The following is a 57,671-nucleotide window of genomic DNA, read 5'->3' as shown; positions in this document are numbered from 1 at the left end:
AGCCAGGTGCAACGCTGCGGCGACCAGGGTTCCCAGGAACTGCCGCCATTGGCCAGCGACACGCGGCTTGTGTTGCCGGCCACCAATGTCGGCGACTTGCAGCAGGCGCTGGCGCGGGCCGCGTACCCGATGGTCAATGTGCAGGCCATCAGCCTGTCGGGGCCCAAGGATGCCCAGGCGGCCATGAAGGCGGTGCGCGAAAGCTTCTGCCGCGTGGTGCTGGACCCGCAATTTGTCGATATCGGCGTGAGCAACAGCGGCCAGGACTGGCGCATCGTGCTCGCCCGCCCGCTGCTCACCAGTGGCCTCGGCGATTGGCAGACTGAAGGCAAGCAACTGCTCAACCTGGTCAACACCGCGCGGTCGCAACCACGCCAGTGCGGTACCCAGGCGTTCACGGCCACCACGCCCTTGTCCTGGAACGACGACCTCGCTGGCGCCGCCAACAGCCACACACGCAACATGGCCAACGGTAATTTCTTCGATCACCTCGACCACGACGGTCGCACGCCTGGGGATCGAGCCGAACTGGCTGGGTATATTGCGAAGAACATCGGCGAAAACATCGCCGCCGGTCTGGATACACCACGCAAAGTGGTCGACGGTTGGCTTGCCAGTCCGGGCCATTGTGCCAACCTGATGAACCCGCAATTTCGTGAGTTGGGTGCGGCCTATGCCATGGACCCGAAGAGCGATGCAGGAATTTACTGGACGGGGGTTTTTGGCGCCCAATAGGCCCACATGCCGATCCACTCAAATGGATGGTGCGTCAAATTGCTATCACCGCGATAATCCCGCTGAACTGCCAGCGGGCATTCCGGTCTGTTGCTTGTTGGGCCGCCCCTTTCAGGCGTTAAACAGACCGTGGCAAACAAGGTGTTCTGGCAATGATGAATTGGCTGCAAAGCAGCAGCGACATGGCTGAGCGGGTTCGCCAGCATGATTGGGCGAGTACGCCCCTGGGGCCGCTGGAGCAGTGGCCGGATGTGCTCAAGACCACCGTAGCGTTGTGTTTTGCCTCGAGCTTCCCACAATCAATCATTTGGGGGCCTCACCTGACCACGTTGTACAACGACGCGTTCATTCCGATCCTGGGCGACAAACCTTTTGCACTGGGTCGTCCATTCAGTGAGGTGTGGCGTGAAGTCTGGGCCGACGTGGGTCCCATCGCCAATGCGGCGTTTGAGGGGCATGCCACCTATATCGAGAATTTCCCCCTGCTGATCGAGCGCGGCGCTGGCCTCGAACAAGCCTATTTCACCTTTTGCTACAGCCCTATCCGCGATCCCGAGGGCAAGGTTGTCGGGATGCTGGATACCGTCACCGAAACCACCGCCACCGTGTTCCTCAACCGCCGCCTGGCGGTGCTGGACGCCGTGGGCAGCGCCGTGGCCAATGCCACTGACGCCGAAAGCATCATGTCCACCACCACGCGCCTGTTGGCCGAGCACCTGCACGTCTCCAATTGCGCCTACGCCGACATGGATGCCGATGAAGACGGCTTCACTATTCGTGGCAACTGGGCCGCGCCGGGCTCACCGAGCATCGTCGGCCACTACAGCCTGGCGTCATTCGGCGCGCGGGCCGTGCAGCAACTGCGTACCGGAGAACCGCTGGTGGTGCAGGACAACCGCGTCGAATTCCCGCCGGAGGAAGCCACCAGCTACCAAGCCCTGGGCGCGCTGGCGACCGTCTGCTTCCCGCTGATCAAGGATGGCCGCCTGACCGCGTTGATGGCGGTGCACCACAAGACGGCACGCGTCTGGTCGCCCTACGACTTGGCGCTGGTCGGGGAAGTCACCGAGCGTTCCTGGGCGCATATCGAGCGGGTGCGCGCCGACGCCGCCGTACGCGAGGGCCTGGCGGCGTTCACCGAGCTCAATGCCACCCTGGAACAACGGGTGCAGGAGCGCACCCTCGCCCTCACCCAGACGGAAGCGGCGTTGCGCCAGTCCCAGAAGCTGGAAGCCATCGGCCAATTGACCGGCGGCGTGGCCCATGACTTCAACAACCTGTTGACCATCATCCGCTCGTCGGTGGACTTCCTGCGCCAACCGGGGTTGTCCGAGGAACGGCGCCAACGCTATATGAGCGCCGTTTCCGACACCGTCGAGCGCGCCAGCAAACTCACCAGCCAACTGCTCGCTTTCGCCCGACGCCAGCCGCTCAACCCGGAAGTCTTCGATGCAGGTCTGCGGGTCAAGAACATCGGCGAAATGCTCGAAAGCGTCACCGGCGCGCGCATCCATGTACAGGTGCACTTGCCCGAGCGTCCTTGCCATGTGCGCGTCGACGCCAGCCAGTTTGAAACCGCGTTGATCAATATCGCCCTGAACGCCCGTGACGCCATGGACGGGCAAGGCACCCTCACCTTGCACGTGGCCCCGGTGGACACCATGCCGCGTATCCGGGGCGACGAGGAAAGCCGCCAACCTTTTGTGAGCATCGCCCTGACCGACACCGGCAGCGGTATTCCCGGCGAAACAGTCGAACGCATTTTTGAACCGTTCTTTACCACCAAAGCCGTGGGCAAAGGCACTGGGCTGGGGTTATCCCAAGTATTTGGCTTTGCCAAGCAATCCGGTGGCAACGTCGACGTAGCCAGCGAACTGGGACAAGGCACCGTATTTACCTTGTACCTGCCGCAGGTCGCGCCCCAGGTGCTGTCCTACGACCCTCTTCAGGAAGACCTGACGCCGATCCCCGACACGGCACAGCGCCATATCCTGATCGTGGAAGACAATCTGGAAGTGGACCGCTTCGCGAACCAGATCCTGCAGGACCTCGGTTACCGGACCACATGGGCTACCGACGCGGAACAGGCACTGGCGGTGGCCGGCACGGATGCCCTGGCGTTCGATGGGGTATTTTCCGATGTCGTGATGCCTGGCATGACCGGCGTGGCCATGGCCAAGGTGCTGCGCCAACGGCGCCCGGATTTGCCGGTGGTGCTCACCTCCGGCTACAGCGAGGAACTGGCCGAGAGTGGTTATGAAGGGTTTGAGTTCCTGCCCAAGCCCTACTCCGCCGACCAGGTCGCACGGGCACTCGCCAAAGCGATGCCCTGAGTCCTACTCCGCCACCGCCACCTGATTACGTCCCTGGGCCTTGGCCCGATACAGCGCCTTGTCAGCCGTGTTCATCAGGCCGTGCAAGTCCTGATCCTGGGTGTGGGTGGACGCCACGCCAAGGCTGGCGGTCAAGCCATGCACCGGTTCGGAGGCCAGGCCCGAGATGGCCTTGATCAACTGCTCGGCAATGTCCCGCGCGGTTTCCAGCGACGTATTAGGTAAAAGCACCGCAAATTCCTCGCCGCCCAGGCGCCCGTACACGTCGGCCTGGCGGAACGAGGCGCTGATCACCCCACCAATCTGGCGCAGCACCTGATCACCCGCCTGGTGGCCGTAGGTGTCGTTGATTTCCTTGAAGTGGTCCATGTCCATCATCAACGCACAGAGCGGCTGACGATTGTGACGGCATTGTGCGTACAGCACCTGGGCATGTTCGAAGAAGGCACGGCGGTTCATCAGGCCGGTGAGTTCGTCGGTCTGTGCGGCGCGGGTGGAAATGTTGTGGGCACGCTCCATCTGGCGGGTCAGGCGAAAGGCCTTTTCCAAGGCATCCGACAGCTTGCGCGTGGCGCTGACCACAAAGGTGGAGAACACCAGGACGGCAATGGCCACGCCCACTTGCATGGAGGACGGCTGGAACAGCAACCACAGCGTGCACGGCAACAGCACTACGGCCATGGAGGCCAGCGTCATATAGCGATAAGCCGAGTAACAGGACACGGCGCTGACCGACATGCCCACGGTAAACAGCATCACCAGCACCTGGGACAACCGATCATCGGTAGGCATGACCGCCAACGCTCCGACTCCCCAGGTTGCGGCAGACAGCATCAACGTGACCCAGTAGCGGCGCTCCCAGCGGTCCGGCGTACGTTCGGCATTGGGGCAGCGGAACCACTCCATGAACATCTTGATGCGAACCAGGGAAGTCAGCGCCAATACCACCAGCCAGATCAGGATGACCTGATGGTCAAACCGATCCCAGCACAGCCAGCACAGCATCACCGCGGCCAGGTAACTGCCGAAAATCGCAGCAAATGACTGCCGGAACAGCTGGTGCAAACGATCGGTCCGCACCTGCTCCTCTATAAAGCAATCCTGGTCCTGCCCACGCCCAAGGCCATTCATGAAATTCGCCCGATTCGACTGCCACGACAAAGGCGCCATTGTGGCACCCTGCCACCAACCTGAACAACTGAATCAAGCGTTATAGAGCCACCGCCTCAGAAAACCTGAGTATCGCCCTTGACCGTCGCGTCGATCCAGCGCGGCTCCATGGGGTCGCTCCACACCGAACGCGGCGGTGTTCCCCCATCACTGATAAGGATCCGCCGGCCTTCATTACTCCATTCCTGCATGCGCGCCTTGAATTGAGCCGGGTATTGGGAGGCGGGGCACGTAATGCCAGCCCACGGATCGACCACCCACGCATCCGCCCACTCCGGCTCACCAAAACCTTTGCTACTTGGTTGGCCAGGGGGGCCGCCGATGATACCGAAGGTATGTCCCTTGACTTGCGCAATGCGTGCATGACCACCACTGGCATTGATCGTGTCAACCGCCACCTTGGCCATCTGGTCGCAGTTGCCCGCCCCTGTTTTGAGCACAATTTCGGAATAATTGGGTGCGCCTGTCCGCGTATAGAGCCACCCCACCACATCCGTGGCGTGCGCATTGCGCGCCAGCTCACCCGGCTGACCCAGCACCTGCTGATTGGCCGACCGGATGCCGGTAGCCTGGAACTGATCGTCTACCGCTTTGCGTCCTCCTTCCGCCAGCACACGGTTCTGCTCAGAAGGGACCATCTGGTCAAATTCCGTAGGCTTCTTGATCGGCTCAAGCCGAATCGGCTTGGCCGCTACCACCACATGCCCTGGGTTATCACCGGAAGCATAGACGCTCATCAATACTTCACGCTGCTTCTCGGGAGGAAGTCCTTTCAATACCTTGCCTAGATGCTCGACTTCCGCAGGAGACATGGGTTCATCGCGGATAATTTTCTTGACCAGGGTATCCAGTGACGGCAACACCACCAGTTGATTGTTCGGTGTGCCCTGCGCCACAAAACCATGGATGTCTTTGTATGAGTCATGCAGTTTGATGAACGCCAGGTCGAGGGGATCGTGAGTGTTGAGCCGGTGAAAGTCGAGTGAGCCGTTGCCATTGAGTTCAGCGTAAAAATGAACGCCCGTATCGCCCTCAACCACCACGTAATGACGACCGTCGTGCTCGACCTTGACGCCCCTGAGCACACGCTGGTCTTGGCTCAAATCGCTGATGGCATCCATTTTGACCACAACCGTGTCGTCGTTGAGCGCACGGCGCGTGCCAAAATCGTCATAGCCGAAATCCACCTCATTGACGATTGAGCCGGTCGTCTGCTGGCGGTATGTCACAGGTTTTACCGTCGCGATCGGCAACAACTCTTCGCTGCCGGCTTCATTGACGCGGTAAAGACGACGTTCATGCACCACCGTACGCGGACTATTGGCCGATCCAACGCCGGGAATCAGTCGCCGATGTTCAAGTGCTTGGGCGTCCTGGAATGTCGGCGTTCCACCGGGTTCGATCTGTTTGGTATAACAGAGGCTGGTCGAACGCTTGCCCCTCTTGCCCATGCCGACACAGGTTTGCAAAAAGCCTTCCAGCGGCCCGCGGTCATCCGGCCCTCCGAGTTTGATCAGGCTCCCGGGCTTGTCAGGGCTGTAGCGAAACACGTCTTCGCCAACCACCAAATCCACATGCTTGTGCCGCGTGAGTACACGGGCCTGGTCACTGGAGAAGCCCTCAGGCACCTGTATCGTTCGACCTGGCGCAACGGTTCTGGAAGTCAGGGGTATTTGTGGGTTTACCTCATAGCGCCCTTTGCCCGGTAGCTTGAATGCAGATGATTGCCTCAATTTCGCAATCCCCCTCTGGATCGTAGCCATATCGCCTTTCTGGAACTTGAGCAGGCTGCCTCCGTTGAACTTGATGCCAGAGGTCAGTGGCTCAAGCGGGTTAAGGTTGCGCACCACAGAAACAGAAAATTGCTTGATCAAGGGCGCGAACTTGGGCAAAAGCGCACGTATGCCAACTTTTCCGACGTTAGAAAACGCCCGCACAGAGCCTGCGGCGAACTTGCCCACCGGGCCCGCAAACGTGAACAATCCATCGACGGTAAGGCTGATGATCCCCTGCTTGGTATTGCCATTAACGATATCTTCGATGCCTCCCCAGAAGGGAACGAAGGACTGCGCGAAGCCTTTCATGCGATCCCAGAAAGCTGCGTCGTTTTTCTGTGCGTGACTTTCCCTGGAGGGGTCCGACTGCGCCCATTCCTGCAACTGTTTTTCATCGACGTAGAACAGGTCAGTGGTAATCAACGTGGAAACGGCGTTGGACCGCTCCGAACTCAACGTACGCGGTACTGCTGTTTCATTGCCAGGGGCTGAAGCGTCGAAGCGGCCAATCTGTTCAGGAACCACCAACGTAAAACTGTCAGGTCGAGGCCCCTTCCCTGCCTTGAAGGCCTCCCACTGCTCCTTGAAGGCCTTTCTGCCGGTCCTGCTGTTACGTACCACCACTTCACCAGAAGGGACGCCGTCGGATGAATGATCGATGGACATGAAGTCCTTTGCGTAATTTTTTTCCGCTGGATCGTAAGATTCCAGAATCGGCTTCAAGTCATCACGACGCCGCGCTATGCCCTTGATCGGATTGATTTCGTAGTAGCTTGTTTCACCTGCATACACTGACTTGATGATGAACCCGGGGCGCGTCCTGGCGGCCTTTTTTTCATCGTCAGTCTCATCCTGACCGTTGGGTTTGGTCCTGAGTGCATAGAGCGTGACCTCTCCGCGTTCGATCGCGACGCGATCCTTGAGCGGCAGCTGGGACAACTGGTGGTTGAGCACCTTGCCATAGCCGGCCTTGGCCTTGGACAGGTACTCGTCGAACGCAGCCTGGAAGGTAGCCTCATCGTAGACGGGGTATTGATAGCCGACATCGGATGGCCGGATTTCCTCGCCGCTGAGGTGCCTATACAAGGCGAAGAACGGGCTGATCAAGCTGAGTAATTCAGTACGTGAAACACCCGCCTCCATGCGCTCGAAGTAATCTTTGCGCATGGGTACATCCTTCGCCATTTGCTCCGTTGCCTGCACGATACGGCCGACATGATCATCAAAAGCAGATACTGCGCGCTGTATTTCCGCCTGCGAATACTCGCCCTTTTGGCTAATCACCCCCTGCGTCGTAGCCCATTCCAGAATGGCGGGGATACGCGCAGCGGCAATTGCCGACCACTCTTCTGGCGTTTTTGCTTGCTCGCTCAGCTTGCCAGGCAGGTCGACCAACTCCTGGAAGCTCATGCGGCTTGCTGAGCCGGGCTCAATCATTTCCGCCAACGTAGCGCCATGTTTGAAGTTCACCCAAACGGTGCTGCTACGGTAAGACAGTTCGTCTGGAACATCTCGCACGGCAAAGTCGACAGGAAATTGCGGCTTAAGAAGATAGGCCGCCAGGTCGGCTTCAGCCCCGGACACCTTCTTTGTCTGAGTCAGGTGTAGGCGCAAAGACGTATTGACCTGCGAGTAGCTACTGCCCCAGTGTTCGACCGACGCCAGGTGAAACCCTGCTACATAGCCCGACTTTCTCGATTGCGGCGGGTCGAGACTCAAGGTGATCACCTTCATCAGCAAGCGCGTCTTGACCGCTGGAGAAATCACGCCATCCAGCTTGCCGTCAGGGCCTCCCAGCTCTATGAGCAGGGTTTGAATCAGCTCATTCGCCCTGGGCGACTTCACGAGTTGTTCAAGCATCGCGGCCGGTGAGGCCGACGCCCTTTCAAGTGTCTGCGCGGACAATCCCTCACACAGATAACTCAGCAAAGGCTTCTTGTGCTTTGCCTCCAGTTGATCGACCTGTCCAGTGATCTTACTGTCGTAGCGATCCTGCAACAGCGCATCGCCCTGGCTAGATTTATCATCCAGGCCCAGGGATATTTCGCTGCGCGCGCTCTCAACCGCATTGATCGTCACGCGCAGTTGTTCTAGCGAATGGGGGCGGGAGGGAACAATGCCATAGAACTTGAGTACGTTTTCGAGACGATTGGTACCCGGTTCAGTCGAACCGTTGTGGGGTATGAGCGGTGAGTTTTTGTTGAGGAACACACTAATTTTTTCGGGTTCAAGCGGCGCACTCCCCGTCTGCAGCTCGCGCAATGCCCTGAGTACTTCATCCAGATCAGCCAGTTTCCCCTGCACCTCGGTGCTCTGCGAATCTGTACGCGGAGAACTGGAAGCGCCTGCCAAGGACAAATCGGGCTTGTATGACGTGTCGCCAACGGGTGATACCGGAGGCATGACGGGTGTACCCAAGGTATTGAGTGTAAGTGGGAACATTGTGCTGCTCGTCCGTGGAAGTCATATAGGTCTACCGAGCGACACATCGCACGAAGCGATAAGATCTTCGCCTGATCGCCGGCATATTTAAGTGGACGCCGCGTAGGACAATGTTCCAAAGACAAACAAGACAATTTGTGTATGGCCAGCGAGCGCGGCCATGATGAGCGCGCGGGCCGTTGAGCGATCATCTGGATACGCTGCACGGCCCGCTGATTTGAAGCGCTATAGGACTGACGACTACCTTTTATTCCGGCCGCAGAATCAGCACGCCCAGTGGTGGCAGATTCAACGACAGCGATACCGCCTGCCCATGGTGCGGCTCATCCTGGGTAAATACCTCGCCTCCATTACCGTAGTTGGAGCCTGCGTACATGTCGGCGTCACTGTTGATCACCTCGCTCCAGCGCCCGCTGAACGGTACGCCGACTTTATAGCCCTCGCGCGGCACCGGGGTGAAGTTGGCCACCACCAGCACCGGCCTGCCGTCCTTGCTCCAGCGCAGCCAGGCGTAGACGCTGTTGATCGCGTCGTCACCGATCAGCCACTGGAAGCCTTGGGGCGCATCGTCCTGTTCATGCAGGGCGGGTTCTTCGCGGTATAGGCGATTGAGGTCGCCCACCAGTTTTTGCACGCCTTTATGTTCGGCGTACTGCAGCAGGTACCAATCCAATTGCTGGTCATGGTTCCACTCGCGCCATTGGCCGAATTCGCAGCCCATGAACAACAGCTTTTTGCCGGGATGCATCCACATGAACGCCAGGTAAGCGCGCAGGTTGGCGAACTTCTGCCAACGGTCGCCAGGCATCTTGTCGATCAGCGAATGCTTACCGTGCACCACTTCATCATGGGAGATCGGCAGGATAAAACGCTCGGACCAGGCGTAGACCAGGCCGAAACTCAACTCGTTGTGATGATGGGCGCGGTACACCGGGTCCTGCTGGATGTAATGCAGCGAATCGTGCATCCAGCCCATGTTCCATTTGTAGTTGAAGCCCAGGCCACCCTGCTGGGTCGGCTGGCTGACGCCGGGCCAGGCGGTGGATTCTTCGGCGATCACCAGGGCGCCAGGCGCCTCGATGGCGACCACATCGTTGAGGTGACGCAGGAAATCGATGGCTTCGAGGTTTTCGCGGCCGCCATGGCGATTCGGCACCCATTCGCCGGCTTTGCGTGAATAGTCGCGGTAGAGCATCGAAGCCACGGCATCCACGCGCAACCCGTCGATATGGAAGTGTTTGAGCCAGTGCAACGCCGAGGCGAGCATGAAGCCATGCACTTCGGTGCGCCCCAGGTTGTAGATCAGCGTGTCCCAATCCTGGTGGAAACCTTCAAGCGGGTTGGCGTACTCGTACAGCGCCGTGCCGTCGAATTGCGCCAGGCCGTGGGTGTCGGTGGGGAAATGCGCCGGCACCCAGTCGAGGATCACGCCGATATCCGCCTGGTGCAACGCGTTGACGAAATAAGCGAAATCCTGCGGCGAACCAAAACGTGCCGTCGGGGCGAATTGTGACAAGGCCTGGTAGCCCCAGGAGCCGCCAAACGGGTGCTCCATGATCGGCATCAGCTCGATATGGGTGAAGCCCAGTTGCTGCACGTAGGGAATCAGGCGTTCGGCCAGTTCACGCCAGTTGTACTGGCGCGCCACTTCGCCCGCTTCGTCCAGCTCGGCCTGCCAGGAACCCACGTGCAATTCATAGATCGACAACGGCGCAGTGGTCTTGTGCTTCTCGACCCGCGACTGCATCCATTCGTGGTCCTGCCAATCCACCTGCAAGGGCTCGGCGACTTTTGACGCCGTGTCCGGCGGCAATTGAGTGGCCAACGCCACGGGGTCGGCCTTGAGCGGCAGGATCCCATTGGCGCCGAGTACTTCGTACTTGTAGGCCGCACCCGGTTGCAAGCGTGGGATAAAGATCTCCCAAACGCCGGAAGGATGGCGCAGGCGCATCGGATGCCGGCGACCGTCCCAGATATTGAAGTCACCCACCACCGACACCCGCCGCGCATTCGGTGCCCACACGGCAAAGCGCACACCTTGCACGCCGTCGACACTGGTCACCTGAGCGCCCAGGCAACTGCCGAGGTCGCGGTGATTGCCTTCGGCGAACAGGTACAAGTCCATTTCGCCGAGCAACAGTTGCTGGAAGCTGTAAGGATCTTCGGTGACTTGCTCGCCACCGGCCCACTGGATTTTCAGCAGGTACGCCTGGCGCGTGTGGAAGTGCCCGACAAACAGGCCCGGCACCTGGGTCGCGTCCAGGCTGCCGATCTGCTCGCCGCTATCGCGCGCCAGCACCTGGACACTCAAGGCCTCCGGTAGAAATGCGCGGATAAACTGGCCGCCGTGGTCATCATCGTGCGGCCCGAGAATCGAGAACGGGTCGTGGTGTTCGGCGCGTACCAGCGCTTCGACGTCCTTGGACGCCGGCAATGCAGTCAACTTCGGTTGCAGCGGTTCTTTATGTGTAAAGCTCATGACGTCTCCCCACCGCGTGCAGTTTTAGATATAGATGCTTCCTTTATAGAAGCAATCCCGCTCAGTAAACCGTGCAACCCTTGCAAGGGCACCGGCAACCAAGTCGGACGGTTCTCTGCTTCGTAGGCCACTTCGTACGCGGCCTTCTCCAGGCTGAACAACGTCAGCGCGGCGTCCTGGCCTTTGGCATCCTGCCAGTCATGCGCCAGTGTAGACGTAGCTGACTGATAAGCCTGGATAAATGCCTGGCGTGCTTCATTCAGATAGCGGTTGGTGACGCGTTTGCGCGCTTGGTCCGCTTCGGGCGAATGGTCCACCCCTTGCACATTCAAGGCCATGGCTGCCGCGTAGTCGAAGGAGCGCAACACGCCGCTCACATCTTTATACGGGCTGTGCTTGCCCCGGCGCTCGTGCAAGGGCCGCGCCGGTTCGCCCTCAAAATCGATCAGGTAGGCATCGCCTTTCACCACCAGCACCTGGCCCAGGTGCAAATCACCGTGGACCCGAATGCGCAAGCCGCCGGCCGTGGCTTTCGCCAAGGCCTGCACATGGCTGGCAATGGCTTTTTTCTGCGCCAGCAATTCACTGACCAGCGCTTGATCGGCCGGGTTCAACTGGCTTTGATGAAGTTTGAGCAACTGCAACGCGCGGTCCAGTTGCGCGCCGACGTCCTTGGCCCAGGCCTGGGTATCCTTGGCGCTGGTCAGCTCCGGTTTGAAGTCCTTGTTGGTGGTTTTGGCGCCCAGCACCCCATGCATCTCGCCCAAGCGCTGGCCGAGCAATCCGGCAAAGTCCGCCAGCTCGCCGAGCGCGTTGTAGTGCTGTTCCTGTTCGGAGATGGCCTCGGCCAACTCGTCGCGGATCGCGCGTTCCAGGTTGTTCTGGGTCCAGCTCCAGGCGTCTCCCTGGTTGCTCAAATAGCCTTGGGCAATCATCAGCAGGTTGTCCTGCCCTTCGGCATCATGGCGCACCATCGAGCCCAGCAGCGGCGAGATGTTAGGGTAGCCGGCTGCGGTCAGGTAGGCGCTCATCTCCAGTTCCGGGTGCACGCCGGAAGCGACTTTGCGGATCAGTTTGAGCACCAGGCTTTCACCCACGACCACCGAACTGTTCGACTGCTCGGCAGACAGGTAACGCACCTCGGACTCATCCGTCAGTTGCAGTTTGGCCAGTTGCGGCGTGGCGGCAAAGCGCAGCTCGCCCTCGCTGGTATTGAGCATAGTGCCGGCCTGCAAACCTTGAATGACCGCACGAATAAAGTGCTCAAGGCTGAAGGCATCGGTCACCAAACCCACCTGGCGCACCCGCCTTACACGGGCCAACGCCAGCTGTTGCGGCAAGGCACTGGTGAACTGGTCCTCACCGAGAAAACCCAACGGCAGTTGATAACGGCTGATCTGGCCACCCGCTGTCACTTCAAGCTCGCTGAGCAACACAGGATGCTGGGGATCGCCAAAGCGCGCGCCGTAGGCAATGCGCACGCTGTCGATGGCGGTGTCCTTGCCGGCGAACCAGCGACGCTTGGGCAGCCAGGCTGGAAGCACCGTCTGTTCCAGCGAGGCGCGGCACGGTTCGTCCAGCAGTTCTTCCATACGCTTTTTCAATACCAATGTAGTGAAGTCCGGCATGCTTTGGGCGGGTTCCACGTGCCAACTCGGCATCTGGTTTTCCGGCGCCAGCACAAACCAATAAAAGCCATATGGCGCCAGGGTCAGCAGGAAATTTAGCTGGCCGATGGGTGGGAACGCATTACCGCCGAGCATCTCCACCGGCACCATGCCGGCGAATGCTGACAGGTCCAACTCGGCCGCCTGGGCACTGCGCGACACGTTGGCCACGCAGAGGATGATCTCGTTGCGCCCGTCTTCGCCGGTGAATTCACGGGTATAGGCCAGGATGCGACGGTTGCTCGGCGAAAGCATTTTCAAACTCCCCCGACCAAACGCCTTGGATTGCTTGCGCACCGCCAGCATGCGCCGGGTCCAGTTCAGCAGCGAATGCGGGTCCTGGGCCTGGGTCTCGACATTCACCGATTGATAGCCGTATTGCGGGTCCATGATCGGCGGCAGTACCAGGCTGGCCGGATCGGCGCGGGAGAAGCCGCCGTTGCGGTCGATGGACCATTGCATCGGCGTACGCACGCCATCGCGGTCGCCGAGGTAGATGTTATCGCCCATGCCGATTTCATCGCCGTAGTACAGGGTCGGCGTGCCGGGCATCGATAGCAACAGGCTGTTGAGCAACTCGACACGGCGACGATCACGTTCCATCAACGGCGCAAGACGGCGACGAATGCCCAGGTTGATCCGTGCACGACGGTCAGCGGCGTAGTAGTTCCACAGGTAGTCGCGTTCCTTGTCGGTGACCATTTCCAGGGTCAGTTCATCGTGGTTGCGCAGGAAGATCGCCCATTGGCAGTTGGCTGGAATCTCCGGGGTCTGGCGCAGGATGTCGGTGATCGGGAAGCGATCTTCCTGGGCCAGGGCCATGTACATGCGCGGCATCAGCGGGAAGTGGAAGGCCATGTGGCATTCGTCGCCGTCATCGCCCTTTTTTTCTCCAAAGTAGAGCTGGGTGTCTTCCGGCCACTGGTTGGCTTCGGCCAGCAACATGCGGTCGGGGTAATGGGCATCGATTTCGGCGCGGATCTGCTTGAGCACATCGTGGGTTTCAGCAAGATTTTCGTTGTTAGTGCCGTCACGCTCGATCAGGTAGGGAATGGCGTCGAGGCGCAGGCCGTCGATGCCCATGTCCAGCCAGTAGCGCATCACCGACAACACGGCTTTCATCACTTGTGGGTTGTCGAAGTTGAGGTCGGGCTGGTGGGAGTAGAAACGGTGCCAGAAGTATTGGCCGGCGACCGGGTCCCAGGTCCAGTTGGACTTCTCGGTGTCGAGGAAAATGATGCGCGTGCCGTCGTATTTCTGGTCGTCATCCGACCACACATAGAAGTCCCGCGCCGCTGAACCCGGCTTGGCCTTGCGTGCGCGCTGGAACCAAGGGTGCTGGTCGGAGGTGTGGTTGATCACCAGTTCGGTGATCACCCGCAGCCCACGTTTGTGCGCCTCAGCGATGAAACGCTTGGCGTCGGCCATGGTCCCGTAGTCGCTGTGCACGCCACGGTACTCGGCAATGTCGTAGCCATCGTCGCGACGTGGCGAGGGGTAGAACGGCAGCAGCCAGATGGTGTTCACGCCCAAGTCCGCGATGTAGTCGAGCTTGGCGATCAGGCCGGGAAAATCACCGATACCGTCGTTATTGGAGTCGAAATAGGATTTGACGTGAACCTGGTAGATCACCGCGTCCTTGTACCAGAGCGGGTCTTTGATGAAGGTGGCAGCGTTGGGTTTCTTCGCCATTGGAAACTCCTGGAAAATTCATCGGAAGGTTCAAGACGATGGGGTGATGCGCCAAATGCCAAAGGGCATCTGCGGCTCCAGCCGTGTCCACTGGGTCTTGCCATACCAGGTCCAACGATGGCCGTTCATCAAGTCTTCACCTTGGGTCTGGGCATCGTCCGGCAGCCCCAATTCCCACAATGGCAACTCAAAACTGGCTTCCTGGGCGTTATAAGGATCCAGGTTCACGGCCACCAGAATGAAGTTGCTGCCATCCTCGCTGCGCTTGCCGAAATACAGGATGTTGTCGTTCCAGGCGTTGTAGAGCTTGAGCCCCAGGTGCGTCTGCAACGCCGGATTCTGCCGGCGGATGCGGTTGAGCTGGGCGATCTCGGCAATGATGTTGCCGGGCGCGGTGAAGTCCCGCGGGCGGATTTCGTACTTTTCCGAATCGAGGTATTCCTCTTTGCCCGGCACCGGCGCCGACTCGCAGAGTTCGAAGCCGGAATACATGCCCCACAGGCCCGAGCCCATGGTGGCCAGCGCGGCACGGATCAAGAAGCCGGGTCGGCCGGATTCGTGCAGGAAGGCCGGGTTGATGTCCGGTGTATTCACGAAGAAATTCGGCCGGTAGCATTCGCGCCACGGCGACTCGTTCAACTGCGTCAGGTATTCGCTCAACTCGGCCTTGGTATTGCGCCAAGTGAAATAGGTGTAGCTCTGGGAATAGCCGACCTTGCCCAGGCGCGCCATCATCGCCGGCGTGGTGAAGGCTTCGGCCAGGAAGATCACTTCCGGGTGCTTGGACCGCACATCGCTGATCAGCCATTGCCAGAAAGGCAGCGGCTTGGTGTGGGGGTTGTCGACGCGAAAGGTCTTCACGCCCTCTTCCACCCAACCCACGACGATGTCGCGCAACTCGGTCCACAGGCTCGGGATGGCGTCCGCCGCATAGAAGTCGACGTTGACGATGTCCTGGTACTTCTTCGGCGGGTTCTCCGCGTATTTGATCGTGCCGTCCGGGCGCCAATTGAACCAGCCCGGATGCTCCTTGAGCCATGGGTGGTCCTGGGAACACTGGATGGCGAAGTCCAGGGCGATTTCCAGACCATGCTCGGCGGCGGCCTGGACCAGGCGGCGAAAGTCGTCGCGGCTGCCCAGTTGCGGATGAATCGCCTCATGGCCGCCGTCTTCGCTGCCGATGGCATAGGGGCTACCTGGATCATCGGGGCCGGCGGTCAGGGAATTGTTCTTGCCTTTGCGGTGGCTGCGGCCGATCGGATGGATCGGCGGGAAGTACAGCACGTCAAAACCCATGTCATGGATCATCGACAGCCGTGAGTGCACGTCATTGAAGGTGCCGTGGCGCGCAGGATTATCTGTGATCGAGCGCGGGAACAGCTCATACCAACTCGCAAACAACGCCGCCTCGCGCTCCACATCGATCGGGTAGACGGTGCTGATGCTCAAGTAAGCGCGGTGATCGGCCTGGGTCATCAGGTGTGCACTGTCTTCGTGCAGGAACTGCGCAACCTGCTCGGTTTCCAGCAGGCCGGAGAGTTCGTGGTGCAACAGCATCAGGCGGTCACGCAGCTCATTGTCACTGCGCTCGGCGGCCTGCAGCACCAGGCTGCGGCCTTCCTGCAGTTCCAAGCTGACCGGCACACCCGCCTCATGCTTCTTGCGCAGCTCATAGCAAAAGCTGGCGAAGGTATCGATCCAGGCTTCGATGCAGTATTCGTGAGGGCCTTGCTGGGCCACAGTAAACGCGCCCTCCCAGCCGTTGTTGCCTGCGTCGGTCATGACCACGCTGTGCCAGCTTTCGTCTTGCAGCGGGCGCCAGCGGATCAGCACAGCGAGCTTGTCATGGCCGTCGGCGAACACTTTGCTGGTGACATTGACCCGCTGGCCGACCACGGCCTTGACGGCAAATTCGCCGCCATCAATCACGGGGGTGGTGCTTTCGATTGCGATCCTGGGCAGCAACAGTGCCTGGGACAGTGGTAACAAGGAGTCTGTTTCAGCAGTCATCGAGCATCTTCCCCTTACGCCCTGTGGACGCTCTTTGCTTGATCCAAATTCTGAGGCGGCCGGGCTCTTCCTGAGCGAGGCCGTAATAGGTCCGAGCCTGGGCCCCCGATAAAAGTTCAGCTGGATGTGCCGCCATCGGGCGGGGAATCAATTCGCCCCGGCGGCTGTCCACCGATAGAGCAAAGCACAAAGGAGGCCACACCGATGAATATCCCGATCCCGGCGGAAACGCCGGACCCGAATATCGACAAACCGACCCTGCCGCCGACGGAACCCGAACCGATTCCAGAGAAGGAACCGCCGGAAAACGAGCCGCCTGCGGTGGAAGAACCGCCGAATACGATGCCACCGGTAATCGTCTGAAACACACGGGCGCAGGGTTCGGTTATTGACGGTCGAGCCCTTGATTACCGGTTAAAAAACAACAAGAAAAACCGAAGCGCCTTACACCCTTGGCAGCAAACAGCTTCCCGATAAATAAACTGGCCGTTCTTATACTTCTATGCGTAGACGCTCCCCTGATTGCGGGTGGTAGCGTTTTACTTCATTTAACGCGAGGACGAGCAATGTCGACCATCAATCCCAACCAGCCCACTTACCCAATACAGCCATCCGCCTTGGAAAAGTCCGCTTCGACTTCGCAGGCACAGGATCAACAAGGGGACCTGACCCTCAAAAAGCTCAAAACACTATTGACCCCGGCAAACATAAAGCACCTACTGGAACACCCCGACGCTGCAGAGTCCCGTGAATTCCTCGCCGAGCTTCGCCCACTGATGACCCCAGCCAATATCAGTTCAATGCTGCGGGGGCCCCATGCAGAAGCACGAGCCAAAGTACTTGAAGAAATCAGCATATTGTTGAACAAAGACAAGCTCGAAACAGGCCAGAACGCCCTCTTTAAAGGATTGGAGAAAGATTTCATGCAGCGCGCATCGCTGAGAAATCTCGAGTTGCTGACCAAAGCCTTTGATGGAGGGCTGGAGGATATCTACGGATTCCTGGGCACCTCCAATGAAGCCCTGGGCAACCTCCGGCAGCGGATCGCAGATACAAAATCGGCTAACAAGGAACTCAGCGGGTTCGGTGGTATGTTGAGTAAAGAGAAAATCGACGGAGTGCGGCGCGAGCACAAGCGCGTTGAGCGCTGATGCCGCCTGACAGGTCCGAATCATTCATCCTTTTCCAGCAACCGGACGATCCGCGGCATCACACTGAATACTGCCAGGGCCAATAATGTGCTGAGCACCGCTGTCGACTCCCGCCCCAGCCCAGCGGAGACGCCAATCGCAGCGGTCATCCACAGCCCCGCCGCCGTCGTCAGCCCTTTCACATGGCCTTCTGCATCATCCTTGCCCTTGATGATCGTGCCCGCACCCAAAAAGCCAATCCCGGCAATCACCCCTTGCACCACCCGACTCATGGCATCCGCCTGGTTGCCGGACATTTGCGGGACAAGTACGAATAACGCTGCCCCCAGTGCCACCAGCATATGAGTGCGCACCCCGGCAGCCTTGCCTTTGCTCTCTCGTTCGAAGCCAAGGATGCCGCCCAGGATGGCGGCGATCAGCAGGCGTACCGTGATCTGGGTGAGCTGCCTGGCGTCGCCGATATCGGCGAATTCAGCTTGCAGGGTTTGCCACGCTTCATGCCACCAGGCGTTCATGGGTGCCGTCCTTTGTCATTGTCGTTAAAGGATGGACAGCAACGACCGCCAGTCAGTTGCCTGGAACCGTTGCACATCGCTGCCCCCTAACCCTCATAGCCCATGAAAAAGGAGTCCGGCATGCCTATTCGTATCGATAACCAACTGTGCTATTTCACGCTTGATGACAACGGCCAGGAACAGAGCGTGCCGGCAACCCGAGTCAACATTGTTACCGACACGGATAAATCCATGTCCTACGTGGAATTGGCAGCCCAGCGAATCTATATCACCGAGGCCGAGGCCGACTCCCTGACCGTGGCCGGTGCCCACGATGCTCGTCAGCATGTGAAGGCCGATGAACCTGGTTCGCTGATTTAATTGACCTGTGTCAGCGCTCTCTAAATAATGTTGCACCCCTGGGTCCATGGGGTGCAGCACATGGTCGCAGCGATCTTCATCCGCCCCATCTGATCCGCTTTTTCTCGCCATACCTGAGTCTGTTATGCAAACAGCTCGGCGCGCATAGTTCATCCGCCTGATGGAGGCTGATGAGCGAACGACCATGAGCGAACACATCCCAACCGTGGAAATTTTAGAGCCCACACACCCAAAGAAGGTGAAGGCCAAATCCAGCGACAACCTGATTCATACCCGCAGTTTCACCGGCCTGTTCCGTACCTTGCGCGTGAGCGGTGCAGCCTTCCTGTTCCTGGCGTTTTTCGGCACGGTGTGGCTGAACTGGGACGATCGGCAGGCGGTGCTGTGGGACTTGGCCGAAAGCAAATTCCATATCTTTGGCGCGACCTTCTGGCCGCAGGACTTCATCCTGTTGTCGGCGCTGTTGATCATCTGCGCCTTCGGCCTGTTTGCGATCACTGTGTTTGCCGGCCGCGTGTGGTGCGGCTACACCTGCCCGCAAAGCTCGTTTACCTGGCTGTTCATGTGGTGCGAAAAAGTCACCGAAGGCGAGCGCAACCAGCGTATCAAGCTGCAAGCCGCGCCCTGGAGCCTGAACAAACTGGCGCGACGCTCGGCCAAGCACACTTTGTGGCTGGGGATCAGCGTGCTGACCGGCCTGACGTTTGTCGGCTATTTCACACCGATCCGCCCCCTGGCGACCGAACTGCTGACCTGGCAGATGGGCGGTGTCAGCCTGTTCTGGGTGCTGTTCTTTACCGGCGCAACCTACATCAACGCCGGTTGGTTGCGCGAAGCGGTGTGCATGCACATGTGCCCGTATGCACGGTTCCAGAGCGTGATGTTCGACAAAGACACCCTGACCATTTCCTACGACGTGGCCCGCGGCGAAAGCCGTGGCCCGCGCAAACGTGAGGTCAAACCTGCCGACGTCGGCCTGGGCGACTGCATCGACTGCCAGCTATGCGTGCAAGTCTGCCCCACCGGCATCGACATCCGCGACGGCCTGCAAATGGAGTGCATCGGTTGCGCGGCGTGCATCGACGCCTGCGATTCGATCATGGACAAAATGGGCTACCCGCGTGGCCTGGTGAGCTACACCAGCGAACATCAACTGCAAGGCGGCAAGACGCACCTGCTAAGGCCGCGCCTGATCGGCTACAGTGCCGTATTGCTGGTGATGATTGCTGCGTTGGTGGTGGCGCTGGTGGAGCGGCCGATGGTGTCGCTGGACGTGACCAAGGACCGTGGCATGTTCCGTGAAAATGCCCAGGGTCTGATCGAGAATATCTACAGCCTCAAGGTGATCAACAAGACCCAGCAGCGCCAGGACTATCGCCTGGAACTGGTGGACGCCGACGGCTTCCAGTTGCAAGGCAAGACCGAGATCAGCCTTGCGCCGGGGGAAATCAGCGATGTGCCGGTGTCGGTGGCATTGCTGGCGGATAAACCGGCGAGCAGTTCGCAGACCTTGCGTTTCAAGGTCACGGACGTGGATGAGCCGTGGATCTACAGCGCCGCTGATAGCCGCTTCGTGGCACCACTGAATCGCTGACAAACACTTGTAGGAGCCGGCTTGCCGGCGATGCGATGTCCGACCGGCTACCTCAGCAGGTCGACATACCGCGATCGCCGGCAAGCCGGCTCCTACAGTAAACCTTTGGAATACTCATGAAACGCTACGAAAAATTCGCCGACGACATCGCAGAACTGATCCGCTCCGGCGTACTCGGCCCCGGCCAGCGGGTGCCCTCGGTGCGTTATGCCAGCCAGACCTACGGCGTCAGCCCGTCCACGGTGTTCCAGGCCTACTACCTGCTGGAGCGCCGAGGCCTGATCCGCGCGAGGCCGCGCTCCGGCTACTTCGTCAACACCCACGCCCCCAGCCCGTTTTCCGAGCCGGTGGTGAGCGACCAGGTGCATGAGTCCACCGAAGTGGATGTGAGCGAACTGGTGTTCTCGGTACTCGATTCGATCAAGGACCCGAACACCGTGCCCTTCGGCTCGGCATTCCCCAGCCCCATGCTGTTCCCGCTGCCGCGCCTGGCCCGCTCCCTGGCCAGCGCCAGCCGCGAAATGGACCCACGCCTGGTGGTCACCGACATGTCGCCGGGCAATCCGCAACTGCGCCGGCAGATTGCCCTGCGCTACATGGTCAGCGGGTTGATGCTGCCGATGGAAGAACTGCTGATTACCAACGGCGCGCTGGAGGCCTTGAACCTGTGCCTGCAAGCCGTGACCGAACCCGGCGACCTGGTGGCCATTGAAGCCCCGGCGTTCTATGCCTGCCTGCAGGTGCTGGAACGCTTGAAACTCAAGGCGGTGGAGATTCCCGTGCACCCGCGCGACGGCATCGACCTCAACGCGCTCGCGCAAACCCTGGAGCGCTACCCGATCAAGGCCTGCTGGACCATGACCAGCTTCCAGAACCCTATGGGCGCGACCCTGCCGGAAGCCAAGAAACAAGCCTTGGTGGAACTGTTGCGCGGCCATCAGGTGCCCTTGATCGAAGACGATGTGTACGCCGAACTCTATTACGGCCAACAGGCGCCCAAACCCGCCAAGGCGTTCGATACTGAAGGTCTGGTGATGCATTGCGGTTCCTTCGCCAAAAGCCTGGCCCCGGGCTATCGCGTAGGCTGGGTGGCAGCCGGACGCTTTGCGCAGAAGGTTGAGCGGCTGAAGCTGATGACCTCGCTCTGCCCGTCGATGCCGGCCCAGGCGGCGATTGCCGATTACTTGCAGCACGGTGGCTATGACCGGCACCTGAGGAAGTTGCGCTATGCACTGGAAGAGCAACAAAGCGCCATGCTGGCCGCCATCGCCCGGTACTTCCCGGCGCAGACGCGGGTCAGCCAACCCGCCGGCGGGTATTTCCTATGGCTGGAGCTACCGGAGCAGACGGACTCGTTGAAGTTGTTCCAGATGGCGTTGGCGCAGGGCATCAGCATCGCGCCGGGGCCGATCTTCTCGGCAACCCAGCGCTTCCGGAACTGCATCCGCTTGAATTACGGCAGCCCATGGACCGAGGCGTCGGAGAAAGCAATGGAGACGCTGGGGCGGATTGTTCGGTCGTTTTGAATTAACGGTCGTCTGCACTGACGCCATCGCGGGCAAGCCCGGCTCCCACATTGGAATCCGTTCCCCTGTGGGAGCCGGGCTTGCCCGCGATGGCGCCGGTATGAGCGCTACCTATTCAGCGACCGCCGCCCAGGTCCAGGAATGTGCCAGTGGCATACGAAGCCTTATCCGACAGCAGCCAGACAATCGCTTCCGCCACCTCATCCGGGCGCCCGCCACGGGCCATGGGAATACCGGACTCCAACTTGCTGACCCGGTCCGGGTCGCCGCTCAGGGCATGGAAGTCGGTGAAAATGTAGCCTGGTCGCACGGCATTCACGCGAATGCCTTCGCCCGCCACTTCTTTCGATAATCCAATGGTGAACGTGTCGAGTGCACCCTTGGAGGCGGCGTAGTCGACATACTCACCCGGCGACCCCAGGCGCGCTGCCACCGACGACACATTGACGATACTCCCACCCTGCCCGCCATGCTTGGGCGACATGCGCAGCACCGCATGCTTGGCGCACAGGATCGGGCCGAGCACGTTGGTCTTCATGATTTTCAGGATGCGAAATTCGGACATCTCATCCACGCGGGATTTATGCCCCACCGTACCCGCATTGTTGACCAGTGCAGTAACACGGCCCAACTCGGCGTCTACACGGTGGAACAGCGCGATCACTTCATCCTCGATGCTCACGTCTGCCCGCACGGCAATCGCTTGGGCGCCCAGCGCACGCACTTGTTCCAGTACGCGATGGGCCGCCTCTTCGTCGGACTGATAATTGATGCAGATGCGATAGCCCTGGCGAGCGGCCAGCAAGGCCGTCTCGGCGCCAATCCCACGACTGCCCCCGGTGATGATGACGACTTTGTCCATGCGTGCGGTCTCCTGATTCAACCTGATGTTTAGGGTTGGATCCAAGAATACCTGTCACGCACGGCTTTTGTCAGGCGCAACGGCCTCTTCAGCGCGTTGGATATCCGCCATGAAGCCCTCCGCCGGCAAAGGGTGACCCAGCAGATAGCCCTGCAGGGAATTGCAGCCCAGCCGTGTCAGGAAATTCTGCTGCACGTCGGTCTCGACACCTTCGGCAACAATCCGCAGCCCCAGGGCCTGGCCCAGGGCGACAATGGCCGAGACGATGGCGGCGTCGTCGCTGTCGTGTTCCAGGTCGCGCACAAAACCCCGGTCGATCTTCAGCTCATTGGCCGGCAGGCGCTTGAGGTACATCAGGCTGGAATAACCGGTGCCGAAGTCATCGATGGACAAGTCGACGCCCATGTCCGACAGCTGCTGCAACACCGTCATGCTCGCATCGGCATCGCTCATGGCGGTGGTTTCGGTGATTTCCAGGGTCAGGTTATTGGCCGGCAACTGGTGCCGCTCCAGAGCCGCCGCCACACTCTTGACCAGCCCGGCGTGGCAGAACTGCAATGCCGACAGGTTTACCGCAATGCGCCAATCTTCGTAGCCCTGGACGTACCACAGGCTCATTTGACGACAGGCTTCGTTGAGCACCCACTCCCCGATAGGAATGATCAAGCCGGTCTTTTCCGCCAGTTCGATAAACGTCGCCGGCAGCAGCAACCCCTGTTGCGGGTGTTCCCAGCGCAGCAAGGCTTCGGCGCCGACCGGGATGCCGCTGACGGCGTCGAACTTGGGCTGGTAGTACAGGCGAAATTGCTCCTGTTCCACAGCATTGCGCAAGTCCTGCAACAGCTGCAATTGCTTGCGTGCGTTGGTGTTCATCGACACATCAAAAAAGCTGTAGCCGTTCTTGCCCATGCCCTTGGCGTGGTACATCGCGGCGTCGGCGTTCATCAGTAATTCCTGAGGGTTGCCACCGTTGCCCGGGAACATCGCGATGCCGACGCTGGCGGAAATTTTAAGCTCGTGCTCGGCCACCTGGAACGCTCGGTTGATCAGGATCACCTGACGCTCGGCAAGGCCAAGGGCATCGTCCGGCTGGGTCAGTTGCACCAGCAATACAAATTCATCGCCGCCAATGCGTGCCAGGGTGTCCTGACTGCGCAAGTCTTCGCGCAGGCGCAGGCCGACTTCGCGCAACAACTGGTCACCCATGTGATGACCAAAGGCATCGTTGACCGGTTTGAAGCCGTCGAGGTCGATAAACATCAGCGCAAAGCAACCGCCCTGCTCCTTCACGGCCTGCATGGCCTGTTGAATGCGATCGGCCAATAACGTGCGATTCGGCAGGCCGGTGAGCATGTCGTGCAGGGCCAGGTGGGTCAGTTCCTGGTTGGCTTGGGTCAGGGAATCTGCCAGCACGGCGGTGCGCGCTTCCAGGCGTGCGTCGAGCAACGAGGTGAGCAAGGCAATGGCCAGCACGGCCAGGGTCGTGACCAGCACCAGGTTGTCCAGGCCCTTACCGCTCAAGCCGTTCAACGCGGCACCGCAGAAGCTCTCATCGGCAAAACGTGCTGCGGCCATCCCGGTGTAATGCATACCGACGATGGCGAAGCCCATCACCACCGCGGCCCCGCCTCGCGCCAGGCGCACGTAAGGCATGTTGCGGCGCAGATTGTGGGCTATCCACAGGGCAGCGCCTGACGCCGCGACGGCGATCAGCAACGACGCACCGAACAAGGCAGGGTCGTAGTCGATGCCTGGCGTCATGCGCATCGCGGCCATGCCGGTGTAGTGCATGCACGCAATGCCGGTGCCCATGACCAGCGCGCCAAACGCCAGTTGCCAGGCCGGCAAGCGGGGTTGGCTGATCAGCCACAAGGCAAAGCCACTGGACAGCACTGCAATCAACAACGACAGCGCGGTGATGCCCATGTCAAATCCCAGGGCAAACGGTAGGCGCAGCGCCAGCATGCCGATGAAGTGCATCGACCACACCCCCACGCCCATCGCCATGGCCCCGCCGGCGATCCATAAATAAACGGCACGGCCTTTGGCGGTAGCGATGCGACCGGAAAGATCCAGCGCGGTGTAAGAAGCCAGGATCGCGACGAACAGTGAGATCACGACCAGTGAGGGAGAATAACTACCGATGAGCATGGGACTTCTCGTGCGCAGCGGGCCTGAGAAGCCCGTGCCAAGTGGCAAAGCGGGCGATTGTAGCGAGAATAATTCTTGAGCAGTTGATTAATTATCAGAGGGCCATTAGTGGCATTTTGACGCCAATCTACTGGCTCAAAATACCCTCGACGACCGCGCCTTTGCACCGCGCGGAGGTCGACCTTCACCCCCCCTGTAGGAGCCGGCTTGCCGGCGATGGCGTCGGATCAGGCACTAAGATGCACACTGACCCACCGCGATCGCCGGCAAGCCGGCTCCTACAGATGATCGGCGTAGCAGAGTCAGTCCTTTGCGCTGATCGGCGTCTGCCCGTCCCAACCACCACCCAACGCAGCAATCAATTGCACACTGGCCACCAGGCGCGTCTGCAAAAGGGTCAGTACCGTGCGCTCGTTATTCAGCGCTGTGGCTTGCGTGGTGACCACATCCAGATAGGCAATCAGCCCCGCCTTATACTGGTTCTGGGTCAGGCGCAACGACTCACGGGCGGCGTCCAGTGCTTCATTGCTGACCACCGCCTCGTCTTCCAGCACCTTGAGCTGCACCATGTAGTTTTCCACTTCGCGGAAGCCATCCAAAACGGTCTGGCGGTATTTGGCGACAGTCTCGTCGTAGCTGGCCACGGTGCGGTCGACTTCCGCCGAACGCTGACCGCCGTCGAACAGGGTCATGGCCAATTTCGGCCCTACCGACCAGAAACGGTTCGGCAGGCTGATCCAGTCGGCGTAGGTGCTGCTGGAGTAACCACCGGCCAGGCTCAGGCTCAGGTCCGGGTAGTAGGCGGCCTTGGCCACGCCGATATTGGCGTTGGCGGCGATCACCGAGCGTTCGGCCGAGGCGATGTCGGGGCGGCGCTCCAGCAATTGCGACGGCAGGCTTACCGGAATCTGCGGCAATGCAGGGATGTCCTTGCTCACCGCCAGGTTGAAGTTGGCCGGCGCTTCGCCGATCAACACGGCAATCGCGTTTTCCAGTTGGGCGCGCTGCCAGATCAGGTCGATCAGGCTGGCCTGGGTGGTCTTGAGCTGGGTTTGCGCCTGGGCCACCGCATCCTTGCCGGAGACCCCGGCGCGGTATTGGTTTTCGGTCATTTGCAGGGAGCGCTGATAGGTCTCCAGCGTGGCTTGCAGCAAACGCGTCTGTTCATCCATGACGCGCAGTTGCAGGTAGCTCTGCACCAGTTCGGACTGCTGGCTCAGGCGCATCGCCGCCAGGTCCGCCGAGCTGGCTTCAGCACTGGCTTCGTTGGCCTCCAGGCCTCGGCGCAATTTGCCCCAGATATCCGCTTCCCAACTCACACCCAATTGGGCATTGAGGGTGTCGCGGATACCGCTGCTGGAACTGCTCAGGCTTGCGTTACTGCTACCAGTGCCCTGGCTGGCGCGGGTTTTCCCGGCGCTCAGGTCAACGGTGGGGTAAAACGCCCCACGGGAGCTGCGCACCAGCGCCTGGGCCTGGCGGAAGCGCGCTTCGGCCTGGGCCACAGTTTGGTTGGACGTGTTCAAGCGTACCACCAGGTCATTGAGCTGGCGGTCACCGTAAAGCTCCCACCAGGCGCCACGGGCCAGGGAGTCGCTGGGCGTGGCTTGGCGCCAGCCTTGGGCTTCTTTGTACTGGACCGGTTCGACGACTTCCGGGCGTTTGTAGTCGGGGCCAATAGCGCAAGCACTGAGCAATAACGCCAATCCCATTGTAGGAGCGAGCTTGCTCGCGAAGGTCGTCAACGAAAACGCGCCCTGCCTGAAAGTACGCGGTGACGGTGAGTTTTTCGCCGGCAAGCCGGCTCCTACAGGGGACTGCGGTGCATTGGCGTTGATTGAATCGGTCATAGCGCAGTGTCCAGGGCAGCATCGGTACGCACGCCGCGCCATTTATTGAAGCGATGGCGCGCGCGGTCGAGATAGAGGTAGACCACCGGGGTGGTGTAGAGGGTCAGGATCTGGCTGAACACCAAACCGCCGATAATCGTCAGGCCCAACGGACGGCGCATTTCCGCACCATCGCCCGCGCCCAGCAGCAACGGCAAGGCGCCGAGGATGGCCGCCAGGGTGGTCATCAGGATCGGGCGCAAACGCAACAGGCAGGCGCTGCGAATTGATTCCAGCGGGCTCATGCCGTCGTGGCGCTCCAGCTGCAAGGCCAGGTCGATCATCAGGATCGCGTTTTTCTTCACCACGCCGATCAGCAGGAACAGGCCCAGCAAGGAGATCAGGCTGAACTCGCCCCCGGTCAGGTAGATCGCGAGCATGGCGCCGACACCGGCCGACGGCAGGGTCGAGAGAATGGTCAGCGGGTGAATATAGCTTTCATACAGAATGCCCAGCACCAGGTACACCGCCACCAGCGCGCCGAGGATCATGAACGGCTGGCCTTTCTGCGTGGCTGCAAAGGCATCGGCGGTACCGGCCATCTTGGCGATCACGTCTTCGGGCAAGCCGACCTTGGCAATCGCCCGCTCAATGGCTGCCGTGCCCTGCTCCACCGTCACGCCGGGCGCCATATCGAAGGCGATGTTCTCCGAGGCGAACTGGCCTTCGTGGCTGACGCGGTCGTCGGCCAGGCTGTTCTCATAATGGGCAATGGTCGACAGCGGCACCCGCGCACCCGTGGAGGTGATCACTTGCATCTGGTTGAGGGTGATCGGGTCCTGGGCGTATTTGGGATTGACCTCCATCACCACCTGGTACTGGTTGAGGCTGTCATAGATGGTGGAAATCTGCCGCTGGCTGTAGGCGTTGTTGAGCACCGCCGTGACCATGTTCATGTCGATGCCCAGACGCTTGGCCTGGTCGCGGTCGACAATCAGCGTGACCTGCGCCGCACCCCGGCCTTCACGGGCGTCGATGGCAGTGAGTTCCGGCAGCTCGCGCAAGGCCGCCACCACTTTCGGGTACCACAGGCGCAAGGCCGCCAGGTCGCCGCTTTGCAGGATGTAGGAATACTGCGCGCTGGTCTGGTCGCGACTGCCGCCGAATTGCAGGTCCTGGTCGGCCATCAGGAACAACCGCCCGCCCGGCACTAGCGGCACATCCTTGCGCAGACGCTCGATCACCGCCTGGGCGGAAATCTTGCGCTCGCTGATGGGTTTAAGGCGCACCAACATTACCGCATTGTTGGTGCCGTTGTTGCCGCCGATAAAGCCGGCCACGCTGAGCACCGCCGGGTCCTTGAGCACCGCCTTGCGGAAGGTTTCCATTTTCGGCTGCATCACGCTGAACGACAGGCCGTCATCACCGCGCACAAAACCGATCAACTGGCCAGTGTCCTGCTGAGGCATGAAGGTTTTCGGCACCACCACGTAAAGCGCGACGTTCATGCCGATGGTCAGCAACAGGCTGAGCAAGGTCAGGCGCCGATGGCGCAACACCCAGTCCAGGCTGGTGGCGTAGCCGGCGACCATGCGGTCGTTGACCTTCTGGCTCCAGCGCTGCAACCCGGTCATCTCGCCCTTCACATGCGGCTTGAGCCAGCGCGCGCAGAGCATCGGGGTCAGGGTCAGCGAAACGATCAGCGACACAATGATCGCCGCCGACAAGGTGATGGAAAACTCACGGAAAAGGTTGGTGACAATCCCCCCCATGAACAGGATGGAGAGGAACACCGCCACCAACGAAACGTTCATCGACAGCAAGGTAAAGCCGACTTCCTGGGCGCCCAGGTACGCCGCCTTCATCGGCGGCACACCTTCGTCGATATGTCGGGAAATGTTCTCCAGCACCACGATGGCATCGTCCACCACCAACCCGGTGGCCAGGATCAACGCCATCAACGAGAAGTTGTTCAGCGAGAACCCGTACAGGTACATCACCGCAAAAGTGCCCACCAGTGAGACCGGCACCGCCAGGGTGGGGATCAGCGAGGCGCGGAAGTTGCCCAGAAACAGGTACACCACCAGGATCACCAGGCCCACGGCGATGAGCAAGGTCATCTCGGCTTCGTGCAGGGTCGCGGTGATCACCGGCGAACGGTCCATGGCCAGGCTCAGCTTGACGCTGGACGGCAGCACCGCCTGCAACGCCGGTAACTGCGCCTTGATCTGCCGGACCGTCTCGATGATGTTGGCGCCAGACTGGCGGTTGATCACCAGCAGCACCGCCGGTTCGTTATTGAAGAAACCGCTGTTGTAGCGGTCTTCCACGCCGTCACTGATCTTGGCCACGTCGCCCAGACGCAGGGCCGCGCCGTTCTGGTAGCGGATCAGCAGCGGCTCGTAGTCCTTGGCCTTCTCCAACTGGTCGTTGGCCTGGATCTGCCAGTTACGCTGGCTGTCTTCCAACGAACCTTTAGGCCGACGCTGGTTGGCGTTGGCGATGGTGTTGCGCACATCGTCGAGGGCCACGCCGTACTGATCGAGGGCCTTGGGCTCCAGCTCGATGCGCACCGCCGGCAAGGAACTACCGCCGATCTGCACTTCCCCAACGCCAGGCACTTGGGACAGGCTTTGCGACAGAATGGTCGAGGCCAGGTCGTACAGCTGGCCTTTCTGCAACACGTCCGAGGTCAGCGACAGCACCATGATCGGCGCCTGGGACGGGTTGATCTTCTTGTAGGTCGGCATGCTGCGCATACCGCTGGGCAGCAGGTTGCGCGAGGCATTGATCGCTGCCTGCACTTCCCGCGCCGCGCCGTTGATATCGCGGTCGGAGTCGAACGCCAGGATTACCCGCGTGGAGCCCTGGCTCGACGAACTGCTCATGGTGGTGATGCCGGCAATCGCGCCGAACGAGCGCTCCAGCGGCGTCGCCACCGTGGATGCCATCACCTCGGGGCTGGCGCCGGGCAAGCTGGCCGACACCACGATCACCGGGAAGTCGATCTGCGGCAGCGGCGACACCGGCAACAGGTTGAAACTGACGCCGCCGAGCAACAGGATCGCCAGGCTCAGCAGCATGGTGGCGACCGGCCGGCGGATGAAAGGTCCGGACAGGTTCATGACTCAACCGGCTCCAGGCTTTGCGGCTCTTTGCGCCAGCGACGGCCGAGGCGGTCGAAATACAGGTAGATCACCGGCGTGGTGAACAGGGTGAGCACCTGGCTCACCAGCAGGCCACCGACCATTACCAGGCCCAGCGGTTGGCGCAGTTCCGCGCCGGAACCGGTGGCCAGCATCAACGGCACCGCGCCGAACAACGCCGCCAGGGTGGTCATCAGAATCGGCCGGAAGCGCAGCAGCGCCGCCTGGTAGATCGCGGTCTGCGGGTCAAGGCCCTGGTTGCGTTCGGCATCGAGGGCGAAGTCGATCATCATGATCGCGTTCTTCTTGACGATACCGATCAGCAGGATGATGCCGATGATCGCGATCATGCCCAGGTCATTGCCGCTGAGCAGCAACGCCAGCAAAGCCCCTACCGCCGCCGATGGCAAGGTCGAGAGAATGGTGATCGGGTGGATATAGCTCTCGTAGAGCACACCCAGCACGATATACATGGTGACCACCGCCGCCAGGATCAGCAGCAAAGTGCTCGACAGAGAGGCTTCGAAGGCCTGGGCCGCGCCCTGGAACTGAGTCTGCACGCCCACCGGCATGCCGATGTCTTTCTGGGTCTGGTTGATCAGCTCCACACCTTTGCCCAGCGCAACGCCAGGGGCCAGGTTGAATGACATCATCACGGCCGGGAACTGGCCGATATGCGCGATCGCCAATTGCGCCTGGCGCTGCTCCACGCGGGCGAGGCTGGACAAGCGCACCTGGCCGCCGTCGGTGGTTTTCACGTGGATCTGGTTCAGCGCGTCCGGGCCGAGAGTTTCGCCGGACTGGGCCTGCAGCACCACGCGGTACTGGCTGGCCTGGGTGTAGATGGTGGAGATCTGCCGCTGGCCGAAGGCGTCATACAACGCGTCGGTGATGGTCGACACACTGACGCCCAGTCGCGACGCCGCGTCGCGGTCGATCACCAGGTACACCTGCAAGCCCTTGTCCTGCAAGTCACTGGCGACGTCAGTGAGTTCGGGCAACTGGCTCAACGCGTGGACCAGTTTGTCACTCCACAATGCCAGCAACTCGGCGTCCGGCGACGACATGCTGAACTGGTACTGGGTACGGCTGACGCGATCTTCGATGGTCAGGTCCTGCACCGGCTGCATGAACAGGCGGATACCCACCAGCTTGTCGATTTCCGGCTGCAAACGGGTGATCACCTGGGCCGCGCTCAGGTCGCGCTGGCCGTGGGCCTTGAGGTTGATCAGCAAGCGCCCACTGTTGAGGGTCGCGTTATCGCCGTCCACACCAATGTAGGAAGACAGGCTTTCCACTGCCGGATCGGCCAGGATGATCTTCGCCAAGTCCTGCTGGCGCTGGCTCATGGCGGCAAAGGAAATCGACTGTGGCGCTTCGGAAATACCCTGGATCACGCCGGTGTCCTGCACCGGGAAGAAGCCCTTGGGCACGATCAGGTACAGGAACACGGTCAGGCCCAGGGTCGCGATGGCCACCAGCAGGGTCAGCGGCTGGTGCTTGAGCACCCACTGCAGCATGCTGCCGTAACGTGCGATCAACCAATCGATCCAGGCGCCGCTGGCCTTGTAGAAGCGGCCCTGCTCTTCCTCCTTGGGCTCACGCTTGAGTAAACGTGCGCACATCATCGGCGTGAGGGTCAGGGACACCACCAGGGAAATCAGGATCGCCACCGCCAGGGTGATCGCGAACTCTCGGAACAGCCGCCCCACCACGTCAGCCATGAATAACAGCGGGATCAGTACGGCGATCAGCGACAGGGTCAGGGAAATCAGGGTGAAGCCGATCTGCTTGGCGCCCTTGAGCGCGGCGGCCAGCGGCGTTTCGCCTTCCTCGATATAACGGGAGATGTTCTCCAGCATCACGATCGCGTCGTCCACCACAAAACCGGTGGCGATGGTGAGGGCCATCAGCGTCAGGTTGTTGATGGAGAACCCCGCCAGGTACATCACGCCAAAAGTGCCCACCAGGGACAGCGGCACGGCGATGGACGGAATGATCGTGGCGCTGACCCGGCGCAGGAACAGGAACGTCACCATCACCACCAGGGCAATGGCGATGAGTAATTCGTGCTGCACGTCTTTGACCGAGGCGCGGATGGTCTGGGTGCGGTCGGTGAGCACCGTCACGTCGAGACCGGCTGGCAAGTTATCAGTGATGCTCGGCAGCAGCGCCTTGATGCGGTCCACCACCTCGATCACGTTGGCCCCCGGCTGGCGCTGGATATTCAGCAACACGGCCTGGTTTTCGTTGGCCCAGGCGGCAAGGCGTTCGTTTTCGGCGCCGTCGACGATCTGGGCCACGTCTTTCAGGCGCAGCGGCGCGCCATTGTTGTAGGCCAGGATCAGTTCGGCGTATTGCTGGGGCGAAACCAACTGGTCGTTGGCGTCGAGCATCGACACGCGGGTGGGGCCGTCAAAGTTGCCCTTGGGCTGGTTGACGTTGGACGCGGCGATCAGGGTCCGCACGTCCGACAGGTTCAAGCCATTGGCCGCCAGGGCCTCGGGGTTGACCTTGATGCGCACGGCCTGGCGCTGGCCGCCCGCGATGCTGACCATGCCGACGCCGCTGATCTGCGCGATTTTCTGCGCCATGCGCGTGTCGACCAGGTCATTGAGCTTGGGCAGCAGCATGGTCTTGGAGGTGATTGCCAGGGTCAGCACCGGGGTATCCGCCGGGTTGACCTTGTTGTACACCGGCGGCGCCGGCAGGTCCTTGGGCAACAGGTTGGTCGCGGCGTTGATCGCGGCCTGCACTTGCTGCTCGGCGACATCCATGTTGATGTCGAGGTTGAAACGCAGGGTCAGCACCGACGCACCGCCGGAGCTGGTGGAGGCCATCTGCGTAAGGCCGGGCATTTGCCCGAACTGGCGTTCCAGCGGCGCGGTGACAGCACTGGTCATCACGTCGGGGCTGGCGCCGGGGTACAGGGTCATCACCCGAATCGTCGGGTAATCCACCTGGGGCAAGGCCGACACCGGCAGCAAGCGATACGAAATGATACCGGCCAAGACAATGGCCAGCATGCTCAGCGTGGTGGCGACCGGGCGAAGGATAAACAGCCGCGACAGGTTCATGAACCGACCTTTTGCGCCTTGCCGGCAGTGGTGCCGGTCTCCCCTTTCGCCGCGGGCTTGCCTTGCAGGTGTTCAGTCGGCGTGGTTGGCACTTCACTGCTGTCGTTGACCACTTCGATCTCGCTGCCATCCTTCAAGCGGTCGGTGCCTTCCAGCACCACGCGATCGCCGGCCTTGAGGCCTTCTTTGATCACGGTGTTGTCGCCATCGGTATCCCCCACCACCAGCGGCTGCACCTTGACCTTCTTATCGCCGTCGAGCACATAGACAAAGGTACCGGAGTTGCCGAACTGGATCGCCGCCGACGGCGCCAGCACCACGTTATGCAGGGTGTCGGCCAGCAGGTGCACGTTGACGAACTGGTTCGGGAACAGTGCCTGGTCCTTGTTATCGAAACGTGCCTTGAATTTCAGAGTACCGGTGGTGACGTCGATCTGGTTGTCCAGGCTCTGCAGCACGCCGACGGCCTGCTGTTTCACATCGCCACGGTCCCAGGCTTCCACGGGCAGCTTGTTGCCGGCGTGGTAGCGGGTGAGCACGGTTTCCAGGGTGTTCTCCGGCAAGGTGAAGGCCACGCTGATTGGCTGGGTCTGAGTGATCACGGCGAGGAACGTGGTGTCGTTGGCTGCTACCAGGTTGCCGACGTCCACCTGGCGCAGGCCGACGCGGCCGCTGATCGGCGCGCGGATCTTGGTGAATTCGAGGTTGAGCTTGGCGTCATCCACCGCGCCTTGGTTGGTCTTGACCGTGCCCTGGTATTGCAGGACCAGCGCTTCGGCGGTGTCCAGAGTCTGCTTGGCGATGCTGTCCTGGGCATACAGGTCGCGATAACGCTGCACGTCGACCTGGGCGTTTTTCAGCTGGGCCTGGTTCTGCATCAGCGTGCCCTGGGCCTGGAGCAAGGCGTTCTGGTAACTGCGCGGGTCGATCTCGGCGAGCAGGTCGCCAGCCTTGACCATCTGCCCCTCTTCAAAGGCGATCTTCACCAGCTCGCCGCCCACCCGGCTGCGCACATTGATGGTATTGAGTGCGGTGACCGTGCCCAAGGCCTTGTAGTACACCGGGAACTCGCCTAGCACCGCAGGCGCCACACGCACTGGCACCGGGCCGGTAGAGCCACCGAAACCCGGGCGCATCATCCCCGACTTGCCGGCACGTCCGGCTGGCGCCTGCGCGGCGGCATCCTTGTGGCTGGCGGGCCAGAATTTCCAGCACAGGCCGGCGATAACCAGCAGCACAAGCAGGCCGAACAGCCAGCGGCGGGACTTACGGGGGGAGGATTGCATGGAGTGATCAACCATTGGGCGCGAGAGCTTCTTCTTTGGGAGGCTGAAAGATAAGCACTGGGGCGCATTTAGAAAAGCGCCTTTACCGGCTATTTACCTTGGGCTTACAACTTTTAACTTCTGACCTTAGTTCATCGGCCGTTTCGCTAAGCAACTGAACCACAAATAAAAACGGCCTGGACTAGGCCAGGCCGCAATCATGCATCAAGCGTGTTACTGCAAAACGACAGTAACGTACCGAAACAGTTACTTCAAAACAGCCAAGGCTGCTTCGTAGTTCGGCTCTTGGCCGATTTCTGACACCAGTTCGCTGTGCAGCACGTTGTTGTTCTCGTCCAATACCACCACGGCGCGGGCGGTCAGGCCTTGCAGAGGGCCGTCGGCCAGCGAAACGCCGTAGTCGACCGCGAAGTCGGCGTTGCGGAAGTCCGACAGGCTCAGCACATTGTCCAGGCCTTCGGTGCCGCAGAAACGCTTCTGGGCAAACGGCAGGTCAGAGGAGATGCACAGCACGACGGTGTTGCTCAGGTCGTTGGCCTGGGCGTTGAACTTGCGTACCGAGGTGGCGCAGGTCGGGGTGTCAACGCTTGGGAAGATGTTCAGAACCTTGCGCTTGCCGGCGAAGGTTTCCAGGGACGCTTCTGACAGGTCGACAGCAACAAGGCTGAACTCAGGAGCGGTGGAACCGGTTTTCGGCAATTCGCCTTCAACCTGGACAGGGTTACCACGAAGGGTGACTTGAGCCATGAACGGAATCCTTATGCTGATTTGGGTTTAACGAATTCGAGAGGCCGAAGTTAACCACAAAGTACGTTCGCTACCTACCGCCAAACATAAATTGTCATGTCGTCGGTTATGGTTTAATTGCGCGCTTTGCGCCCTGCCCTTCAAGGAAAACGATGTCGATGAATGCCCCTGCCACCAAAGTCCTGGTCATTGGATACGTCTGGCCGGAACCCCGTTCCTCGGCTGCCGGCGGGCATATGATGCAAATCCTTGAGAGCTTTCTTACACAAGGTTGGGATATCACCTTCAGCAGTCCCGCCACCGTCGGCGAGCACAAGGCCGATTTGCCTGCGTTGGGCATCACCGAATGCGCTATCGAACTGAATAACAGCAGCTTCGATGATTTTATTCGCGAACTGGTGCCGGATATCGTGCTGTTCGACCGTTTCATGATGGAGGAACAGTTCGGCTGGCGTGTCGAGAAGCACTGTCCCGATGCCCTGCGGGTGCTGGAAACCTGCGACCTGCAGAGTCTGCGCGACGCGCGCCAGCAACGTCTGAAGGATCACCTCAAAGCCCATCCCCACAGCGAGGATTTCCGCGCACTGTTCGCGCCGGCGCTGGATGATGAATTCCAGCTGATGGCCGATACGGACATCGCCAAGCGCGAAATTGCAGCGATCTACCGCTGTGACATCAGCCTGATGATCTCGGACGTGGAAGCGCAACTGCTCACCGAGCAATTCAAGGTACCCGCCGCCCTGCTCCACTGGTGCCCGCTGATGTTGCAGCCGCCGACCGAGCCCTTCGTGCCGTTTGAAGACCGTGCGCACTTCCTCAGCATCGGCAACTTCCGCCACGCGCCCAACTGGGATGCGGTGTTATGGATGAAAAACAGCCTGTGGCCGTTGATCCGCCAGCAATTGCCGGGCGCGCAGTTGCATATCTACGGGTCCTATACCCCGCCCAAGGCCACGGCATTGCACAACCCGGCGCAGGGTTTTCATGTGATGAATTGGGCCGAAGATGCCCTGCAAGTCATGACCGCCGCGCGTATCTGCCTGGCGCCCCTGCGCTTCGGTGCCGGTATCAAGGGCAAACTGGCGGACGCGATGCTCTGCGGTACACCGAACATCACCACGCCCATCGGTGCCGAAGCCATGGGTGATGATCAGCCGTGGCCCGGCATGATCGAACACAGCGCCCCCGCCCTGGCAGCCGCCGCCGTGGCGCTGTATCAGGATCGTGAACGTTGGACCCAGGCCCAGGAAGACGGCCGCCGGTTGCTGGCCCGACGCTACAACGAGGCCACCCACGGGCCGGCGTTGGTGGCGTGCCTGGAACACTGTCGCGGCAACCTGGCTGCCCACCGCCGGGACAACTTCACCGGCAGCATGCTGCGCCACCATGCGCATAAAAGTACGCAGTACATGTCCCAGTGGATCGAGGCGAAAAACCGCAGCCTATAAACACCAGCGCTGGCGAGGGCGCGCGCGACGGGGCATTATCCTACGCAGCAACCACAAAAAAGCGACGGCAACATGACCCGAGCAACGCGAATTACCGACCCTTCCTACGAGTTGATGGACGACCACAACGGTCTGTCCATCATCTATCGCCAGCACGGTTTCCCCTGCCCGCTGGTGCGCTGGCACTTCCACAAGGAATATGAGCTGCACCTGATCGTGGCCAGTTCCGGCAAGGTGTTCATCGGCGACTACATCGGCAACTTTTACCCGGAAAGCCTGTTTCTCACGGGCCCCAACCTGCCCCACAACTGGATCAGCCAGGTGGAGGAAAACGAGGTGGTGCCCAAGCGTGACATGCTAGTGAATTTCACTGATGAGCTGTTCGAGCAAGGCAGCCACACCTTCGCCGAACTCAAGACCCTGGCGCCGTTGCTGGAGCGCGCGCAGTACGGCATCGAATTCCGCTGCAAAAAAACCATCGCCCAGGCCATGACCTTGATGCAGCGTATCGAGGACACCCAGGGCATGGCGCGCCTGGGGCACTTCTTTATTCTGCTGGAAGTGTTAAGTGCGTGTGAGGACTACCAACTGCTCTCCGGCGTGACTACGCCGCAACTGGCCGATGAACACAGCATCGACCGTACCAACCGCGCGGTGGACTATATTTTTGCCCACTACGCGCGGGAGTTGCCGCTTGAAGAGGTGGCGGAGTACCTGGGAATGAAGCCCACCTATTTCTCAAGGGTGTTCAAGCAGGCGACTGGGCGTACTTTTATCGAATTCGTCAATCGGCTGCGCATCAGCAAGTCCTGCGAGTTGCTGGCCGATGGCGATAAAGCCGTGACGGATGTGTGCTTTGAATCAGGCTTCAACAATATTTCCAATTTCAACCGACGCTTTCAGCAACTCAAGGGCATGACGCCTTCCCACTACCGGCGTCTTGCGGTGCAGCGTTTGACCGAACAGAACCTGGCCTGAACCGCTTTCTGTAGGAGCCGGCTTGCCGGCGATGCAGACACCTCGGCGTGTCAGGTGCACCGTGTCGATGCCATCGCAGGCAAGCCAGCTCCTACAGTGGATCACCGTGCTCCCGGATAAATCGTTTCAGCCAATCACCACACAGTGCAAAAAAGTATCAGTCCCAGTGCGCCCAAGGATTTGTCACATCGCCATTTCAAGGCTGTAATCAACCGCACACTCTTCCTGACTCCCTGTAGGAAGACACAACAACAATAACCGTCCTTCTGTAGCCCCCTGGGCGCGGAAATGGAGTGCGCGATGAAGTTCACAGCAAAAGCTCTGATTGCCTTTTCTTGCATGACCCTCAGCGCCGTCAGCCTTGGCGCGCAAACCCTCACCATTGCCACCGTCAATAACAGCGACATGATCCGCATGCAGAAGCTCTCGAAAACCTTCGAGACCGAGCATCCGGAGATCAAGCTGAACTGGGTGGTGCTCGAAGAAAACGTGCTGCGCCAACGCCTCACCACCGACATCGCCACCCAGGGTGGGCAGTTCGACGTGTTGACCATCGGCATGTACGAAGCTGCACTGTGGGGCGCCAAAGGTTGGCTGGAACCGATGAAGGACCTGCCGGCGTCTTACGACCTCGATGATGTATTCCCTTCGGTGCGTGACGGTTTGTCTGTCAAAGGCTCGCTGTACGCCCTGCCGTTCTACGCCGAAAGCTCGATCACCTATTACCGCACCGACCTGTTCAAGGACGCCGGGCTGACCATGCCTGAGCATCCGACCTGGACCCAGATTGGCGAATTCGCCAGCAAACTCACCGACAAAACCAAAGAGCAATACGGCCTGTGCCTGCGCGGCAAAGCCGGTTGGGGCGAGAACATGGCGCTGATCACCACCCTGGCCAACGGCTACGGTGCGCGCTGGTTCGATGAAAAGTGGCAGCCGGAATTCAACGGTCCAGAATGGAAAGACGCGCTGAACTTCTACGTCGACAACATGAAGAAATCCGGCCCGCCGGGTGCTTCCAGCAACGGTTTCAACGAAAACCTGGCGCTGTTCAACAGCGGCAAGTGCGCGATCTGGGTCGACGCCAGCGTGGCCGGCTCGTTCGTCACCGACAAGACCCAGAGCAAAGTGGCTGACCACGTCGGTTTCACCTTTGCTCCTCATGAGAAGACCGACAAGGGCACTTCGTGGCTGTACTCCTGGAGCCTGGCGATCCCGACCAGCTCCAAGGCCAAGGACGCCGCCAAGGTGTTCACCAGTTGGGCGACCTCCAAGGAGTACGGTGCATTGGTCGCCAAGACCGATGGCATCGCCAACGTACCGCCAGGCACGCGCAAGTCGACCTACAGCGACGAGTACATGAAGGCCGCGCCGTTTGCCAAGGTGACCCTGGAATCGCTGAAAGTCGCGGACCCGACCAAACCGACGCTCAAGCCGGTGCCGTATGTCGGTATCCAGTTGGTGACCATTCCTGAGTTCCAGGCGATTGGGACCCAGGTCGGCAAGTTCTTCTCGGGTGCACTGACTGGTCAACAAACGGTGGATGCTGCACTGACCGCCGCGCAGACCACCACCGAGCGTGAAATGAAGCGGGCCGGTTATCCCAAGTAACCTCCCTGACCTGTAGGAGCGAGCTTGCTCGCGAAAAAGGTACATCCGAAGCCGCACTGGGCCTGGAATGCCTTCGCGAGCAAGCTCGCTCCTACAGGGGTTTTGCGCACCTGCCTCTAATCGGTCTTGATTACCATGAATACACCCGCCAAAAACCGCCTGGCCAACCCCGGCTGGTTCCTTGTCAGCCCCTCAGTCGCCCTGTTGCTGCTGTGGATGATCGTGCCATTGGGCATGACCCTGTACTTTTCGCTGATCCGCTACAACCTGCTCTACCCCGGCGAAAACCAGTTCGTGGGGCTGGAAAACTTTACCTATTTCATCACCGATTCGGGCTTCCTGCCCGGCGCCACCAATACCTTGTTGCTGGTGGGCAGCGTGTTGCTGATCAGCGTGGTGTTCGGTGTGCTGATCAGCGCCCTGCTGGAGGCCAGTGAGTTCTTCGGCCGTGGCTTGGTGCGAGTGTTGCTGATTTCGCCGTTCTTCATCATGCCCACCGTGGGCGCGCTGATCTGGAAGAACCTGATTTTCCACCCGGTCTCGGGGATTCTCGCTGCCGTGTGGAAGTTCTTCGGCGCAGAACCCGTGGACTGGCTGGCGCACTATCCGTTGCTGTCGATCATCATCATCGTGTCGTGGCAATGGCTCCCGTTCGCCATCCTGCTGCTGATGACCGCCATGCAGTCCCTCGACCAGGAACAAAAAGAAGCCGCGCGCCTGGACGGTGCCGGCGCCATCGCGATCTTCTGGCACCTGACCCTGCCCCACCTGGCCCGCCCGATTGCCGTGGTGGTGATGATCGAGACGATCTTTTTGCTCTCGGTATTCGCCGAGATCTTCACCACCACCAACGGTGGCCCCGGCTACGCCTCGACCAACCTCGCCTACCTGATCTACAACCAGGCGCTGGTGCAGTTCGACGTGGGCATGGCCTCGGCCGGCGGCTTGATTGCCGTGGTCATCGCCAACATCGCGGCGATCATCCTGGTGCGGATGATCGGCAAAAACCTGACTGACAAGCCTTGAGGGCCGCGCCATGACGCTTCAACAATCTCGCCGCCTGCAAAGCCTGTTGCTCGGCACATTGGCCTGGGCCATTGCGATCCTGATTTTCTTCCCGATCTTCTGGATGGTGCTGACCAGCTTCAAGACCGAAATCGACGCGTTTGCCACGCCGCCGCAGTTCATCTTCACGCCGACGCTGGAGAACTACCTGCACATCAACGAGCGCAGCAATTACTTCAGCTATGCGTGGAACTCGGTGCTGATTTCCTTCAGTGCAACGGCGCTGTGCCTACTGATCTCGGTACCGGCGGCCTACTCCATGGCGTTCTACGAAACCCAGCGCACCAAAGGCACGCTGCTGTGGATGCTGTCCACCAAGATGCTGCCGCCGGTGGGCGTACTGATGCCGATCTACCTGTTGGCCAAGAGCTTTGGCCTGCTGGATACGCGCATTGCGCTGATCATCATCTACACCCTGATCAACCTGCCGATTGTGGTGTGGATGGTTTACACCTACTTCAAGGACATCCCCAAGGACATCCTCGAAGCCGCGCGCCTGGATGGCGCGACCCTGTGGCAAGAAATGGTCCGCGTACTGTTGCCGATTGCCAAGGGCGGCCTGGCCTCTACCGTGTTGCTGTCGCTGATCCTGTGCTGGAACGAGGCCTTCTGGTCGCTGAACCTGACCTCCTCCGCCGCCGCGCCGCTGACCGCGTTGATCGCCTCCTACTCCAGCCCCGAAGGCTTGTTCTGGGCCAAATTGTCCGCCGTCTCGACCCTGGCCTGCGCGCCGATCCTGATCTTTGGCTGGATCAGCCAGAAACAGCTGGTGCGCGGTTTGTCCTTTGGCGCCGTCAAATAATAATTCCTAGCGGAGGCTCATCATGGCCAACCTGAAAATCAAGAATCTGCAAAAAGGCTTCGAAGGCTTTTCCATCATCAAGGGCATCGACCTTGAAGTGAACGACAAGGAGTTCGTGGTGTTCGTCGGCCCGTCGGGCTGCGGCAAATCCACCCTGCTGCGCCTGATCGCCGGCCTGGAAGAAGTCAGCGAAGGCACCATCGAACTGGATGGCCGCGATATCACCGAAGTGACCCCGGCCAAGCGTGACCTGGCGATGGTGTTCCAGACCTACGCGCTGTACCCGCACATGAGCGTGCGCAAGAACATGTCGTTTGCCCTGGACCTGGCCGGTGTCGACAAGAAGCTGGTAGAGAGCAAGGTCAGCGAAGCGGCGCGCATCCTGGAACTGGGCCCGCTGCTGGAGCGCAAGCCCAAGCAGCTGTCCGGCGGCCAGCGCCAGCGTGTTGCCATCGGCCGCGCGATTGTGCGTAACCCGAAGATCTTCCTGTTCGACGAACCGCTGTCCAACCTCGACGCTGCCCTGCGCGTACAGATGCGCCTGGAACTGGCGCGCCTGCATAAAGAGCTGCAAGCGACGATGATCTACGTGACCCACGACCAGGTGGAGGCGATGACCCTGGCCGACAAAGTGGTCGTGCTGAACAGTGGCCGTATCGAGCAGGTCGGCTCGCCGCTGGAGCTGTATCACCAGCCAGCCAACCTGTTTGTGGCGGGTTTCCTCGGCACGCCGAAGATGGGTTTCCTCAAGGGCAAAGTCACCCGTGTTGAAAGCCAAAGCTGCGAAGTGCAGTTGGACGCGGGCACGTTGATCAACCTGCCGCTGAGTGGCGCCACCCTGAGCGTGGGCAGCGCCGTGACCCTGGGCATTCGTCCGGAACACTTGGAAATCGCCTCTCCAGGCCAGACGACTCTGACGGTCACCGCCGACGTCGGCGAGCGCCTGGGCAGCGACACCTTCTGCCACGTCAACACCGCCAATGGCGAGCCGCTGACCATGCGAATCCGTGGCGACATGGCCAGCCAGTACGGCGAGACGCTGCACCTGCACCTGGACCCGGCGCACTGCCATCTGTTCGACACCGACGGTGTTGCCGTGGCCCGCCCACTGCGCGCTGCCGCCTGATTTCGCGAGACTTTGCTGATGAAACTGAATAAACAGAACCTCACCCAGTTGGCACCGCACGTGAAGCTACCCACCTATGCGATTGCCAGCACCACGCAGGGCATCGCCCATATCGGCGTCGGCGGTTTCCATCGCGCGCATCAGGCGTATTACACCGACGCGCTGATGAACACCGGCATCGGCCTGGACTGGAGCATCTGCGGCGTCGGCCTGCGTACCGAAGACCGCAAGGCCCGCGACGACCTGGCCGGCCAGGACTACTTGTTCACTTTGTACGAGCTGGGCGACACCGACGACACCGAAGTGCGTGTGATCGGCTCGATCAGTGACATGCTGCTGGCCGAAGACGGCGCCCAGGCGCTGATCGATAAATTGGCTGACCCGGCGATCCGCATCGTTTCGCTGACCATCACCGAAGGCGGCTACTGCATCGACGACAGCAACGGCGAGTTCATGGCCCACCTGCCGCAGATCCAACATGATCTGGCGCACCCAAGCACCCCGAAGACCGTGTTCGGTTTTATCTGCGCTGCGCTGACCCAACGCCGCGCCGCCGGCACCCCGGCGTTTACCGTGATGTCCTGCGATAACCTGCCGCATAACGGCGCCGTGACGCGCAAGGCGCTGCTGGCCTTCGCCGCACTGCACAACGCCGAACTGCACGACTGGATCAAGGCCAACGTGAGCTTTCCGAACGCCATGGTCGACCGCATCACGCCGATGACCAGCACCGCGCACCGCCTGCAACTGCATGATGACCACGGTATCGACGATGCCTGGCCGGTGGTGTGCGAACCCTTTGTGCAGTGGGTGCTGGAAGACAAGTTCGTCAACGGTCGCCCGGCCTGGGAAAAGGTCGGTGTGCAGTTCACCGATGACGTCACGCCCTATGAAGAAATGAAAATCGGCCTGCTCAACGGCAGCCACCTGGCACTGACCTACCTGGGGTTTCTCAAGGGTTATCGGTTTGTGCACGAAACCATGAACGACCCGGTATTTGTTGCCTACATGCGCGCTTACATGGACCTGGATGTCACGCCAAACCTGGCGCCGGTGCCAGGCATCGACCTGACGGACTACAAGCAAACACTGGTGGACCGCTTCTCCAACCAGGCGATTGCCGACCAACTGGAGCGCGTGTGCTCGGATGGCTCGTCGAAGTTCCCCAAGTTCACCGTACCGACCATCAACCGCTTGATTGCCGATGGGCGCGAGACTGAGCGTGCGGCGTTGGTTGTTGCGGCCTGGGCTTTGTATTTGAAGGGCGTGGACGAGAATGGGGTGCGCTACACGATCCCCGATCCGCGTGCGGAATTTTGCCAGGGACTGGTGAGTGATGAGGCCTTGATCAGCCAGCGTTTGCTGGGGGTGGAAGAGATTTTTGGCAAGGCTATTCCCAATTCGCCTGAGTTTGTGGCAGCGTTCGAGCGGTGCTATGTGAGTCTGCGCGACAAGGGCGTCACCGAGACCCTTGAACAGCTCCTGGCCCCTATCCACTGAACCACACCGCCCCTGTAGGAGCCCGGCTTGCCGGCGATGGCAATCTTGAATCTTGTGCTGAATTCAAGGGCCTCATCGCCGGCAAGCCGGGCTCCTACAAGGTAAACAGCCTGCCCTTGCATTCGAGATGCACAATGACAAAGACGAACCTGTTTCTCGGCATCGACTGCGGCACCCAAGGCACCAAGGCCATCGTCCTCGACGCCACCAGCGGCAAGGTACTGGGCCTGGGCGCCGCGGCGCACACGCTGATCAGCGGCGCCAATGGCCGTCGCGAGCAGCACACCCAGGAATGGCTGGACGCCTTTACCGAAGCTACCCATCGCGCCCTGCAACAGGCAGGCGTGGACGGCCAGGACATCCTAGGTATCGGCGTTTCCGGCCAGCAGCATGGTTTAGTGCTGCTGGATGACCAAGGCCAGGTGCTGCGCCCGGCCAAGCTGTGGTGCGACACCGAGACCGCGCCGGAAAACGAAAGGCTCTTGCAACACTTGGGCGGCGAAAGCGGTTCCCTGGAACGCCTCGGCGTGGCGATTGCACCGGGCTACACCGTGTCCAAGCTGCTGTGGACCCGCGAACAACACCCGGACATCTTCGTGCACATCGCGCATATCCTGCTGCCCCACGACTACCTCAATTACTGGCTCACCGGCCGCGCCGTCGCGGAATACGGCGATGCATCGGGCACCGGCTACTTCAACGTGCGCACCCGTGAATGGGATGTGGCGCTGCTCAAGCACATCGATCCGAGCGGTCGTCTAGAGCGGGCGCTGCCACAACTGATTGAAGCCCATCAAAGCGTCGGCACCGTTCTTCCAACCATTGCCGAACGCCTAGGCATCAACCCCAACGCCATCGTCTCCAGCGGCGGTGGCGACAACATGATGGGCGCCATCGGCACTGGCAACATTGCCTCTGGCGTGATCACCATGAGCCTCGGCTCGTCGGGCACCGTGTATGCATTTGCCGACCAACCCAACGTCAGCCCGCAAGCCTCGGTGGCCACCTTCTGTTCATCCAGCGGCGGCTGGCTGCCGTTGATCTGTACCATGAACCTGACCAACGCCACTGGGGTGATCCGCGAGCTGTTCGACCTCGATCTGGTTGCGTTCAACGCCTTGGTCGAGCAAGCGCCCATCGGCGCCGACGGCGTGAGCATGCTGCCGTTCCTCAACGGCGAACGCGTGCCTGCCCTGCCCCACGCCACCGGCAGCCTGCACGGGCTGACCATGACCAACCTGACCCGTGCCAACCTGTGCCGCGCAGTGGTCGAAGGCACCACCTTCGGCCTGCGCTACGGCCTGGACCTGCTGCGCCAGACCGGCCTGCAGAGCCAGAGCATCCGCCTGATCGGCGGCGGTTCGAAAAGCCCGGTCTGGCGGCAGATGGTCGCCGATATCATGAACACCGAAGTGGTCTGCACCGAACAGAGTGAAGCCGCCGCCCTGGGCGCGGCTATCCAGGCGGCGTGGAGCCAGTCCGGCGAGTCACTGGCCAGCCTGTGCGACAAATGCGTGAGCGTCGACCCAACCAGCCGCACGCTGCCGTTGGCGGCCAGCGTCAGCGCGTATCAACACGCCTACGAGCGCTATCAACAGCACGTGGCAACCCTTTAAGAGCGAACGACTATGTATCTGGTGTGTGGTGAAGCGCTGTTCGATTTTTTCAGCGAGGAAGACGCCAGCGGGCAGGCTTCCAAGGTCAATTACAAGGCGATTGCCGGCGGTTCGCCGTTCAACGTCGCGGTCGGCTTGCGCCGCCTGGGTATCGAGGCGGGCTTGTTCGGCGGCTTGTCCACCGACTTCCTCGGACGTCGTTTGTTGCAGGTGCTGAAGGATGAGGGCGTCAGCGAGCAGTTCCTGGTGGAATTTGCGGCGCCGACAACTTTGTCGATGGTCGCCGTGGGCGCCAATGGCTCACCGCAGTACAACTTTCGCGGCGAAGGCTGCGCCGACCGATTGCTTGAAGTCAGCCATCTGCCCGAGCTGGATGATGACATCCGTGGCCTGCATATCGGCTCGTTCTCGCTGGTGGTGCAACCCATCGGCGACACCCTGCTGAGCCTGGTCAAGCGCGAAAGCGGCAAGCGTTTGATCAGCCTCGACCCCAACGTACGGCTCAACCCGCAACCGGATATCCAACTGTGGCGCGACCGCGTGGGCGAGTTGGTCAAACACGCCGACCTGATCAAAGTCAGCGACGAAGACCTGCACCTGCTTTATCCCGATCAGTCGCCGGAAAGCGTGTTGCAGGGTTGGCTGCAACACCGTTGCCAGTTGGTGTTCCTGACCCGTGGTGGCGACGGCGCCAGTGTGTTCAGTCGCCAACATGGCCACTGGTCTGCACCGGCGGTCAAGGTGGTGATGGCCGATACCGTGGGAGCGGGTGATACGTTCCAGGCCGCGTTGATTGCCTGGTTGACCGAGCAGCAGCTTGACTCGGTAGAGGGCCTGCAACAGCTCACGCGGGAACAGGTCGACGCCATGCTGGGCTTTGCCGTTCGCGCCGCTGCATTGACCTGCACCAAGACCGGTCCGGACCTGCCTTACCGCCATCAGGTGAGCTGAACCCGGCAGCAACATGACCAATGTGCCACCACGCAGGCCACGTATTCCGTGGCCTGCGCGCGTTTATATAAACATTGCCATGTAGGAAAACTGTGCTAAACCCCAACAGGAGCAGTAATTACAATAGATGCAGGACAGACCCATGCAAAAGAGCAACGGTTTTTCAACCCGCGCCGTTTTAGCTGTCGGCCTCCTCTCACTGCAGTACACCACACCACAACCATCCTACGCTGCCTGCACACTCACTCCCGGCCCGGGCAACGACACATTTACCTGTAACAGCGGCACCAGTGCCGGCCTGACCGATTTCCTGGGCAATAACAGCCTGACCCTGCCTGCAGGTGGCAGCGGCGTCATCAACGGCAGCGTCATCTTCGGTCCTGGGACGGACGCCGTGCGGATCGATTCCGGCCAGATCACCGGCGCTGTACAGCAAGGTGCCGGCATCGATGACTTCATTATGAACGGCGGGCAAATCCAGTCCCTGGCACAGGGCGACGGCCGTGACACCTTCCTGATGACTGGCGGCACCATCGTCGGCGCGTTCGAGGACGGCGACGTGGCGCAGCAAACCGGTGGCACTATCGGTCGGGTCGACATGAAGCTCGACAAGAACGTCTATGACATGTCCGGCGGCGCAATCCTGGGCAACCTGGTCACCGGTTTCGATACCGATAAGATCACCGTTTCCGGCGGCAGCATCGGCGGCAATATCAGCACCAGCGGCGGCGACGACAGCATCACGGTCAGTGGCGGCGTGATCAATGGCGAGATCCGCGCCAGCGTCGGCAATGACACCTTCAACTGGCTCAACGGAGGCCAGATCAAATCAGCGGTGCTGATGGGCGATGGCGACGATACCGCGCTGCTGCGCGGACTCAGCGAAAGCCTGCTGGCTGCCACGCCCTCCATCGACGGCGGCCTGGGCACCGATCAACTGACCTTCGACAGCACGACGTCGAGCACGGCGGCCCGCTACATCGGCTGGGAGACGGTCAACCTCACCAACACTTCACGCTTCAACCTGGCTGGGGATTTTTTCCTGGGTGACAGCGCAAGCAATACCGGCACCTTCAACATTGACGGCAGCAGTACGCTGGCCGTGACCCAAGGCAGCGTGCGGCCCTATCTCGCCGGCCAACTGGCGACGCTGAACAACGCCGGTACCATCGATATGACCACCGGCAGCGCCACCGCCAACGATGCGCTGACGGTGTATGGTAACTACGTAGGCAATAACGGCCAGGTGTGGCTGCAAACCGTGCTGGGCGATGAAAACTCCGCGACGGACAAGTTGGTGGTGTCCGGTGGCACGCTGAGTGGCCACACCCAATTGGCGGTAAGCAATCTTGGCGGCGTCGGGGGCTTTACCCGCAACAATGGGATTGAGGTGGTGCAGGCGCTCAACGGCGCGGTGAGCAGCACCGATGCCTTCTCGTTGAAGGGCTCGGTCTCGGCCGGGGCCTATGAATACTTGCTGTTCAAGGGCGGCGTGACGGCCGGTACCGAAAACAACTGGTACCTGCGCTCGTCGGTGGTTGCCGTGCAACCGCCGGCGGTGCCAACGGTGCCACCGACACCACCGGTGGTAGTGCCCGTAGCGCCCATTCCGGCGACACCGTCCGTGGTCGACCCCGACGAGCCGCCCGTGGAACCGCCGACCTCGCAACCCGTCGCACCGATCTCGCCCCCCGCCCCGCCGCCCAGCCAGGTGGCGGCAGGCAACTCGCCGGAATCCGCCGCGAGCAACCCCGCGCTGCCGACCGCCATTGCCGGTGCTGAGCCTATCGCGCTGTACCGCTTGGAAGTGCCGGTGTATTCGGTGGTGGTGCCCGCCGCACAGTTGATGACCCTGCAAGCGCTGGGCACCTTTCATGATCGCCAAGGCGAGCAAAGCCTGCTGACCGAGACCGGCACGGTGCCAGCAGGCTGGGGGCGTGCCTATGGCAGCGACTTCAACAAGCACTGGTCGGGCACCGTGGCGCCGAGCTTCGACGGTTCGGTGAAGGGCTATCAGGTCGGTCATGACCTGTATGCATCCGAAACCAGCGGCGGGCAGATTCAGCGCTTCGGGCTGTTTATCGGCCAGAGTCGCCTGAACGGGGACGTAAAAGGTTTCTCGATGGGCTGGCAGAACAATCGTTCCGGACGGGTCAAACTCGATGGCGATCACGTCGGTGCCTACTGGACGCTCACTGATCCGACCGGCTGGTATGTGGATCTGGTGGCGATGGGCACGCGCCTGAAGGGCGACAACAAGTCCGAGCGGGGTATAAAGATGGACACCAAAGGCCATGCCCTGGCGCTGTCCGCCGAAGCCGGCTACCCGATTGCCGTTTCCGAGCATTGGGTCGTGGAACCCCAGTTCCAGGTGATCCGCCAGACGATCGACCTGGACAGCCAGAACGACGGTATTTCCAGGGTGTCGTTCGACTCCCAGGATTACTGGACCGGCCGCCTCGGCGCTCGCCTCAAGGGTCGCTACCTGGTGAATAACACACCGGTCGAACCTTATCTGCGGGCCAACGCCTGGCGCACATTCGGTGGCAGCGACACGGTGACTTACGATGATGTGGATCGCATCAAGAGCGATCACAAGTCGTCCACGGCGGATGTGGGTGTCGGCGTGGTTGCGCGACTGTCGTCTTCGGTGAGCGTCTACTTGGCCGCAGACTACAACACCAATCTGGACGGCAACGCGATGGAGGGTGTCAGCGGCAATGCCGGGGTGCGGATGAGCTGGTAAACATGAAGGTTTTGTCAGCCCGGCAAACATTAATCGATGGTTAATCCCGCGAGTCGAGAGTGAAGCTGTACCCACTTGCGGAGAACCACCATGAAACTGCGCACGTTAATGCTTGGCGGCGCCCTGGCACTGGCAGCAGTGTCAGGCCTGGCCCAGGCTGACGATTCAAACGCCGTCAAAACCGTTCCTTACCAGTACGGCATGCCGATGAATATCGCCAAAGTCCTGGCGATGAACGAAACCCAGACCGATGAATGCAAAGTCATCAAGGCAGATATCAAGTTTTTGGATAAGGCGGGCAAAGTCGAAGACGTGAGCTACCGGAAGATGTCCGAAGCGTGCGATTTCCAGAACTGATTGGCGGGGTTGAACAGCACTGGGCCTGGCAGTCACCAGGCCCACAGGTCAAGCTCAAGCATTCTCAGTAAGCGCGCCCTCCTACGCGTTGCAGGATGGGGGTATGCGCGTGTTTGAGATCTTCGCGCAACCCGGCGATCAGGTTGCAAATCGCTCGACTGCTGTCGAGTCTGTCCGCGTTGATGCCTTTGACTTCCAAATCCACCCGGTCACGGTCGCGGTCGTCGTAGACCTTGATCGTCAGCGAAGCATCTTCGGCTTTGGTGCATTCGCACCGTTTGGGCAGGAAACTTCCTTCAATAATGCTGCGAAGCTCTAGTTCCGAAAGCATGGTCAACCTCTCCTTTTATGAGACTGCCAACAGATTGTTGTGTATCCGGCGAGCGCATGCCCGCCGCGCCTTGCCAGCCCTGGAAGACGCTTGTAACACCCAAGCCTACTCGGCAAAATCGGCCTTCGTTGTAACTTTTCCTCATAAGCCACCTGCCGGGTTATATAAGTAAAACTGTAGGGTGTGAATCGTCGTCGAACCGCAGCGATTAAACGTTTAACTCTTGACTCCAAATTCATTACAGCCCTGTGCGGCGACTCTTTCGGCAACATGTCGCAAACTATCGAAGTTGATGTTCGCTCCGGAATTGATTGCCACCAAGGTCTGTTTGCGCAGGCCATGATGGGCGACGTACTTGCGAACCCCCGCCACCGCCAACGCACCTGAAGGCTCGGTGATTGAGCGCGTGTCGTCGTAGATCAGCTTGATGGCGCTGCACAGCTCATCGTTGCTGACCGTAATGACGTCATCCACCCAATCCCGGCAGATTTCAAACCCATAGGCGCCCACCTGCGCCACCGCTGTGCCGTCGGCAAACCCGTCGACGCAGGGCAGCACCACCCGTTCACCGGCCTTCAACGCGGCCATCAGGCAGCTGGAGCCTTCCGGTTCGACGCCGACGATGCGCACCTCGGGCCGCAGGTATTTGACGTAGGCGGCGATCCCGGCGATCAGGCCACCCCCGCCCACCGGCACAAATATCGCGTCCAGGGCACCTTGCTGCTGGCGCAGGATTTCCATGGCCACAGTGCCTTGGCCGGCAATCACGTCGGGATCGTCGAAGGGCGAGACAAAGGTGCATCCCGAGGTTTCAGCCAGTTGCAGCGCGTGGGCCAGGGCAAAGGGGAAACTCTCGCCATGCAAGACCGCTTCAGCGCCACGGGAGCGTACGCCGAGTACCTTCAACTCCGGCGTGGTGCTGGGCATGACGATCCGCGCCTGGATCCCCAACTCCCTTGCTGCCAGCGCCACGCCCTGGGCATGGTTGCCAGCCGATGCCGTGATCACGCCGCGCGCCTTTTGCTCGTCGCTCAACTGCACCAGTTTGTTGTAGGCGCCCCGGATCTTGAAGGAAAAGGTTGGCTGCAAGTCTTCGCGCTTGAGCAGCACCTGGTTGCCCAGCAGCGCCGACAATGCGGGTGCGGGTTGCAACGGCGTGCGCACTGCCAGGTCGTAGACCGGCGCGGCCAGGATCTTTTTTACGTAACGCTCAAGGAGTGCCGAGTCGGCGGTGCAGGTGCTCATAGGTGTTTCCTGGCTTTTTGTTCAAGGCCCAGGAGACGGAAAAACAAAACCCGCCTCTAGGGCGGGTTTGGGTACAGCCGTGCGCTATCCCGCCAAATGAGGAATGGCGGTAATAATGCTTGGCTGGCTGCGAAAGGTTTGAGATGTCATGCCGCGAAATTAACCGTCCCCGGCCGAACAAGTCAACAAAAGGTTTACTCATAGCATACGAAACGTATACGCTTTGTATATCAACCCTGCACAGTGAACCCCATGGGCATCGTCAAGATCACCGACCAACTGCACGAACAACTGCGCCTGGCCAGCGCTGCGATGGACCGTTCCATCAACGCCCAGGCCGAATTCTGGATCAAGATCGGCCTGCTCGCCGAGCTCAACCCCCACCTGCCCTACAACGAATTGATCAACAAACTGTTGCTGGACAAACCCGACCTGATCCGGGGGCGCAGTTGATGATCAAGACTGCCGCCCAACTGGCCGTGATGCGTGAATCCGGGCGCCTGCTGGCCCAGGTCTTTACCATGCTTGACGGGTTCGTCGCCGTTGGCCGCTCCACCCTGGAGCTGGACGCCGCCGTCGAAGCCTTCATCCGCAACAACCTCAAGGCCCGCCCCGCTAGCCTGGGCCAATACGACTACCCCTTCTCCATCAACACCTCGATCAACGAGGTGGTGTGTCATGGCATGCCCAACGCCAAGGACATCCTCAAGGACGGCGATATCATCAACATCGACATCACCCTGGAAAAAGGTGGCTTCATTGCCGACTCCAGCAAGATGTACATGATCGGCAGCGTTACGCCCAAGGCCCAGCGCCTGGTCGAGAAGACCTTCGAAGCGATGTGGGCCGGTATCCGCCAGGTCAAGCCCGGCGCGCGCCTAGGCGATATCGGCCACGCTATCCAGAGCCACGCGCAAGCCAATGGCTACAGCGTGGTCCGCGAATATTGCGGCCACGGCATTGGCCGACAGATGCATGAAGAACCACAGGTCCTGCACTTTGGCCGTCCCGGAACGGGGTTGGAGCTACGCGAAGGCATGGTGTTTACCGTTGAACCGATGCTCAACCAGGGCAGCTCGAAAGTGCGCAGCCTCAAGGATGGCTGGACCGTGGTGACCAAGGACAACAGCCTGTCAGCGCAGTGGGAACATACCGTGGCGGTGACGGCGGATGGGTTTGAAGTGCTGACGCTGCAACCTTCACCCTTTTAGGAACTGGCTTGCCGGCGATGGCATCGCTGCGGTTTTCCTGAAACACCGCGTTGGCTGCATCGCCGGCAAGCCAGCTCCTACAAGGATCGGTGTTCACACGACATTCGAGCCGCCGGCTATTCGTTTGAGCCCCAACACCATCAGCCCTCCTCCGAGCCCCATCGCCGCCAGAAACAGCGGATACGACACCCACCACGGCGTCCCCGCCGTCATCATGCTGAACTCCGACATGCCGCCGATGCTCGCAATCAGGTTCAGCGGCAGGAACACCACGTTGATCAAGGTGAGCTTGCGCAATAGGTTGTTCATGCTGTTGTTCATCAGGTTGCCACGGGCGTCGATCAGCCCGGAAAACACGTTGGAATAGATCTCCGCCTGTTTGTAGCACTGGTGGTTCTCGATGATCAGGTCGTCGATCAGCGCCAGTATCTCCGAACTGAAATGCTCCTTTTCCGCGTGGTTGCGCAACCGCGAAAGCACCGCGCCGTTGCTGTGCAGCGCGTTGATGTAATAGATCAGGCTTTCGCTGAGGCTGAACATCTGCATCAGGTGGTGGTTGCTCATGGATGCATTGAACTGCTGCTGCAATTCCCGCGCGACCAGCTTGATCACCTTGAGGTGGCCCAGGTAGTGGTGGATGTTGTTGAGCAACAGGTCGAGCAGCACATCCAGCGGCGTGTGCAACGGGCGGCGCTTGCCGAGGCCGGTCAGCGGGGTTTCGTCGGTGGCGATCACCAGCAGGCGGCCAGGCGAAAACAGCAGGCCGCAGGACGACACCTCGAACACCAGGTTGCCGCCACCGGAGTAGTTTTCCGGGCGTTTCCAGATCAGGAACAGATTGTCCGGGTGAAACTCGATGCGCGAGACTTCGTCGGGGTCCAGCGCCGAGGCCAGGGCGTGTTCGTCCAGCTTGTGGTGGTCCCGTAGCCACTCGCGCTCGGCCAAGTCAGGGTTGTTGAACAACTGGATCGGGGCATCGTCTCGTTCCCCACTGTGCAGCTTGCCATCGGTCAGTTCGAAACGCTGGATCATCGGCGGGTCACCAGACCTGGCCCTGACGCTTCAACTCCAGGCGCCGCACAAACTCCTCCAGCACCAGCCCATACAAATCGTCCTGCAAATAAGCATCTTCGATACCGGCGTCCAGGTTGGGGTTGTCGTTGACTTCGATCACCACCACCTTGTCGCCGGACTGCTTGAGGTCGACGCCGTAGAGGCCATCGCCGATCAGGTTGGCGGTCTTCACGGCCAGTTCCACCACCGCTTTGGGCGCTTCGTGGACCGCCAGGGTGCGGCATTCACCGTTGATGGCCTGGCCGATGGCCTTGTGGTTGTAGATCTGCCAGTGGCCCTTGGACATGAAGTACTGGCAGGCAAAGATCGGCTTGCGGTTGAGCACGCCGATGCGCCAGTCGTACTCGGTGTAGAAAAATTCCTGGGCCAGCAACAGCACGGAATGTTCGAACAATTCGGCGGTGGCCTTGAGCAAGGCTTCCTGGCTTTCTACCTTGATCACGCCTCGCGAGAAACAGCCGTCGGGGATCTTCAGCACCAGCGGGAAACCCAGGCGCTCGCCGACCCGTTCGAAATCTTCCGGTCGTTCCTTGTACAGAATCTCCGTAGCGGGCATGCCCAGTTGGTGACTGTTGAGCAGATCGGTGAGGTAAACCTTGTTGGTGCAGCGCAGGATGGACGCCGGGTCATCCATCACCACCAGGCCTTCGCTTTCGGCTTTCTTGGCGAAGCGGTAGGTGTGGTTGTCGACGCTGGTGGTCTCGCGGATCAGCAAGGCGTCGTATTCGGCCAGGCGCGAATAGTCCTTGCGTTCGATCAGCTCCACATCGATGCCCAGGCCCTTGCCGACGCGGATGAAATTATCCAGGGCCTTGGCGTTGGACGGCGGCAATTGCTCTTGAGGGTCGTGCAAGATGGCCAGGTCATAACGGGCCAGGCGACGTGAACGCGGCTGGCGCCAGATCTTGCGGCTGAAGTTGTCCAGCGCGTGGGCGAATTGATCTTCCTGATCGTCGCGCAACTTGTGCAGCACCCCCGATTTAACCCCTTCAATATGCCAACCGTTATTCTTTTTAAAATCAACTAACAAGATCGGGCATGGAAAGGCTTCAAACAACTGACGGGCCAAGTCCTGCAACGGCTCTATATTGGTCCGGCCAAAATAAAGTGTCAGGGTAAAGCCTTCGGTATTGCTGTAGAGATGATGACTCAAGGCTTTATCGAGGGTTTTATCCAGGTCATCCAGGGCCAGCCCGTACAGCGACTTCTTCGTCAGTTCGCTGATGGTGCGCACCGACGGAATCACCTTGTGTCCACGGGCTTCGGCCAGCAGCGAGCAGTAATAACCGTGGCCCAGGTACTTGTAGCTGCGGCACAGATTGATCACCTGTACGCGCTTGCCACTCTCGTTCTCACGGGTCTGCTCCAGGTATTCCTGGGCGGTGACGATGTCTTCGCTGGGGAAGTAGGAGGCCCAATCTTCCTTGCGCTCCACAATAATCACGACTTGACTGTTGCCTTTCGATGGTGCGGAAAAATAACCTGTATTAGTTATTGTCGCCGCGAGGGTTTGCTCGGATACTTCACGCCAATGACCTTGTACCGCCGACATAATATTTGATCCGCTTTAGAGAACTCGACCTTTTCTATTAAGCACGATCTTTTAGAGAAGTCCCGTTTCGTTACGCAACTTTTACGGCGGTCATATGGCTCTTTGCTTTCGCGTTGCAACCCGCTTGGATGTGCCCGGATTGGTGGCACTGGAACAGCACTGCTTCACCACTGACCGGCTGTCACGGCGCAGTTTCCAGTGGATGGTCAGCCGCGCCCATGGCCAGTTGCTGGTGGCGGACAATGACGGGCAATTGCTCGGTTATGCGCTGGTGTTGTTCCACCGTGGCACCTCGTTGGCGCGTCTGTATTCCATCGCCATTACCGAAGCTGCGCGTGGCATGGGGTTGGGTAAACAGCTGCTGAGCCGCGTTGAAGCTATCGCCGTGGCACGGGGTTGCACCCGCCTACGCCTGGAAGTGCGCACCGACAACCCCGGCGCTCTCAGCCTCTATGAGCGCAACGGTTATCGGCGCTTTGCCCTGATCGACGCCTATTACGAAGACCACACCGCCGCCCTTCGGTTAGAAAAGACCTTGTCTCTTGTAGGAGCGAGCTTGCTCGCGAAGATCGCCCAGACACCGCGTTAAACCAGGAGTCTCGCGTCATCCTTGACGTTTTTCGCGAGCAAACTCGCTCCTGCAGCGGCCTTGGCTTCCAGCTCGCGCACCAGCGGTAACACGTGTTTGCCGAAATACTCGACTTCTTCCTGGAAATGCAGGAACCCCGCCAGCACCAGGTCCACCCCCACCGCCTTGAGCGCGACGATGCGCTCGGCAATCTGCTGGGGCGTGCCGATCAGGTTGGTCTTGAAGCCATCGTTGTACTGCACCAGGTCTTCAAAGCTGGATTTGGCCCAGTTGCCCTCGCCTTCCGGCGATGCCTTGCCCGCTTGCTTCGCTGCATCGCCAAAGGCATTCACCGCCTCCGGGTCGGCCTTGTCGATGATCTCCGCGAGCACGGCGCGGGCTTCTTCCTCGGTGTCGCGGGCGATCACGAAGGCGTTGACGCCGACTTTGACCGAATGGTTGTTCGCCGCCGCTTTCGCGCGAATGTCATCGACCTGGGCCTTGATGCCTTCCGGGGTGTTGCCGTTGGTGAAGTACCAGTCCGACACCCTCGCCGCCATGTCCCGCGCGGCCCGTGAGCTGCCGCCCTGGAACACCTCCGGTTGGCCCAGTGGCTTGGGCTTGAGGGTGTAGTTGTTGAAGCGGTAGAAGTCGCCCTTGAAGGTGAAATCGTCCTGGGTCCAGATGCCTTTGAGAGCGCGGATGAACTCTTCGGAACGGCGATAACGCTCATCGTGCTCCAGCCAGTGTTCGCCGATGGCCTGGAACTCACCCTTGAACCAGCCGCTGACGATGTTCACGGCGATACGGCCGTTGGTGAGCTGGTCGATAGTCGCCAGTTGCTTGGCCGCCAACGCCGGTTGCCAGGGGCCTGGCAGGATCGCGGCGATCACCTTGAGCGTGGTGGTCGCGGCCAGCAGTGCATGGCTGAATGCCACGGATTCATGCTGGTTTTCGGCACCGTAGCCGGCGGTGAAACGGATCTGCGTAAGGCCGTACTCAAAGCCGGCCGCTTCCGCCAGTTGCGCCAGTTTGCGGTTGTAGTCGATGCCCCAGTGGGTGCGTTGTTCGATCTTGCTGACCACCAACCCACCACTGACGTTGGGCACCCAGTAGGCAAATTTCACGGCTTGCTGGCTCATCTCGCGTTACCTCGCACAATAGGGATGTACTGAGGGCTTGAGCAGCAAGCGTGCCAGGCCGGGGAAACGCACGGGCCATGGGCGTTGCACGCAATACCGCATGCAGGCGTCGATGTCGCAGAGTGGGCGGGTTTGTCGATCAGCTGTTGCCAGGGCAACAGTGGCTGAACGCTTTGGCCCATGAATACGGGCGCAGATACCCGGCACGGAGTGTGCAATCCCCCTTGCATTGATCACTGCCCAGGAACCTTGCCCATGACCGAACAACACGTCATCAACCCGCTGTCCACCGGTGTCGACTACCCGACCCTGGCTGCGCGCTTTCGTCCGATTTTCCAACGCATCGCCGACGGTGCCGTAGAGCGCGAACAATCCCGCACCCTGCCCCATGAACCGATTCAATGGCTCAAGGAAGCGGGCTTTGGCGCGGTGCGCGTGCCGGTGGAATATGGCGGCGGGGGTGCTTCCCTGCCGCAATTGTTCGAACTGCTGATCGAGCTGGCCGAAGCCGACTCCAACGTACCCCAGGCCCTGCGTGGGCACTTCGCCTTTGCTGAAGATCGTCTGAACGCCCCGCCCAGTGCCGGCCGGGATCTGTGGTTCAAGCGGTTCGTGGACGGCGATATCGTCGGCTGCGCCTGGACCGAGATTGGCAACGTGGCGATCGGCGATGTGGTCACCCAGGTCAGCCCTGAAGGCGATCGCTGGAAGCTCAACGGAGAGAAGTTCTACAGCACGGGTAGCATCTTTGCCGACTGGATTGATGTGTACGCCCAGCGCAGCGACACCGGTGGTGATGTGATCGCAGCCACCCGCGCCCGGCAGCCTGGGGTGGTGCACAGCGATGATTGGGACGGCTTTGGCCAGCGCACTACCGGCAGCGGCACATCGCGCTTTACCGACGCGGTGGTGGATGCGGAAAACGTCATCGACTTTGCCAGCCGGTTTAAATACCAGACGGCGTTCTATCAGTTGGTGTTGCTTGCCAGTTTGGCGGGGATTGGGCGTGCGGCCTTGCGCGATGTGGCGTATCAGGTGCGCAGCCGTAAGCGCATCTACAGTCATGGCAATGCGGCGCATGTGAGCCAGGATGCGCAGGTTCTACAGGTGGTCGGGGAAGTGGCGGCGCTGGTGTATGCCGCTGAGGCGAGCGCGCTGAGGGCGGCGCTGCCGGCGCAACGGGCGTATTTGGCGCGGTTTGGGGGGGATGATGCTGCTGAGCGTTTAGCCAATGTGGCTGCAGAGATTGAGTCGGCTACGGCGCAGGTGGTGGTGTCGGGGTTGATTCAGCGGGCGACCAGTGAGTTGTTTAATGCGCTGGGGGCTTCGGATGTGCGGCAGGGTAAGGCGCTGGATCGGCATTGGCGGAATGCGCGGACGGTGTCGTCGCATAATCCGGTGATTTATAAGGCGCGGATTGTGGGGGATTGGGTGGTTAATGGGGTGGAGCCGCCGTTTGTTTGGCAGATTGGGAATGGGCGGGGTTGAGACTGGGTTTTTGGGGGCATATCCGTTATTTAGGTGATGGCGGCTTATGGTTCCGCCCTTACGGCGGCTCACTTTTGAAAAGCGCAAAAGTAAGCAAAACGCTCTTGCCCCAACACTCGGCACCTCGCCTAGGCTCGGTGTGCCCGTAATCCGACAGGGATTTGGGGGGCCGCCTAAGATCAAAATCAAAAGCCAGAGCACAGCGGCCTGACAGCCGGCTTGAGTGGTGTAGGGCAAAGGCAAAGGCAAACGCGGTCCACTGTAGGAGCTGGCTTGCCTGCGATGGTGGTTAACGATGACGCGGGGAACCAGA

General features: G+C 60.4%; 38 protein-coding genes and 2 pseudogenes (1 of these 40 running past the window's edge). 22 read left to right on the top strand and 18 right to left on the bottom strand.

The genetic code is table 11. The features are described 5' to 3' along the window. Together HX868_RS29365 and HX868_RS29360 are read left to right on the top strand one after the other, a co-directional pair. A protein-coding gene (locus tag HX868_RS29365) for a CAP domain-containing protein (protein WP_016980330.1) crosses the window boundary here: on the top strand, positions 1 to 735 show its 3' portion. 117 nt of this gene lie to the left of the window's left edge; the window shows 735 of its 852 coding nt (coding positions 118-852); the start codon falls outside the window, past its left edge; the stop codon is at positions 733 to 735. Positions 736 to 887: 152 nt separating this feature from the next. After that, entirely contained in the window at positions 888 to 3,068 is a 2,181-nt protein-coding gene (locus HX868_RS29360; RefSeq protein ID WP_177005269.1) for a GAF domain-containing hybrid sensor histidine kinase/response regulator, read from the top strand. A gap of 3 nt (positions 3,069 to 3,071) precedes the next feature. Here HX868_RS29360 and HX868_RS29355 read toward each other — a convergent pair whose 3' ends face one another. The 5 genes from HX868_RS29355 to HX868_RS29335 form a co-directional block, all read right to left on the bottom strand. After that, positions 3,072 to 4,238, bottom strand: coding sequence for a GGDEF domain-containing protein (locus HX868_RS29355; protein ID WP_177005268.1), 1,167 nt, complete (start codon positions 4,236 to 4,238; stop codon positions 3,072 to 3,074). Positions 4,239 to 4,294: 56 nt separating this feature from the next. Then, positions 4,295 to 8,455, bottom strand: coding sequence for a hypothetical protein (locus tag HX868_RS29350; protein WP_177005267.1), 4,161 nt, complete (start codon positions 8,453 to 8,455; stop codon positions 4,295 to 4,297). Between the two features lie 247 nt (positions 8,456 to 8,702). Then, positions 8,703 to 10,934 carry a 1,4-alpha-glucan branching protein GlgB gene (gene glgB, locus HX868_RS29345; protein ID WP_177005266.1) on the bottom strand — a complete coding sequence of 744 codons (2,232 nt, stop codon included), beginning with the start codon at positions 10,932 to 10,934 and terminating at the stop codon, positions 8,703 to 8,705. Further along, positions 10,931 to 14,293, bottom strand: a complete 3,363-nt coding sequence (gene treS / locus HX868_RS29340) for a maltose alpha-D-glucosyltransferase (protein WP_177005265.1) — start codon at positions 14,291 to 14,293, stop codon at positions 10,931 to 10,933. The genes glgB and treS overlap by 4 nt, the downstream gene beginning before the upstream one ends. A 30-nt stretch (positions 14,294 to 14,323) precedes the next feature. Further along, positions 14,324 to 16,303, bottom strand: a complete 1,980-nt coding sequence (locus HX868_RS29335) for an alpha-1,4-glucan--maltose-1-phosphate maltosyltransferase (RefSeq protein WP_177005264.1) — start codon at positions 16,301 to 16,303, stop codon at positions 14,324 to 14,326. A 204-nt stretch (positions 16,304 to 16,507) separates the two neighbouring features. Here HX868_RS29335 and HX868_RS29330 point away from each other — a divergent pair, with 204 nt between their 5' ends. Continuing rightward, positions 16,508 to 16,666, top strand: coding sequence for a hypothetical protein (locus HX868_RS29330; RefSeq protein ID WP_016980337.1), 159 nt, complete (start codon positions 16,508 to 16,510; stop codon positions 16,664 to 16,666). Between the two features lie 203 nt (positions 16,667 to 16,869). Then, positions 16,870 to 17,454, top strand: coding sequence for a hypothetical protein (locus HX868_RS29325; protein ID WP_177005263.1), 585 nt, complete (start codon positions 16,870 to 16,872; stop codon positions 17,452 to 17,454). A 20-nt stretch (positions 17,455 to 17,474) separates the two neighbouring features. On the opposite strand, the gene HX868_RS29320 is transcribed toward HX868_RS29325, so the two are convergent. Further along, on the bottom strand, positions 17,475 to 17,969 hold the full coding sequence (locus HX868_RS29320) for an MgtC/SapB family protein (RefSeq protein WP_177005262.1): 495 nt from the start codon (positions 17,967 to 17,969) through the stop codon (positions 17,475 to 17,477). 120 nt (positions 17,970 to 18,089) lie between these two features. On the opposite strand from HX868_RS29320, the gene HX868_RS29315 reads away from it, so the two are divergent. The 3 genes from HX868_RS29315 to mapR all read left to right on the top strand — a co-directional run bounded on the left by HX868_RS29315 (position 18,090) and on the right by mapR (position 21,449). Then, positions 18,090 to 18,329 carry a DUF3203 family protein gene (locus tag HX868_RS29315; RefSeq protein ID WP_177005261.1) on the top strand — a complete coding sequence of 80 codons (240 nt, stop codon included), beginning with the start codon at positions 18,090 to 18,092 and terminating at the stop codon, positions 18,327 to 18,329. 184 nt (positions 18,330 to 18,513) lie between these two features. Further along, on the top strand, positions 18,514 to 19,923 hold the full coding sequence (gene ccoG / locus HX868_RS29310; protein ID WP_177005260.1) for a cytochrome c oxidase accessory protein CcoG: 1,410 nt from the start codon (positions 18,514 to 18,516) through the stop codon (positions 19,921 to 19,923). A 116-nt stretch (positions 19,924 to 20,039) separates the two neighbouring features. Then, positions 20,040 to 21,449: a GntR family transcriptional regulator MpaR gene (mapR, locus tag HX868_RS29305; protein ID WP_177005259.1), complete on the top strand. Its 1,410-nt coding sequence runs from the start codon at positions 20,040 to 20,042 to the stop codon at positions 21,447 to 21,449. Positions 21,450 to 21,564: 115 nt separating this feature from the next. On the opposite strand, the gene HX868_RS29300 is transcribed toward mapR, so the two are convergent. The 7 genes from HX868_RS29300 to tpx form a co-directional block, all read right to left on the bottom strand. Continuing rightward, complete coding sequence (locus HX868_RS29300) at positions 21,565 to 22,311, bottom strand: SDR family oxidoreductase (RefSeq protein ID WP_095015967.1); 747 nt, start codon at positions 22,309 to 22,311, stop codon at positions 21,565 to 21,567. Between the two features lie 54 nt (positions 22,312 to 22,365). Continuing rightward, complete coding sequence (locus HX868_RS29295) at positions 22,366 to 24,462, bottom strand: putative bifunctional diguanylate cyclase/phosphodiesterase (RefSeq protein ID WP_177005258.1); 2,097 nt, start codon at positions 24,460 to 24,462, stop codon at positions 22,366 to 22,368. A 302-nt stretch (positions 24,463 to 24,764) separates the two neighbouring features. Continuing rightward, complete coding sequence (locus HX868_RS29290) at positions 24,765 to 26,174, bottom strand: efflux transporter outer membrane subunit (RefSeq protein WP_016980345.1); 1,410 nt, start codon at positions 26,172 to 26,174, stop codon at positions 24,765 to 24,767. Between the two features lie 134 nt (positions 26,175 to 26,308). Beyond that, a complete protein-coding gene (locus HX868_RS29285) occupies positions 26,309 to 29,416 on the bottom strand; it encodes an efflux RND transporter permease subunit (protein WP_177005257.1) in 3,108 nt (1,035 codons plus the stop codon). Then, positions 29,413 to 32,514 (bottom strand): MdtB/MuxB family multidrug efflux RND transporter permease subunit, encoded by a 3,102-nt coding sequence (locus HX868_RS29280; RefSeq protein ID WP_126571627.1) that lies wholly within the window; start codon positions 32,512 to 32,514, stop codon positions 29,413 to 29,415. The genes HX868_RS29285 and HX868_RS29280 overlap by 4 nt, the downstream gene beginning before the upstream one ends. Continuing rightward, positions 32,511 to 33,815, bottom strand: a complete 1,305-nt coding sequence (locus HX868_RS29275) for an MdtA/MuxA family multidrug efflux RND transporter periplasmic adaptor subunit (RefSeq protein ID WP_177005256.1) — start codon at positions 33,813 to 33,815, stop codon at positions 32,511 to 32,513. The genes HX868_RS29280 and HX868_RS29275 overlap by 4 nt, the downstream gene beginning before the upstream one ends. Positions 33,816 to 34,046: 231 nt before the next feature. Then, positions 34,047 to 34,547, bottom strand: a complete 501-nt coding sequence (tpx, locus tag HX868_RS29270; protein ID WP_177005255.1) for a thiol peroxidase — start codon at positions 34,545 to 34,547, stop codon at positions 34,047 to 34,049. A gap of 158 nt (positions 34,548 to 34,705) precedes the next feature. Between tpx and HX868_RS29265 the strand changes: the two genes are divergently transcribed. The 11 genes from HX868_RS29265 (at position 34,706) to HX868_RS29215 (ending at position 48,747) form a co-directional block, all read left to right on the top strand. Then, the gene (locus tag HX868_RS29265) at positions 34,706 to 35,995 is read left to right on the top strand and encodes a glycosyltransferase (RefSeq protein WP_177005254.1); all 1,290 of its coding nucleotides are present in this window, start codon (positions 34,706 to 34,708) and stop codon (positions 35,993 to 35,995) included. A gap of 72 nt (positions 35,996 to 36,067) precedes the next feature. Further along, entirely contained in the window at positions 36,068 to 36,973 is a 906-nt protein-coding gene (locus HX868_RS29260) for an AraC family transcriptional regulator (RefSeq protein ID WP_177005253.1), read from the top strand. Between the two features lie 339 nt (positions 36,974 to 37,312). Continuing rightward, positions 37,313 to 38,584 (top strand): ABC transporter substrate-binding protein, encoded by a 1,272-nt coding sequence (locus HX868_RS29255; protein ID WP_425504258.1) that lies wholly within the window; start codon positions 37,313 to 37,315, stop codon positions 38,582 to 38,584. 135 nt (positions 38,585 to 38,719) lie between these two features. Beyond that, positions 38,720 to 39,610 (top strand): carbohydrate ABC transporter permease, encoded by an 891-nt coding sequence (locus HX868_RS29250; protein WP_032864136.1) that lies wholly within the window; start codon positions 38,720 to 38,722, stop codon positions 39,608 to 39,610. 10 nt (positions 39,611 to 39,620) lie between these two features. Beyond that, positions 39,621 to 40,451 carry a carbohydrate ABC transporter permease gene (locus tag HX868_RS29245; RefSeq protein ID WP_003173672.1) on the top strand — a complete coding sequence of 277 codons (831 nt, stop codon included), beginning with the start codon at positions 39,621 to 39,623 and terminating at the stop codon, positions 40,449 to 40,451. Between the two features lie 22 nt (positions 40,452 to 40,473). Beyond that, positions 40,474 to 41,577, top strand: coding sequence for an ABC transporter ATP-binding protein (locus HX868_RS29240; protein ID WP_016980354.1), 1,104 nt, complete (start codon positions 40,474 to 40,476; stop codon positions 41,575 to 41,577). Between the two features lie 18 nt (positions 41,578 to 41,595). Beyond that, positions 41,596 to 43,077: a mannitol dehydrogenase family protein gene (locus tag HX868_RS29235; RefSeq protein WP_177005251.1), complete on the top strand. Its 1,482-nt coding sequence runs from the start codon at positions 41,596 to 41,598 to the stop codon at positions 43,075 to 43,077. A 134-nt stretch (positions 43,078 to 43,211) separates the two neighbouring features. Next, a complete protein-coding gene (gene xylB / locus HX868_RS29230; RefSeq protein WP_177005250.1) occupies positions 43,212 to 44,693 on the top strand; it encodes a xylulokinase in 1,482 nt (493 codons plus the stop codon). Between the two features lie 12 nt (positions 44,694 to 44,705). After that, positions 44,706 to 45,644, top strand: coding sequence for a carbohydrate kinase family protein (locus HX868_RS29225; RefSeq protein ID WP_177005249.1), 939 nt, complete (start codon positions 44,706 to 44,708; stop codon positions 45,642 to 45,644). Between the two features lie 142 nt (positions 45,645 to 45,786). Next, entirely contained in the window at positions 45,787 to 48,390 is a 2,604-nt protein-coding gene (locus HX868_RS29220) for an autotransporter family protein (protein WP_177005248.1), read from the top strand. 90 nt (positions 48,391 to 48,480) lie between these two features. Next, complete coding sequence (locus HX868_RS29215; RefSeq protein ID WP_016980359.1) at positions 48,481 to 48,747, top strand: DUF2790 domain-containing protein; 267 nt, start codon at positions 48,481 to 48,483, stop codon at positions 48,745 to 48,747. A 64-nt stretch (positions 48,748 to 48,811) separates the two neighbouring features. Here HX868_RS29215 and HX868_RS29210 read toward each other — a convergent pair whose 3' ends face one another. Then, the gene (locus HX868_RS29210; protein ID WP_177005247.1) at positions 48,812 to 49,078 is read right to left on the bottom strand and encodes a DUF1652 domain-containing protein; all 267 of its coding nucleotides are present in this window, start codon (positions 49,076 to 49,078) and stop codon (positions 48,812 to 48,814) included. A 258-nt stretch (positions 49,079 to 49,336) separates the two neighbouring features. Next, positions 49,337 to 50,323: pseudogene (gene ilvA / locus HX868_RS29205) on the bottom strand (threonine ammonia-lyase, biosynthetic); the annotation flags it as partial. Between the two features lie 252 nt (positions 50,324 to 50,575). Here ilvA and HX868_RS29200 point away from each other — a divergent pair. Both HX868_RS29200 and map read left to right on the top strand, forming a co-directional pair. After that, positions 50,576 to 50,776, top strand: coding sequence for a ParD-like family protein (locus HX868_RS29200; protein ID WP_003190946.1), 201 nt, complete (start codon positions 50,576 to 50,578; stop codon positions 50,774 to 50,776). Beyond that, the gene (gene map / locus HX868_RS29195) at positions 50,776 to 51,534 is read left to right on the top strand and encodes a type I methionyl aminopeptidase (protein ID WP_177005245.1); all 759 of its coding nucleotides are present in this window, start codon (positions 50,776 to 50,778) and stop codon (positions 51,532 to 51,534) included. Before HX868_RS29200 ends, map begins: the two co-directional genes overlap by 1 nt. A gap of 93 nt (positions 51,535 to 51,627) precedes the next feature. On the opposite strand, the gene HX868_RS29190 is transcribed toward map, so the two are convergent. Together HX868_RS29190 and HX868_RS29185 are read right to left on the bottom strand one after the other, a co-directional pair. After that, positions 51,628 to 52,566 (bottom strand): magnesium transporter CorA family protein, encoded by a 939-nt coding sequence (locus HX868_RS29190; protein WP_095015953.1) that lies wholly within the window; start codon positions 52,564 to 52,566, stop codon positions 51,628 to 51,630. Positions 52,567 to 52,573: 7 nt separating this feature from the next. Further along, the gene (locus HX868_RS29185; protein WP_218168857.1) at positions 52,574 to 54,160 is read right to left on the bottom strand and encodes a RimK family protein; all 1,587 of its coding nucleotides are present in this window, start codon (positions 54,158 to 54,160) and stop codon (positions 52,574 to 52,576) included. A 94-nt stretch (positions 54,161 to 54,254) separates the two neighbouring features. On the opposite strand from HX868_RS29185, the pseudogene HX868_RS29180 reads away from it, so the two are divergent. Beyond that, positions 54,255 to 54,698: pseudogene (locus tag HX868_RS29180) on the top strand (GNAT family N-acetyltransferase); the annotation flags it as partial. Positions 54,699 to 54,745: 47 nt separating this feature from the next. Here HX868_RS29180 and sfnG read toward each other — a convergent pair. Beyond that, positions 54,746 to 55,870 (bottom strand): dimethylsulfone monooxygenase SfnG, encoded by a 1,125-nt coding sequence (gene sfnG / locus HX868_RS29175; protein WP_177005244.1) that lies wholly within the window; start codon positions 55,868 to 55,870, stop codon positions 54,746 to 54,748. 255 nt (positions 55,871 to 56,125) lie between these two features. On the opposite strand from sfnG, the gene HX868_RS29170 reads away from it, so the two are divergent. After that, a complete protein-coding gene (locus HX868_RS29170; protein WP_177005243.1) occupies positions 56,126 to 57,358 on the top strand; it encodes an acyl-CoA dehydrogenase family protein in 1,233 nt (410 codons plus the stop codon). Positions 57,359 to 57,671 lie beyond the last annotated feature (313 nt).

It is taken from the genome of Pseudomonas reactans (genome assembly GCF_013385825.1).
GTDB lineage: Bacteria > Pseudomonadota > Gammaproteobacteria > Pseudomonadales > Pseudomonadaceae > Aquipseudomonas > Aquipseudomonas reactans.
The sequence above is the reverse complement of the archived record's forward strand: the minus strand, read 5'-3'. Positions and strand labels throughout refer to the sequence as shown.

Coding starts and splice junctions, on each gene's coding strand:
- HX868_RS29170 (WP_177005243.1), top strand. CDS start 56,126: ATGACCGAACAACACGTCATCAACCCGCTGTCCACCGGTGTCGACTAC.
- HX868_RS29290 (WP_016980345.1), bottom strand. CDS start 26,174: ATGGGATTGGCGTTATTGCTCAGTGCTTGCGCTATTGGCCCCGACTAC.
- HX868_RS29260 (WP_177005253.1), top strand. CDS start 36,068: ATGACCCGAGCAACGCGAATTACCGACCCTTCCTACGAGTTGATGGAC.
- HX868_RS29360 (WP_177005269.1), top strand. CDS start 888: ATGATGAATTGGCTGCAAAGCAGCAGCGACATGGCTGAGCGGGTTCGC.
- sfnG (WP_177005244.1), bottom strand. CDS start 55,870: ATGAGCCAGCAAGCCGTGAAATTTGCCTACTGGGTGCCCAACGTCAGT.
- HX868_RS29190 (WP_095015953.1), bottom strand. CDS start 52,566: ATGATCCAGCGTTTCGAACTGACCGATGGCAAGCTGCACAGTGGGGAA.
- HX868_RS29325 (WP_177005263.1), top strand. CDS start 16,870: ATGTCGACCATCAATCCCAACCAGCCCACTTACCCAATACAGCCATCC.
- HX868_RS29355 (WP_177005268.1), bottom strand. CDS start 4,238: ATGGCGCCTTTGTCGTGGCAGTCGAATCGGGCGAATTTCATGAATGGC.
- treS (WP_177005265.1), bottom strand. CDS start 14,293: ATGGCGAAGAAACCCAACGCTGCCACCTTCATCAAAGACCCGCTCTGG.
- tpx (WP_177005255.1), bottom strand. CDS start 34,547: ATGGCTCAAGTCACCCTTCGTGGTAACCCTGTCCAGGTTGAAGGCGAA.
- ccoG (WP_177005260.1), top strand. CDS start 18,514: ATGAGCGAACACATCCCAACCGTGGAAATTTTAGAGCCCACACACCCA.
- HX868_RS29330 (WP_016980337.1), top strand. CDS start 16,508: ATGAATATCCCGATCCCGGCGGAAACGCCGGACCCGAATATCGACAAA.
- HX868_RS29265 (WP_177005254.1), top strand. CDS start 34,706: ATGAATGCCCCTGCCACCAAAGTCCTGGTCATTGGATACGTCTGGCCG.
- HX868_RS29235 (WP_177005251.1), top strand. CDS start 41,596: ATGAAACTGAATAAACAGAACCTCACCCAGTTGGCACCGCACGTGAAG.
- glgB (WP_177005266.1), bottom strand. CDS start 10,934: ATGAGCTTTACACATAAAGAACCGCTGCAACCGAAGTTGACTGCATTG.
- HX868_RS29250 (WP_032864136.1), top strand. CDS start 38,720: ATGAATACACCCGCCAAAAACCGCCTGGCCAACCCCGGCTGGTTCCTT.
- HX868_RS29185 (WP_218168857.1), bottom strand. CDS start 54,160: ATGTCGGCGGTACAAGGTCATTGGCGTGAAGTATCCGAGCAAACCCTC.
- HX868_RS29280 (WP_126571627.1), bottom strand. CDS start 32,514: ATGAACCTGTCGCGGCTGTTTATCCTTCGCCCGGTCGCCACCACGCTG.
- HX868_RS29200 (WP_003190946.1), top strand. CDS start 50,576: ATGGGCATCGTCAAGATCACCGACCAACTGCACGAACAACTGCGCCTG.
- HX868_RS29255 (WP_425504258.1), top strand. CDS start 37,313: ATGACCCTCAGCGCCGTCAGCCTTGGCGCGCAAACCCTCACCATTGCC.
- HX868_RS29245 (WP_003173672.1), top strand. CDS start 39,621: ATGACGCTTCAACAATCTCGCCGCCTGCAAAGCCTGTTGCTCGGCACA.
- HX868_RS29220 (WP_177005248.1), top strand. CDS start 45,787: ATGCAAAAGAGCAACGGTTTTTCAACCCGCGCCGTTTTAGCTGTCGGC.
- HX868_RS29315 (WP_177005261.1), top strand. CDS start 18,090: ATGCCTATTCGTATCGATAACCAACTGTGCTATTTCACGCTTGATGAC.
- HX868_RS29225 (WP_177005249.1), top strand. CDS start 44,706: ATGTATCTGGTGTGTGGTGAAGCGCTGTTCGATTTTTTCAGCGAGGAA.
- HX868_RS29350 (WP_177005267.1), bottom strand. CDS start 8,455: ATGTTCCCACTTACACTCAATACCTTGGGTACACCCGTCATGCCTCCG.
- HX868_RS29210 (WP_177005247.1), bottom strand. CDS start 49,078: ATGCTTTCGGAACTAGAGCTTCGCAGCATTATTGAAGGAAGTTTCCTG.
- HX868_RS29285 (WP_177005257.1), bottom strand. CDS start 29,416: ATGAACCTGTCCGGACCTTTCATCCGCCGGCCGGTCGCCACCATGCTG.
- map (WP_177005245.1), top strand. CDS start 50,776: ATGATCAAGACTGCCGCCCAACTGGCCGTGATGCGTGAATCCGGGCGC.
- HX868_RS29240 (WP_016980354.1), top strand. CDS start 40,474: ATGGCCAACCTGAAAATCAAGAATCTGCAAAAAGGCTTCGAAGGCTTT.
- HX868_RS29275 (WP_177005256.1), bottom strand. CDS start 33,815: ATGGTTGATCACTCCATGCAATCCTCCCCCCGTAAGTCCCGCCGCTGG.
- HX868_RS29320 (WP_177005262.1), bottom strand. CDS start 17,969: ATGAACGCCTGGTGGCATGAAGCGTGGCAAACCCTGCAAGCTGAATTC.
- HX868_RS29295 (WP_177005258.1), bottom strand. CDS start 24,462: ATGCTCATCGGTAGTTATTCTCCCTCACTGGTCGTGATCTCACTGTTC.
- HX868_RS29335 (WP_177005264.1), bottom strand. CDS start 16,303: ATGACTGCTGAAACAGACTCCTTGTTACCACTGTCCCAGGCACTGTTG.
- HX868_RS29300 (WP_095015967.1), bottom strand. CDS start 22,311: ATGGACAAAGTCGTCATCATCACCGGGGGCAGTCGTGGGATTGGCGCC.
- xylB (WP_177005250.1), top strand. CDS start 43,212: ATGACAAAGACGAACCTGTTTCTCGGCATCGACTGCGGCACCCAAGGC.
- HX868_RS29215 (WP_016980359.1), top strand. CDS start 48,481: ATGAAACTGCGCACGTTAATGCTTGGCGGCGCCCTGGCACTGGCAGCA.
- mapR (WP_177005259.1), top strand. CDS start 20,040: ATGAAACGCTACGAAAAATTCGCCGACGACATCGCAGAACTGATCCGC.